At 36.8% G+C, this 49,740-nt stretch carries 50 protein-coding genes, 1 other RNA gene and 1 pseudogene (1 of these 52 running past the window's edge); 15 read left to right on the forward strand and 37 right to left on the reverse strand.

Annotation, left to right across the window (positions count from 1 at the left end; genetic code table 11):
* The 5 genes from ABH968_RS03500 to ABH968_RS03520 form a co-directional block, all read right to left on the reverse strand.
* A protein-coding gene (locus tag ABH968_RS03500; protein ID WP_370042577.1) for a transition state genes transcriptional regulator AbrB crosses the window boundary here: on the reverse strand, nt 1–42 show its beginning. Its footprint begins 231 nt before the window's first position; only the first 42 of its 273 coding nucleotides appear in the window; it begins with the start codon at nt 40–42; the stop codon falls past the left edge of the window.
* 11 nt (nt 43–53) lie between these two features.
* Entirely contained in the window at nt 54–314 is a 261-nt protein-coding gene (locus ABH968_RS03505; RefSeq protein WP_370042579.1) for a hypothetical protein, read from the reverse strand.
* On the reverse strand, nt 311–457 hold the full coding sequence (locus ABH968_RS03510) for a DUF6877 family protein (RefSeq protein ID WP_370042682.1): 147 nt from the start codon (nt 455–457) through the stop codon (nt 311–313). The genes ABH968_RS03505 and ABH968_RS03510 overlap by 4 nt, the downstream gene beginning before the upstream one ends.
* An 85-nt stretch (nt 458–542) precedes the next feature.
* Entirely contained in the window at nt 543–740 is a 198-nt protein-coding gene (locus ABH968_RS03515) for a helix-turn-helix transcriptional regulator (protein ID WP_370042580.1), read from the reverse strand.
* An 18-nt stretch (nt 741–758) separates the two neighbouring features.
* Nucleotides 759–1,004, reverse strand: coding sequence for a helix-turn-helix domain-containing protein (locus tag ABH968_RS03520; protein ID WP_370042582.1), 246 nt, complete (start codon nt 1,002–1,004; stop codon nt 759–761).
* 178 nt (nt 1,005–1,182) lie between these two features.
* Here ABH968_RS03520 and ABH968_RS03525 point away from each other — a divergent pair, with 178 nt between their 5' ends.
* The 3 genes from ABH968_RS03525 (at nt 1,183) to ABH968_RS03535 (ending at nt 3,281) form a co-directional block, all read left to right on the forward strand.
* Nucleotides 1,183–1,641 carry a helix-turn-helix domain-containing protein gene (locus ABH968_RS03525; RefSeq protein WP_370042584.1) on the forward strand — a complete coding sequence of 153 codons (459 nt, stop codon included), beginning with the start codon at nt 1,183–1,185 and terminating at the stop codon, nt 1,639–1,641.
* A gap of 17 nt (nt 1,642–1,658) precedes the next feature.
* Nucleotides 1,659–2,105, forward strand: a complete 447-nt coding sequence (locus ABH968_RS03530; RefSeq protein ID WP_370042586.1) for an ImmA/IrrE family metallo-endopeptidase — start codon at nt 1,659–1,661, stop codon at nt 2,103–2,105.
* An 87-nt stretch (nt 2,106–2,192) separates the two neighbouring features.
* Nucleotides 2,193–3,281, forward strand: a complete 1,089-nt coding sequence (locus tag ABH968_RS03535; protein ID WP_370042587.1) for a tyrosine-type recombinase/integrase — start codon at nt 2,193–2,195, stop codon at nt 3,279–3,281.
* 63 nt (nt 3,282–3,344) lie between these two features.
* Here ABH968_RS03535 and ssrA read toward each other — a convergent pair.
* The 6 genes from ssrA to secG form a co-directional block, all read right to left on the reverse strand.
* Nucleotides 3,345–3,700, reverse strand: a transfer-messenger RNA (tmRNA) gene (gene ssrA, locus ABH968_RS03540).
* Between the two features lie 187 nt (nt 3,701–3,887).
* Complete coding sequence (locus ABH968_RS03545) at nt 3,888–4,616, reverse strand: hypothetical protein (protein ID WP_370042589.1); 729 nt, start codon at nt 4,614–4,616, stop codon at nt 3,888–3,890.
* A 162-nt stretch (nt 4,617–4,778) separates the two neighbouring features.
* The gene (smpB, locus tag ABH968_RS03550; protein WP_370042590.1) at nt 4,779–5,246 is read right to left on the reverse strand and encodes an SsrA-binding protein SmpB; all 468 of its coding nucleotides are present in this window, start codon (nt 5,244–5,246) and stop codon (nt 4,779–4,781) included.
* 318 nt (nt 5,247–5,564) lie between these two features.
* Nucleotides 5,565–8,060, reverse strand: a complete 2,496-nt coding sequence (gene rnr, locus ABH968_RS03555; RefSeq protein ID WP_370042592.1) for a ribonuclease R — start codon at nt 8,058–8,060, stop codon at nt 5,565–5,567.
* 35 nt (nt 8,061–8,095) lie between these two features.
* Nucleotides 8,096–8,842 (reverse strand): alpha/beta hydrolase, encoded by a 747-nt coding sequence (locus ABH968_RS03560; RefSeq protein WP_370042594.1) that lies wholly within the window; start codon nt 8,840–8,842, stop codon nt 8,096–8,098.
* Nucleotides 8,843–9,253: 411 nt separating this feature from the next.
* Entirely contained in the window at nt 9,254–9,481 is a 228-nt protein-coding gene (secG, locus tag ABH968_RS03565; RefSeq protein ID WP_370042596.1) for a preprotein translocase subunit SecG, read from the reverse strand.
* A 340-nt stretch (nt 9,482–9,821) separates the two neighbouring features.
* Between secG and ABH968_RS03570 the strand changes: the two genes are divergently transcribed.
* The 7 genes from ABH968_RS03570 to dltD all read left to right on the forward strand — a co-directional run bounded on the left by ABH968_RS03570 (nt 9,822) and on the right by dltD (nt 18,025).
* Nucleotides 9,822–11,066 (forward strand): transglutaminase domain-containing protein, encoded by a 1,245-nt coding sequence (locus ABH968_RS03570; RefSeq protein ID WP_370042597.1) that lies wholly within the window; start codon nt 9,822–9,824, stop codon nt 11,064–11,066.
* Between the two features lie 325 nt (nt 11,067–11,391).
* A complete protein-coding gene (locus ABH968_RS03575; RefSeq protein WP_370042599.1) occupies nt 11,392–13,032 on the forward strand; it encodes an alkaline phosphatase in 1,641 nt (546 codons plus the stop codon).
* A gap of 737 nt (nt 13,033–13,769) precedes the next feature.
* A complete protein-coding gene (locus ABH968_RS03580; RefSeq protein WP_370042601.1) occupies nt 13,770–13,907 on the forward strand; it encodes a teichoic acid D-Ala incorporation-associated protein DltX in 138 nt (45 codons plus the stop codon).
* A gap of 18 nt (nt 13,908–13,925) precedes the next feature.
* On the forward strand, nt 13,926–15,398 hold the full coding sequence (dltA, locus tag ABH968_RS03585) for a D-alanine--poly(phosphoribitol) ligase subunit DltA (RefSeq protein WP_370042603.1): 1,473 nt from the start codon (nt 13,926–13,928) through the stop codon (nt 15,396–15,398).
* Nucleotides 15,395–16,558 (forward strand): D-alanyl-lipoteichoic acid biosynthesis protein DltB, encoded by a 1,164-nt coding sequence (gene dltB, locus ABH968_RS03590; RefSeq protein WP_370042604.1) that lies wholly within the window; start codon nt 15,395–15,397, stop codon nt 16,556–16,558. The genes dltA and dltB overlap by 4 nt, the downstream gene beginning before the upstream one ends.
* Before the next feature lie 61 nt (nt 16,559–16,619).
* Nucleotides 16,620–16,853 carry a D-alanine--poly(phosphoribitol) ligase subunit 2 gene (dltC, locus tag ABH968_RS03595; RefSeq protein ID WP_370042606.1) on the forward strand — a complete coding sequence of 78 codons (234 nt, stop codon included), beginning with the start codon at nt 16,620–16,622 and terminating at the stop codon, nt 16,851–16,853.
* The gene (gene dltD, locus ABH968_RS03600; protein ID WP_370042608.1) at nt 16,850–18,025 is read left to right on the forward strand and encodes a D-alanyl-lipoteichoic acid biosynthesis protein DltD; all 1,176 of its coding nucleotides are present in this window, start codon (nt 16,850–16,852) and stop codon (nt 18,023–18,025) included. The genes dltC and dltD overlap by 4 nt, the downstream gene beginning before the upstream one ends.
* A 546-nt stretch (nt 18,026–18,571) precedes the next feature.
* Here dltD and ABH968_RS03605 read toward each other — a convergent pair.
* The 15 genes and pseudogenes from ABH968_RS03605 to ABH968_RS03675 all read right to left on the reverse strand — a co-directional run bounded on the left by ABH968_RS03605 (nt 18,572) and on the right by ABH968_RS03675 (nt 33,205).
* Nucleotides 18,572–19,099, reverse strand: coding sequence for a DinB family protein (locus ABH968_RS03605; RefSeq protein WP_370042610.1), 528 nt, complete (start codon nt 19,097–19,099; stop codon nt 18,572–18,574).
* A gap of 77 nt (nt 19,100–19,176) precedes the next feature.
* A complete protein-coding gene (locus ABH968_RS03610; RefSeq protein WP_370042612.1) occupies nt 19,177–19,593 on the reverse strand; it encodes a GNAT family N-acetyltransferase in 417 nt (138 codons plus the stop codon).
* 19 nt (nt 19,594–19,612) lie between these two features.
* The gene (locus ABH968_RS03615; RefSeq protein ID WP_370042614.1) at nt 19,613–20,134 is read right to left on the reverse strand and encodes a GNAT family N-acetyltransferase; all 522 of its coding nucleotides are present in this window, start codon (nt 20,132–20,134) and stop codon (nt 19,613–19,615) included.
* Nucleotides 20,135–20,304: 170 nt separating this feature from the next.
* A complete protein-coding gene (locus ABH968_RS03620) occupies nt 20,305–21,690 on the reverse strand; it encodes an MFS transporter (protein ID WP_370042616.1) in 1,386 nt (461 codons plus the stop codon).
* Between the two features lie 504 nt (nt 21,691–22,194).
* A complete protein-coding gene (locus tag ABH968_RS03625) occupies nt 22,195–22,620 on the reverse strand; it encodes a MarR family winged helix-turn-helix transcriptional regulator (RefSeq protein WP_370042618.1) in 426 nt (141 codons plus the stop codon).
* Between the two features lie 243 nt (nt 22,621–22,863).
* Nucleotides 22,864–24,156 (reverse strand): phosphopyruvate hydratase, encoded by a 1,293-nt coding sequence (gene eno, locus ABH968_RS03630; protein ID WP_370042620.1) that lies wholly within the window; start codon nt 24,154–24,156, stop codon nt 22,864–22,866.
* Nucleotides 24,157–24,158: 2 nt separating this feature from the next.
* A complete protein-coding gene (gene gpmI / locus ABH968_RS03635) occupies nt 24,159–25,700 on the reverse strand; it encodes a 2,3-bisphosphoglycerate-independent phosphoglycerate mutase (RefSeq protein WP_370042621.1) in 1,542 nt (513 codons plus the stop codon).
* Complete coding sequence (tpiA, locus tag ABH968_RS03640; RefSeq protein WP_370042623.1) at nt 25,693–26,454, reverse strand: triose-phosphate isomerase; 762 nt, start codon at nt 26,452–26,454, stop codon at nt 25,693–25,695. The genes gpmI and tpiA overlap by 8 nt, the downstream gene beginning before the upstream one ends.
* A 37-nt stretch (nt 26,455–26,491) precedes the next feature.
* On the reverse strand, nt 26,492–27,676 hold the full coding sequence (locus ABH968_RS03645; RefSeq protein WP_370042625.1) for a phosphoglycerate kinase: 1,185 nt from the start codon (nt 27,674–27,676) through the stop codon (nt 26,492–26,494).
* 510 nt (nt 27,677–28,186) lie between these two features.
* On the reverse strand, nt 28,187–29,203 hold the full coding sequence (gap, locus tag ABH968_RS03650) for a type I glyceraldehyde-3-phosphate dehydrogenase (protein WP_370042627.1): 1,017 nt from the start codon (nt 29,201–29,203) through the stop codon (nt 28,187–28,189).
* 129 nt (nt 29,204–29,332) lie between these two features.
* Complete coding sequence (locus ABH968_RS03655; protein ID WP_370042628.1) at nt 29,333–30,361, reverse strand: sugar-binding transcriptional regulator; 1,029 nt, start codon at nt 30,359–30,361, stop codon at nt 29,333–29,335.
* 535 nt (nt 30,362–30,896) lie between these two features.
* Nucleotides 30,897–31,019, reverse strand: coding sequence for a hypothetical protein (locus ABH968_RS03660; protein WP_255350026.1), 123 nt, complete (start codon nt 31,017–31,019; stop codon nt 30,897–30,899).
* A 418-nt stretch (nt 31,020–31,437) separates the two neighbouring features.
* Nucleotides 31,438–31,969 (reverse strand): annotated as a pseudogene (locus tag ABH968_RS03665) (FMN-binding negative transcriptional regulator).
* 16 nt (nt 31,970–31,985) lie between these two features.
* A complete protein-coding gene (locus ABH968_RS03670; RefSeq protein WP_370042630.1) occupies nt 31,986–32,222 on the reverse strand; it encodes a glutaredoxin family protein in 237 nt (78 codons plus the stop codon).
* 77 nt (nt 32,223–32,299) lie between these two features.
* Nucleotides 32,300–33,205 (reverse strand): DMT family transporter, encoded by a 906-nt coding sequence (locus tag ABH968_RS03675; RefSeq protein ID WP_370042632.1) that lies wholly within the window; start codon nt 33,203–33,205, stop codon nt 32,300–32,302.
* A 131-nt stretch (nt 33,206–33,336) separates the two neighbouring features.
* On the opposite strand from ABH968_RS03675, the gene ABH968_RS03680 reads away from it, so the two are divergent.
* Entirely contained in the window at nt 33,337–34,713 is a 1,377-nt protein-coding gene (locus ABH968_RS03680; RefSeq protein WP_370042633.1) for an aminotransferase-like domain-containing protein, read from the forward strand.
* A 111-nt stretch (nt 34,714–34,824) separates the two neighbouring features.
* Here ABH968_RS03680 and ABH968_RS03685 read toward each other — a convergent pair whose 3' ends face one another.
* From ABH968_RS03685 to ABH968_RS03700, 4 genes are all read right to left on the reverse strand, one after another.
* Nucleotides 34,825–37,101 (reverse strand): S9 family peptidase, encoded by a 2,277-nt coding sequence (locus ABH968_RS03685; RefSeq protein WP_370042635.1) that lies wholly within the window; start codon nt 37,099–37,101, stop codon nt 34,825–34,827.
* Nucleotides 37,102–37,281: 180 nt separating this feature from the next.
* The gene (locus ABH968_RS03690) at nt 37,282–39,558 is read right to left on the reverse strand and encodes a S9 family peptidase (RefSeq protein ID WP_370042637.1); all 2,277 of its coding nucleotides are present in this window, start codon (nt 39,556–39,558) and stop codon (nt 37,282–37,284) included.
* 158 nt (nt 39,559–39,716) lie between these two features.
* Nucleotides 39,717–40,469 carry a TPM domain-containing protein gene (locus ABH968_RS03695; protein ID WP_370042639.1) on the reverse strand — a complete coding sequence of 251 codons (753 nt, stop codon included), beginning with the start codon at nt 40,467–40,469 and terminating at the stop codon, nt 39,717–39,719.
* Nucleotides 40,469–41,050: a LemA family protein gene (locus ABH968_RS03700; protein ID WP_370042641.1), complete on the reverse strand. Its 582-nt coding sequence runs from the start codon at nt 41,048–41,050 to the stop codon at nt 40,469–40,471. The genes ABH968_RS03695 and ABH968_RS03700 overlap by 1 nt, the downstream gene beginning before the upstream one ends.
* A 197-nt stretch (nt 41,051–41,247) precedes the next feature.
* On the opposite strand from ABH968_RS03700, the gene ABH968_RS03705 reads away from it, so the two are divergent.
* A complete protein-coding gene (locus tag ABH968_RS03705) occupies nt 41,248–41,862 on the forward strand; it encodes a spore coat protein (RefSeq protein ID WP_370042643.1) in 615 nt (204 codons plus the stop codon).
* Nucleotides 41,863–41,928: 66 nt separating this feature from the next.
* Here the strand turns inward: ABH968_RS03705 and ABH968_RS03710 are convergent, their stop codons facing one another.
* The 3 genes from ABH968_RS03710 to ABH968_RS03720 form a co-directional block, all read right to left on the reverse strand.
* Nucleotides 41,929–42,651, reverse strand: coding sequence for an amino acid ABC transporter ATP-binding protein (locus tag ABH968_RS03710; RefSeq protein ID WP_370042645.1), 723 nt, complete (start codon nt 42,649–42,651; stop codon nt 41,929–41,931).
* Complete coding sequence (locus ABH968_RS03715; RefSeq protein ID WP_370042646.1) at nt 42,648–43,352, reverse strand: amino acid ABC transporter permease; 705 nt, start codon at nt 43,350–43,352, stop codon at nt 42,648–42,650. Before ABH968_RS03715 ends, ABH968_RS03710 begins: the two co-directional genes overlap by 4 nt.
* A 244-nt stretch (nt 43,353–43,596) precedes the next feature.
* Nucleotides 43,597–44,391, reverse strand: coding sequence for a basic amino acid ABC transporter substrate-binding protein (locus tag ABH968_RS03720; protein ID WP_370042648.1), 795 nt, complete (start codon nt 44,389–44,391; stop codon nt 43,597–43,599).
* A gap of 1,089 nt (nt 44,392–45,480) precedes the next feature.
* On the opposite strand from ABH968_RS03720, the gene ABH968_RS03725 reads away from it, so the two are divergent.
* The 3 genes from ABH968_RS03725 (at nt 45,481) to ABH968_RS03735 (ending at nt 47,807) form a co-directional block, all read left to right on the forward strand.
* Nucleotides 45,481–46,209, forward strand: coding sequence for a hypothetical protein (locus ABH968_RS03725; protein WP_370042650.1), 729 nt, complete (start codon nt 45,481–45,483; stop codon nt 46,207–46,209).
* Nucleotides 46,210–46,593: 384 nt separating this feature from the next.
* A complete protein-coding gene (locus ABH968_RS03730; RefSeq protein WP_370042652.1) occupies nt 46,594–47,010 on the forward strand; it encodes a hypothetical protein in 417 nt (138 codons plus the stop codon).
* A gap of 71 nt (nt 47,011–47,081) precedes the next feature.
* Entirely contained in the window at nt 47,082–47,807 is a 726-nt protein-coding gene (locus ABH968_RS03735) for a hypothetical protein (protein ID WP_370042654.1), read from the forward strand.
* A 273-nt stretch (nt 47,808–48,080) separates the two neighbouring features.
* Here the strand turns inward: ABH968_RS03735 and ABH968_RS03740 are convergent, their stop codons facing one another.
* From ABH968_RS03740 to ABH968_RS03755, 4 genes are all read right to left on the reverse strand, one after another.
* On the reverse strand, nt 48,081–48,749 hold the full coding sequence (locus ABH968_RS03740; protein WP_370042656.1) for a M15 family metallopeptidase: 669 nt from the start codon (nt 48,747–48,749) through the stop codon (nt 48,081–48,083).
* Entirely contained in the window at nt 48,746–49,006 is a 261-nt protein-coding gene (locus tag ABH968_RS03745) for a phage holin (protein WP_370042658.1), read from the reverse strand. Before ABH968_RS03745 ends, ABH968_RS03740 begins: the two co-directional genes overlap by 4 nt.
* The gene (locus ABH968_RS03750; RefSeq protein WP_370042660.1) at nt 48,996–49,274 is read right to left on the reverse strand and encodes a hypothetical protein; all 279 of its coding nucleotides are present in this window, start codon (nt 49,272–49,274) and stop codon (nt 48,996–48,998) included. Before ABH968_RS03750 ends, ABH968_RS03745 begins: the two co-directional genes overlap by 11 nt.
* Before the next feature lie 142 nt (nt 49,275–49,416).
* Nucleotides 49,417–49,626: a hypothetical protein gene (locus tag ABH968_RS03755; RefSeq protein WP_370042662.1), complete on the reverse strand. Its 210-nt coding sequence runs from the start codon at nt 49,624–49,626 to the stop codon at nt 49,417–49,419.
* Nucleotides 49,627–49,740 lie beyond the last annotated feature (114 nt).

Raw genomic sequence — 49,740 nt, forward strand, 5'->3', positions numbered from 1 at the left:
CCCTAAATCGTCTACCTTACGTACAATACCTGTTGATTTCATTTGATTTCCTCCTACCATCTGATATTTAGACCAAGACCTGATAAATGTTTTGCAGCTGTATAGCCATTCTGTTGTAATGCCTGTTGGAAGGTGGTAACAATTTGTTTGTTAGTATTGTGATAATATGTGTACTCACAAAGACCTTTTTCAGCCTTACTTTCAATACCTTTAATAAGATTTTTGAAATCATCACTTTCCAATGCGTCAGCTTTTAATTTGTCAAAATTACTTTCAGTAACTTTTTTCATTTCACTTGCCGGTTGAAGTTTCATCCTATCTCACCACCTTTCAATGCTTGGTAAACTTTCTGAGCATAAGCAACTTGTTGCTTAATGTATGGATCTGTTTCTTTTCCACCACTTGCTAGCCAGACGCCAATACGCTGATTAATATCTGTTAAACTGATACTGGTAATTCACTAGCAATTGTGTTCAAAATATACAGTGGCGCAAAACTCTTTAATGTTTCACCAACCAAATCAACCGGAACAGGTTTAATGTTCATTTGGTTTCACCTCCAAACAGCTCATCCACAGTGGTGTCAAACATTTCAGCTAACCTAAATGCTTCTGACAATGTAAATTCTTTTTCACCGGTTTCTTTCCGACTATAAGTAACACTGTGGATGTCTAATTTTCTAGCTACATCTTTTTGTTTCAACCTGTTTTCTTTTCGAGATACATATAGTTTGTAATGCATTTAATGCACCTCATCCCCTTATGAAATAAGCTTCCGTTCCTTTTTAGGAACAGATGGTTCAAAAAAATAGGCGATTGGTACGCCAAGTTCCACATGCATTAATTTTGCTTCTTCTAAGGTGAAATCCCCACCAAACCCATTAAGCTTCTTAGAAATAGTATTTGGCTTCATTTCTAATAGATTTGCTACATCCTTATGCTTAATTTCATGCTCAACTAAAAATGCTTTTATTTTTTTGTAAGGTTGTCTATTTCTTGTATCCACCCTTTAGTCACCACCTTCCGTTCCGTTTTAGGAACAAATCAAATATAATTCATATTTTTTGATGTGTCAACATAAACAGTTCCTAAATCGGAATTATTTATTGATAAATTGTTGCAATAAAGGAACATATAATATAAACTATTCCCATACGAGGAACATTCGAAGGAGAGAACAAAGGATGAACGTGTTTGGAGAAAGGCTTAAAGAGTTAAGGGGAAAACAAAGTCTTGAGGATTTAGCGAATAAACTTAATAGTATATACGATACAAATATTAGTAAAAGTATGCTGTCACGATACGAGAACGGCACAGATCCTAAAATGGAGTATGTAAGAATTATAGCGGATTATTTTAAAGTATCGTCTGATTATTTGTTAGGAATTAGTGATGAAAAGGTTTACTCTTTTAATCCAGAGTTAACTGAAAAAGATGAACAATCTATACAAGAAGAACTTCAAAAAATGATTGACGGTTTCTCTAAAAGTGGACATGCAGCATTTGACGGTAGGACTCTTGATGAATTAAGCGAGGAAGAATTAGAAGATAGAGAATTATTAATATCAAGTTTAGAAAATTCATTAAGACTTGCTAAACGAGTAGCAAAACAGAAATTCACTCCTAAAAAATATAGAGATTAATGGGAGTGTTGGATGCTATGTCAATAAAGTCAATTGTTAATCAGTTAGTTAAAAAGCACGGTACAAATGATCCTTTCAAAATAGCAAAAAACATGGGAATAATAATTGTATTTGAACCACTGGGTAACGCATTAGGATATTACAGCAAACATTTCAGAATACCTATAATTCATATTAACCAAGATGCAGATCGAGAATCTCAGTTCTTTATTTGTGGCCATGAATTAGGACATGCTGTCCAACATTCAGACGTTAATACTTCTTTTTTGAAAAAACATACTCTTTTTTCTACAGATAAATTAGAAATAGAAGCTAATACATTTGCAGTTGAATTGTTATTACCTGACGAACTATTTTTTGAGCAAGATGATTATTCATGTTTTACCATCTATGATGCAATTAAAGAAAAAGGTGTTCCACTCGAACTATTATCTTTAAAAAGCATAGATGGTAAAAAATTTTAACTATAAACAGAACAAACATTCCCATCAAAGGTGGTGATAGTTAAATTCGGGATTATACGGAATTCATTATTGGAAGGAGAATTTAGTGTGACGGTATACAAAGATGAAACCAGAGGAACATGGTATTTTATCACAAGAATTGAACAGCCTGACGGTTCCAAAAAACAAGTAAAACGTAGAGGTTTTAAAACAGAAAAAGTTGCATTACTTGCAGAAGCGAAATTAGAAACTGAGGGTTTTGCAGAGGAAGTAGTAACATTTGAATTTATTGCAAAAGAATATCTAAGTTGGTACAAAAAACGGCGTAAAGAATCGTCTTACATTAAAATAAGCAGCATTATAGATGTACATTTGATACCTCATTTTAAACGTAAAGAAATACGAAATATTAAGCAGCGTGACATTGTTAAATTTCAAGACAAATTGATTGAAAGTAAAATGGCGGCATCACATATAAAGAAGATCCACACAACTTTATCCGCTGTTTTTAACTTTGCAATTAAAAACGAGTATACAAAAGAGAATCCAGCATCAATTGTCGGTAACGTTGATTTAAAAGAAAACAAACATGTAAACTTTTGGACACTTGAAGAATTTAAATCTTTTGTAGCAGTTGTTGACGACCCTTTGTATTACGCTTTATTTATGACCTTGTATTACAGTGGTATGCGAAAAGGTGAATTGTTAGCTTTAACATGGGCGGATTTAGATTTTGATACAAATACTATTAATGTAGACAAAACCGAATACAACCGTAAAGTAACTACAACAAAAACAGAAGCATCACGCCGTAAAATACTAATGCCAAAAAGCGTAATGAATTTATTAAATGCTATTAAACTAGAACGCAAACCAAAATTAAATTATGTTGTATTTGGCGATATTAAAGATAGTATTTCAACATCTACATTAGATAGGCGATTTGAGAAATATGTAAATACAGCTGGTGTTGAGAAAATACGAATACATGATTTTAGACATTCGCACGCCTCTTATTTAATAAATAAAGGAACAATCATTTCTGTAATTGCTGCACGACTTGGACATGGTGACGTAGCAACAACATTAAACACCTATAGTCACTTATATCCCACAACAGAAAAAGAAGCCGTTCTCGACATGGAAAACGACTTCAAACCTGCTCAAATTATTGAATTTAAAACTAAAGAAAAGTGAATTGTTACCACAATTGTTACCACACTTTTCAGAAGTCTTGATAAATCTATGCTTTGAGCTACTTTATGGAGACGGCGGGAGTCGAACCCGCGTCCAGAAACTCCAATACTTCAGCTTCTACGCGTGTAGTTTGCCTATTTACAATTCACGTAACATTATGCCGACAAACAGGCGTCCTGTACGCTAACCTGGAAATCTCTTGTCGGTGACTCAGGTGGCACCACCGACCGTATCCCACTAAAGTTGGGCCCCACGTTCTCTACATGGGCGATAGAGAGGCAGAGCGCTTACGAGCTTACGCTGCGAAAGCTAAGTTTTGTTGTTTGCCAGTTATTATATAACTTCCGTTGATGACGGAGCCGAGACCTCCGACGCGCGACTAAAGCTTGAACCATCCCTGTCGAATCCGTAACGTCCCCTTGAATATGAATCGAAGCAAGTAGCCTCGTTCAAGCAAAGGAGCTAGAATTTCTTCTAGTACGGTGGGAGCTAAAAGTACGCTTCCATGTAATCTGGCATTCAGTAATACTTATTATAAAACAAATCTTGCTATAGTTCAAGTGTCCCGCTATAGTAGAAAAAATTGGCTAGCTCACAAAGATTTTTTTATTTCATCATCTTAAATTTCAGATCTCTTAATCGCAAAATGAGCTTTCCTAATATGGAATCTGTGAGATAGCCGTGATAGACCTCTACCTCTTGCGCGCCAAAGCCGAGCTTGAATTCATTAATTTCCTCCTTGTTCGTTACTGCGCCGAAATCATAGCGTTCGTATCCTCTACTTCGGAACATCATGATATTTTCCCAAAGTAAATACCGATTGGCGAAGCGGATTTGCTGCTTTAAATCGGTTCTATCCTTGATCCAGATAGCCGTGCCTGTATATAAATTAAAAACGATATCTTCGTCGACAATGTAAAGACGATAGCATAATGCCTCACCTTCATCGTTTTGAAGCTTTGTATAGACGAGTGCGCCTTTTTCACGCAGTAGCTTTAAGGTTTGCAGATGAAATTTTCGAACGCGATCTGTATTTTTCACTTTGGCGAAGGCGTTGTAAAATTGTTGGAATTCTAATAGCTCTTGATCAGATGGATTTTCTTTTACGATGACTTCGTAGGGTTCTTTTTTGGCGCGGCGCAGCATGTAGCGATTCATTTTTGATAGATTCGCTAATAGGATTTCTTCATCTTGCTGTAGCATGATTTGCAGTGTCTTTTGGGTTTGGAGTGATTGCATAGGTCGCTTTGTTTGATGGTAGCAAACTAGGTTTTTTCTTTCGCTTGCATTATTACGTTCCTCAGCAAAATAAATGTGCTCTAAGTTCATAAACATAAATTTTCTTCCTATTATAAGAATACTGATTTCCTCCTATATATGCGGTAAGTTCTTTATTATATTTTAAACTCGCCGTCCTTTAGAACCCGTCCTAAGAATTCTATCCGTCTAAATACAAAAAGCTCACCATCCAAAAATAGTGAGCTTTCTAACAATCTATTAATCTTGATTTTTTGCTTTGAAGGCACGTTCCATTTCGCGTTTGGCTGCTTTTTTGCGCATGTCGTCGCGTTTGTCGTAATCCTTTTTCCCTTTGCCGACGCCGATTAAGAGCTTGGCGTAGCCGTCTTTAATGTACATTTTTAATGGGACAATTGTGTAGCCGTCACGTTTTACGGCACCGACTAGCTCGCCGATTTGCTTTTTATGAAGCAGTAGCTTGCGGGCGCGCAGTGGGTCATGGTTAAAGCGGTTGCCTTGTTCGAATGAACTAACATGCATATTATTGATCCATGCTTCACCGCTGCGGATTTGTACGTAGGATTCTTTTAGTTGAATCCTTCCTGCACGGATGGATTTAATTTCTGTGCCTGTTAGCACCATGCCCGCTTCAATTGTCTCTTCAATGAAGTAGTCGTGCCCAGCTTTTTTGTTTTGTGCTAATACTTTCCCAGTACCTTTTGCCATATTATTCACCCTCTTCATCAATTATGCCTCGGCATAATTGCGTCTGGATTCGGCTTTGTGCCTGCACAAAGAACTCCTTTCCGAATCCGTGACATCCGCCGGAGGCTTTAACTTCTTTCAGCGGCTGTTTGGACACCCGCTGAAAAGCAACTTAATTCCGGCATTCATCACACCACCTATAGAGGTAGGAGACTTCTGCTGAAAGAAGTTAAAGGTTGAGCAGGGTTAACCTGCTTTTATGCTTTTATTGATAAAGTGAAAGCACCCGCTTCAAATTGCTTTAAAGCGCAAATCGGTGCCTTCACCTATACTTTTACTTTATTTACGTTTTGATTTTTTCTTTTTGTTTTTCTTGGCGACGCCTTCGTAGAACCTTTGCTTTTGCTTCACGCCTTTTTTAGGGCCTGGGCTTGAGCTATCTTTGCGGCGTCCTCGTGGATCACGGTCGTTTTCACGTCGCTCTCCTTGTCCGCCTTGCCCTTCTTCGTTACGACCATTGCGACTGCCACGTCCGCCTCGTTCTTCTTCGTTGCGACCACTGCGACTGCCACGTCCGCCTCGCTCTTCTTCGTTGCGGCCACCACTGCGGCCATTACGACCACCTTTGTTGTCGCTATAATTTTTACGCGCGTGAATCACAGTAGGTGCTGCTTTTCGTGTTCGTCCATAAGACGTTACCATTCCGACGATTTCAAAGTCAATCGATGACTCCTCAATAATAACATTTGCTACACGTACCGTTACTTCATCTCCGATACGGAATTGACGATTTGTACGTTCACCGATCATCATCATTTGACGGTCATCAAAGCGATAGTAGTCATCTGTCATATTGCTAATATGGACAAGTCCTTCAATCGTGTTTGGCAGCTCCACGAAAATACCGAAGTTTGTAATGGATGAAACGATTCCTTCAAACTCTTCACCAATTTTATCGGACATATATTGTGCTTTTTTCAGTGCGTCTGTATCGCGCTCTGCATCGACAGCACGGCGTTCACGTTCTGAAGTATGATCCGCAATTTCATCCATCGCCATACTCCACTGTGCAATTGTTTCTTTTGATGTATCTTTATTAAGTAAATACGTTCGAATTAAACGATGGACGATTAAGTCCGGATAACGTCGAATCGGTGACGTAAAGTGTGTATAGAAATCAGTTGATAAACCAAAGTGGCCTATACTTTCAGGATAATATTTTGCCTGTTGCATAGAGCGTAGAAGCATCGTTGAAATAACAGGTTCCTCTGGCATGCCTTCAATGGCTTTTATTACATCCTGTAAAGCTTTCGGATGTACGGTGTTTCCTGTACCTTTTATTAAAATACCGAAGTTCGTGACAAATTCAAAGAAGCGTTGTAGCTTTTCTGGCTTTGGATCTTCGTGAATACGGTAAAGGAACGGTACATTCATCCAATGGAAATGCTCTGCTACTGTTTCATTGGCAGCTAACATGAAATCTTCAATTAATTTCTCAGCTACTGTACGTTCACGTAATTCAATATCTACTGGCCAGCCATCTTCGTCCACGATCACTTTAGATTCTTTAAAGTCAAAGTCGATAGCACCGCGCATTTCACGTTTGGTACGTAAAATGTTAGACAGCTCAGACATATGTTTAAACATTGGTACTAGTGGCTCGTAGCGGGCAATTAGCGCTTCGTCTTGCTCCTCTAAAATTTTGTAAACGTCCCTATATGTCATACGCTCAGTTGTTTTAATGACACTTTGGAATATTTCATGTGAAACTACATTACCATTTGCATCAATAATCATTTCACAGGACAGTACTAAACGGTCAACCTGTGGATTTAATGAACAGATACCATTCGATAGTCGATGCGGAATCATTGGAATAACGCGGTCTGTTAAATAAACACTCGTCGCACGATCATACGCTTCAATATCTATTACAGAGCCTTGTGTTACATAGTAACTAACATCTGCAATATGTACGCCAAGTTTAAAGGTACCGTCTACATTTTTCGTTACGGTAACAGCATCATCCAAGTCCTTCGCATCAGCTCCATCGATTGTCACAATCGTTTCATGGCGTAAATCACGGCGGCCCTCTAAATCTGCCTCTGTAATTTCATCCGGCACTCGTTGCGCAGCAGCAACCACTTCTTCCGGGAATTCAGGTGGAATGTCATGCTTATATAAAATAGAAAGAATATCCACACCTGGATCATTTTTGTGCCCTAAAATTTTTGTGATATAGCCTGTTGCTGATTTTAAATCCTCTGGCCAAGTAGCGATCTCAACGACAACCTTGTGTCCGTCGACAGCCCCTAACGTATCTCCCTTAGCAATGAAAATGTCCATCGGTAGTTTTTTGTCGTCTAACACAACAAAGCCAAAGCCTCTATTTGCTTGGAACGTCCCAACAAAACTCGTTTGTCCACGCTCTACTACCTTTGTCACTGTTCCTTCACGGCGATCACCGAATGATTCCTTTAAAACACGTATTAAAACTATATCGCCGTTAATCGCACCATTTACTTCATGCGGTGGAATGAAGACATCATCCATCCCCTCAATATCAGGTGTCACAAAGCCAAAGCCTTTCGCATGTCCGATAAATTTACCTCGAAGTAAATTCATGCGCTCTGGCAGGCCATAACGATTGGAGCGAGAACGTACAACTAAGCCTTGCCCCTCCATACGTACTAACGTTTTTACTAATTCTTTAAATTCGTCAGCATCCTCAAAGCCGAATAAGTCTTCGATTTCGCCAACTGTTAATGGTTTATAATCTTCTCCACCGAAAAAATCGAGTAAACGACTTTGTAGTGTATCTTTCTGGTCTTTCATAATTTCCCTCCTTCATGAGAAAATCCTAATATGTTTTATTGTGCCCAATTTAGGCTTTCTAAAAAGCGATAAATATCTTCATGTAACTGATCTTTTTCTTGATCTAATGTAATAACATGCTTTGAGTTTTCATACCACTTGATCTGTTTTTCAAGTGACTCAGTTTGATTATATATAATGTTGGCAGATTCTGTCTCAATTACCTCATCATTTGTCGCTTGTACGACAAAAATCGGTGCATAAATCATGTCAATTTCCTGACGTGTCCGAGCAATAAATTCTCGCAACTCTTGGAGAGATGGCATGCCCTTTTCAGCAATTAACGCAACCTCAGCTTCAATTTGCTCCTCGTCTTTACCTTGGAACTTTTTATAGTCCCTCGCATATTTCAGTACACCTTGAAACATAACATCCGTTGTACGCATCGTCATTGGGGCACACATTGTCACTATACCTTTAACTGGGTTATTCAGCGCAACGTTTAAAGCCATCACACCACCCAATGACAAGCCAGCAACAGCAATTTCCTCATAACCCGCATCCTGCAGCTGTTGGTACGCGGCAACGACATCCTGCCACCAATCAGCAGGACCTGTTGTAATGAGTTCCTCCGGTTCCACACCGTGACCTTTATAATGAGGTGCTAATGTAGTATACCCTTTTTTCTCTAAATATCTACCAAGCATTCGCACATCCGCCGAGCTTCCCGTAAATCCATGCAATAATAAAACTGCTCTTGGTCCTGCTTGAAAGAAAAAAGGCTGTGATAACGATTTTTTCATTGCGAGCTCTCCTTCATCCAAATACATACTATAACCATTATAGCCATACTGAAGCTTCCTCAAAAGCTTTGGCGATTGTTACTCTTTTTATGAGGTTTTATCGGTTAATTTGATGGGTCTTTTGGCATTTTGATGTTCTTTTTGGCATTTTGAGGATTTTTTCCGGCACTTTGAGGATTCTATCCATTATTTCGGCTCTTCTATCCACGACTTTGAGGATCCTATCCACGATTTCGGGGATTCTATCCACGACTTTAGCTTTTCCATCCGTCATTTTGCGATTCGCGGATATTCACTTTGCTTCCACGGGTATTTCCCTGCTCCGCGCGGGTATTCATTTTGCTGAACTAACAATGTAACCATAAAAGAAAACGCCCAACCAGTAAAGGTCAGGCGATATATCTTCAACTATTAGATTTTTGTAATAGCGAGTGCTAAAATAAAGAATAATATTGCTAACACAATTGTTGCACGGTGAAGGATTAGATCCATTCCGCGTGCTTTTTGCTTTCCAAATAGTTGTTCAGCTCCACCCGAGATGGCACCTGACAAGCCTGCACTTTTACTGGATTGAAGTAATACTACAACGATCAACGCTATTGATACGATAACTAATGAAACTAATACTACTGTATGCATTCACTGCACCTCCCGAACTTCGAACATCACAACACTTCACATTATAACAAAAAAAGGTTCTCTTGACAAACTGAGATTAATAAATGCCCTCAACATCCCCCCAATTGGTTAGTTTTTCTAACAAATCAGCATACCACTTCGCTACCAAATTATCCTATAATAGTTAAAAACATAGTCGTCACTAAGATTTTAAAACATAAACCATTCATATAAGTTGATTGGAGTGGAGGCTGGGCGTCTCCTAGGGGATTAGCCGCTCATCGGACGCCCCCAGGAAAGCACGGAAATCAACCCCACGTTTTAGTGATGCGCCAAAAACGTAATTATAATGGGAGGAATTATGAAAAAGAGTATATTGCTGATTTTTTTGCTTATTATTCCAAGCATGCTTACCGCTTGCTCAGCTGTTATCAAGGCCATCGAAGTAGCATTACCAGAGGAACCTGAATCCAGAGAAGAGACCTCTATGGACCACAAGGAGCCTACTAGTAAAGCACAATCAGTTGAGTTTTCTGCGGAAGATCTTTTTTCAACGACATTATTCAAGGAAGATCCCGCTTTGCTACAATTTTCAAGAAAAGTTGAAAAGCATATAGCAGAATTTGACTCAAACTTTACAGTAATGTATAGAGGCAAATTAGATTGGGATACATTTGAAAAACAACTAAATGATATTTATAACATCATTAATTTCGTTAATCCTTATACAGCAGGATATATCGATGATTTTAACGGAGAAGTATGGGAAGAAGATAATGGCTACTTGGTAGAATTTGATTTTACATATTTAACAGATGCCAAGAAGGAAAAGAAAGTTGATACTTATGTTCAGGAATTTGCAAATAAGTTTATTACAAATGACATGGATGATTTTCATCGTGCTAAAGCCGTTAATGACTTTGTCGTACAACTAGCCACTTATTCTGATGAAGATGCGTTAGAAGGACAATCCGTTTATGAATTAATCAGTAAAAAAACTGGCGTTTGTCAAGCTTATGCACTATTAGCCTATCGTTTATTTTTGGCGGCTGGTCTGGATGCTAAATATGTATATGGCTTTAGCGATAATCAGCTTCATGCATGGAATTTAGTAAATGTTAATGGTGATTGGTACCATGTTGACACAACTTGGAATGATGTCAATCCTGACGAACCTTATGCTATTTCCTACGAATATTTTTTAGTGAATGACGAGAAACTAAGTGAAGATCATATATGGGCAAATGAAAACTATTTTGCTGCTACAAGCAATGCATACGATTTTATGCATGATATGTGGTACGCAGATACTGTTGACAACATTATTTATTATAATAGCATGGCCGATAACATGGTATACGCCTATGATTTAGCAACAAAACAAAATAGACAAGTTACGGAAACATCCTGTTATTACCTGGCGGCAGTTGACGATGCGATTTATTGCAGTGATTATGATAATGCCGGCTTTTTAACAAAGATATTTATAAACGATGGCTCAGAAGAAGTGTTATTAGAGGAAGAAGTTCTAAACTTGTTCGTTGATGATAATGGGGTTTTATTTTACGAAACCATTGACGGTGAAAAACATTCACAAAATTTATAGCCAATTCAAGAATCTGCAAGCTTCCATCAATCAATGGATAGTAAGCAGATTCTATTTTCCCCTTCAGTAGCTCATCACCAAAATGTGGGGTTGATTTCCGTTCCGACTTGGCGCTTTCCTGGGGGCGACCGATGAGCCGCTTCTCTCCAGGGTCTCATCTATGACTGATCCCCAAGGAGTCGCCCAGTCTCCACTCCAATTACCTAACTTTTAGTGATTAATCCTATCTTTAACAATATTTCCACAATATCATAACAATTAATTCATCTTAGCTTTACAACCTTCCTTTACACTTACTTGTGAATTAACCAAAAGGAGGAAAATTATGAAACACTCAAAAAAATGGAGTTCATTGTTCTTAGCAAGTGCAATTGCTTTATCGTCGATTAGTATCGCTCAACCGCAAGTACAAGCAGCTCAAGTAAAGAAGCCAACAAATGTGATTATGCTCGTGATGGATGGTAGTAGTAATAATGCCGTTACACTTTCCCGTTGGTATAAAGGTGAAGGCTTAGCGATGGATGAAATTTTATCAGGGGCAGTGCGTACATACTCTGCCGATTCAGCCATTACTGATTCTGCTCCTGCCGCTACTGCGTTAGCAACTGGCCATAAATCAAATGATAAATTTGTGGGTGTGCTACCGTCGGTTATTAATTCACCAGGGCTAGAGCAAATTGCCAAAGAAGATGCTTATAGACCTGTAGCTAATGTTTTAGAAGGGGCTAAACAACAGGGCAAGGCAACCGGATTAATTTCTACTTCGGAAATTCAGCATGCTACACCAGCTGGCTTTTCTGCACATGTGAATAATAGAAGCCAGTATGATAACATCGCTGAGCAGCAAGTTTATCAAAACATTGATGTCGTATTAGGTGGCGGCTTAGAGTCTCTGGCACCAGGCACATCTAAAAATGCTCGTAAAGATGGCGAGAATCTAGTGGATGTCCTCAAAGAAAAAAATTATGACATCGTGAAAACTCGTGATGAGCTCCTAAATAGTAAATCGCCAAAAATTTGGGGAAGTTTTGCTCCAGGTGCCCTTGCCTACGATTTAGATCGTTCCAAAACAAAAGCATCTGAGCCAACTCTCGCTGAGATGACAAGTAAAGCTATTGATACGCTGAAAAAGGATGAAGATGGCTTCTTCTTATTTGTAGAAGGCAGTAAAGTGGATTGGGCGGCTCATGCCAATGACACAATTGGTATTATTAGCGATATTTTATCGTTTGATGCTGCAGTCAAAGAAGCTGTTGATTTTGCAAAAGAAGATGGCAATACAATGGTCATTGCTGTTACAGACCATGGCAATAGCGGGATTACGATGGGGAATACCAACACGACAAGTACTTATCCCAACACACCTGTATCTGCCTATATCGATCCACTAAAGAAAGCTAAAATGACAATTGAAGGTGCACTAAGTCAATTAAAAGAAGATAAATCAAATATCGTTGAAGTCGCTGCACTTTATGGATTAGATGATTTATCTGCGGACGAGCTTACAACATTACGATTAGCTAAAGATACGGGAGAAGAAATGGTAAAAATGCTTGCCGACCGTGCCAATATTGGCTATACAACTGGTGGACATACTGGTGAGGATGTATTCTTATACTCGTTCGGACCGTCAAAAATTACAGGTCTTGTAGAAAACACGGATTTAGCACATGCGATGGCAAAGTTTATGGGCTTCGATTTAAATAAGCTGACAGATGATTTATATATCCCAGCAACAAAAGCATTCACAGAAAAAGGCTACACATCTAAAATTGACTTAACTGATAAAGAAAACCCTAAATTTATTGCACAAAAAAATGATGTAACCGTTACAATCCCAATTAATAAGAACATTTTAATATACGAACAAGACAAGACAGCAAAAACGCATACGTTTGACACAATCAATGTCTACAACGGCACTGAATTTTACATTTCCAAAAAAGTTTTAAATGCTCTTAATTAAAATAAAACTTTAATCAGCGGGGATTTTCTTATCCCCACTGATTATTAGTCTTCACCAATCGGGCTTTTACGGGCAGTTAATCTCTCACCTACTTTGGGATTCTATATCGGGATAAAGATAAAGGTGCTATCATAAGTTGGGATGATTAACTTGATGGTGGCGCTTTTCTTTTTGCTCAAAAATGTCTTTGCAATAGTGCAATAGTCCTCAAAAGATTACCGATTTCATCATCTGCTTAATACAGCTTCCATTTTGTTTATCCCGCTCTTTGCATCTCATCATAGTTTATACCCATATTTTCCATCGAATTTACTTTGATTTTACTTTCATTTATTATGCTTAATGTAACTAATAAAAAATGGTTACATTAAGCATAAATTGATTGCGAATGTCCTATTACGAGATTTAAGGATTTTTTAAGTACACATGAAACGGAAAAACAGCGATAATAAAGATGATCATAAGTTTAGTAAAATTCAAGTTGAGGTGAAATAATATCATTTTCTTACCTTTATATTAGTCATATTTTCCAAAACCTTAATTTTACCTTAAATTAATCTTATGATTTTATGAATATATAGGGTTTGAGCAACATTTTTCTCTACAATCCGTCAAAACAGTGTTAAAAATTAAATTAAAGCAAAAAAATTTATTTGAAAAAACTTGAAAATATGTCTATTTATTTAGTATATTTACAAGGTTATAATCTTTTTTCATTTTTAATTGGAGGTGGACCTATGCAATCCATTAAAAATAATGAGCTTTTACGTTTTATAGGCTTTACGTTATTTTATTTCATCATTTTGGTGCTCTTGTTTCTTATCCATGGCTTCCATGATATGAACGCAGGACCATTTATATATACGGAATTTTAAGAAAAGGAGATATAAACTATGTTAAGTATTTTAGAGGCTATTCAAAAAGTGGCACAACAGCATCCAGATCGAACTGCATATCAAACCAATAGTGATTCCTTAACTTATGGTGAGCTTTGGCATCTTTCTGATTGTGTAGCACAATATTTAATGGCTCTTGATTTAAAAAGACAACAACCTATCGTCGTCTACGGACATATGTCACCTTTACAAATCGTTGCTTTTTTAGGAGCTGTAAAGGCAGGTCATCCGTATGTACCGGTTGACTCTTCTACACCGTCTGAAAGGTTACAGATTATTATAGAAGCTTCTCAGGCTTGTTTGCTACTTAAGACTGAAACATTAAGCTCTAACCAAGCAGTCCCTGTAGTGGAAGTAAGTGATTTAGTGGCTCAAACTACTAGCACTTCAACAGAGCTTTCAACTTGGGTTAAGGATCAAGAAATTCATTATATTATTTACACATCTGGTTCTACTGGTAAGCCAAAAGGTGTTCAAATTACAGCTGATAATTTAGCACATTTTGTTGCTTGGATGCATGAACATTTCCCTCTACAGGAGTCTGGTGTGTTTCTAAATCAAGCGCCTTATTCCTTTGATTTATCTGTGATGGATTTATATCCTGCACTAGTTAGTGGGCAAACACTTTACGCTATTACGCAAGAGCAAATTGCTAATCCAAAAGCGTTATTTGAGTCATTAGCTTCATCTGGTATTCGCGTTTGGACTTCTACACCTTCCTTTGCGAAGATGTGTTTAATGAACAAGGAATGGGATCAGGCGATAATGCCTTCTTTAAATACGTTTTTATTCTGCGGAGAGGTTTTACCAATATCCGTATCTAAAGAATTAATGCAGCGCTTCCCACAAGCATCTATCTTTAATTTATACGGTCCTACTGAAACAACCGTTGCCGTATCTTATGTAGAAGTAACAAAGGAGCTTTTGGAGCAATTTGACCAATTACCAATCGCTCCTCTATCTGAGCCTAATCTATCCTTGCAAGAAGATGGCGAGATTATTATTTCTGGACCGACTGTAAGTGCAGGTTATCTTGGGGCACCTGATTTAACACTTAAAGCGTTTCCTACAATAGGGGATCAACGTATTTATAAAACTGGGGACGTTGGTTATGAAAAAGATGGCTATCTGTTCTTTTCTGGACGAAAAGATTTTCAGGTGAAACTACACGGTTATCGTTTAGAAATCGAGGAAATTGAAAAACAAATTGGCAATCTCCCACCTGTTGCTAGCTGTGTTGTTATACCTATTTCAAAAGATGATGAAATTGTTTCACTAAGTGCGTTTGTTGTTCTACGAGAACCATTGACAGACTCTGCCTTCAAAATGACGAAGCAGCTTAAAGTATTGTTAGCGGAGTATTTACCATCTTATATGATTCCGAAAACGTTCAAATACATTGACACTTTACCTTTAAATACTAACGGTAAAGTTGATCGTAAAGGATTGGCGGTTATGGAAACAGTATGACGGCTTATGGAAATATATTTTTTTTCATCATCATTGGTATTTTATTATTGCCAACCATTATTTTAGGACTACGTGGGAAATCAGCTAAACGCTATAATATCTTTATTTCGATTGTCGTGTTAGCTCTTATTTTTGGTAACTCCCCGCATGGCTCAATTTCTCTTATACTATTTACAGTATTTCAGTTATTATTAATTGTCGTTTACCAAAAATATCGCTTACAGAAAAATAGCACGTCCATATTCGTAATTGCTGTACTACTGTCTATTTTGCCACTTGTACTTGTGAAGGTTCTGCCTATGCTTGGCCTTAATAATTTATTTGGATTTTTAGGGGTATCCTATATTACCTTTAAATCGGTACAAATGATTTTAGAAACACGTGATGGCTTAATTAAGGATAAAATTTCAGTAGTTGAGCTTGCTTATTTCTTACTGTTCTTCCCAACAATAACTTCGGGACCTATTGATCGTTGGCGACGCTTTTATAAAGATTTGCACACAGTGCCATCTAGTCAAGTCTATCAAAAACTACTGTTAAGTGGGATCAATTGTATATTTGTAGGCTTTTTATATAAATTTATTTTGGCTTATTTAATATACAATTACACACTTATTTATTTACCAGATCAAACTTATAACTATTTGACACCTTTTCAAGGGCAAATAGCGTATATGTATATGTATAGTTTTTATCTATTTTTCGATTTTGCAGGTTATAGTGCTTTTGCAGTTGGTGTCAGTCGCATTATGGGTGTTCAAACGCCAATTAACTTTAACCGTCCATTCTCGAGTCGCAATATTAAAGACTTCTGGAACCGTTGGCATATGAGTCTTTCATTCTGGTTCAGGGATTATGTTTATATGCGCTTCGTACTTTGGATGACTAAGAAAAAATGGATTAAAAACAAATATACAGTTTCTTATCTTGGCTTCTTTCTACTGTTCTTTTTAATGGGTATTTGGCACGGATTAGAATTGCACTATATTGTCTACGGTCTCTACCATGCCTTGTTAATTATCTGCTTCGATAAGTTTGAACGTTGGAATAAGAAGCGCAAGATTTGGCCGAAAAATAAATGGACTCATGCAATCGGCGTATTTATTACGTTTAATGCCATTTGCTTTGGTTTCTATATTTTTTCAGGAACATTATTTTAATTAATGGCTCTGTTCATATTTTATGAATAACACAGCCTAAACAATAAAGGAGATTTATAATATGAATAAACAACAAGTTTTTGAAATGCTAGTAGAGTTATGTGAGGACGATATCATTTTAGAAAATCCAGATATCGATTTATTTGAAGAAGGACTTCTTGATTCATTCGGTACAATTAATTTATTAGTGGAAATTGAAAACCGCTTTAATATCTCAGTGCCAATTACTGATTTCAACCGTGAGGAATGGAACACGCCAAATCGTATTGCAGCGGAATTAGCTGAAAGACAATGATTAAGAAAGGCTTTCTATCATTATTAATTGCTTTTGCTCTTTTTGCTGCCTTGATATTCTTCCCTAATTCCTGGATAAAAGCTTGGATTTCAGATGAAGATGTAGAGCAGGCAAAGACTAGTATGTCTCCGTTAGTGTTCCAAGGGATGTATTTCCAGGAGCGGATGTTGCAGGAGCCTACTACAATGCCTTTATACGGCTCCTCAGAATTAAATCGTTTTGATCCTTTCCACCCATATAATTATGCTCGAGCTACAAATGCTCCGTATACGACATTTATGGTCGGCCGTGGTGGAATGCAGTCTATTACACACTTTTTAAATTTTGCCGCACAGGAAAAGAATTTAAAGGATAAAAAAATTGTCTTCATCATTTCTCCTCAATGGTTTACGAAAAAGGGAATGAATGAATTACATTTTTCTCCTAACTATTCGATGTTGCATGCTTATGATTTAGCATACAATAAGGACATTGACGAAGATCTTCGAAATCGAGGAATGAAACGCCTTCTTGAATTCGATACTGTCAATCGCGATGAGCTGCTAAAAACAATTTATGAATATAAATTATCTGGTGGTAAGGAAAAACCAATCCTTGGACGACTTGCATTGATGGCAGGCCATGTCCAAAAGGCACTTTTAGAGAAAAAAGATTTGTATTACTCGCTCTTCCCTCGAGAGTCGCATAAATTAAAAAACAATGACAAACTAGTTGCGGACCAAACATTTGAGCAACAACTGAAAAATGCCGAGGAATACGGCGAGAAACGTGTTTCCAATGATTTAATGATTGAAAATAAATTTTATAAACGTCTTGTAAATGCTAATATTAAAAAGTTTGAAGGAATGCGCAAAAACGAAGATTATACGACTTCCCCTGAATATGAGGATTTACAGCTTGTAATTGATATTTTAAAAGATGCTGGTGCAAAACCACTATTTGTTTCTATTCCAGTAAATGGTCATTGGTATGACTACACTGAATATCCTGAGGATCGTCGTCAAAAATATTACGATAAAATGGATCAGATATTAACTAAAGCTGATGTTCCATATGTTGATTTCTCAGGCCATGACTATGATCCTTATTTCATTATGGATACGATTCATATTGCATGGAAGGGCTGGGTCTATCTAGATCAAGAGCTAGACAAATATTGGGCACAGAAATAAAGTATAGTGTTCTAGTTTTATGAACGGAGAGACAGTCTAAAGTGTTAATCACTGAAGACTGTCTCTTTTTTTATGTAGATTATCTTCGAGGGTAAATACAATGTTTAGTGCACATGCCAATGAAATAAAGGTGTCATATATTAATTAAAGTATGTCTCTTCAGCAAAATGAAGGGTTGATTTCCGTTCCGACTGGGCGCTTCCGATGAGCCGCTTCGCTCCAAGGGTCTCAGGCCAACACGATGTTGGTCACGAAGGCGTTATCACAGGACGTGATGGTTTTAGCCTTCGTTCCTCTATTGCTAATCCCCAAGGAATCGCCCAGTCTCCACTCCAATCAACCATCTCTCTTAGCGTGTAAACTCTGGCAGGTCATTCTAATTTTAAGTGATAAAAGAAACTGCAATAAGATGCGTTTTTGTGCGAAAGCGTTGCGGCAGCAATAACATAAGCGGAGGATGTGTTTGACGCTCTTTCACATGAAAACGAGCAGCCTGGAACGGAAATCAACTACACGTTATGGGATGAATCCTTAATTCTCCATCCCTCAATTCTTTTTTAATATTCCTAAGTATTCACTCCACGGTCCAACATCTGTTGTATATCGATTTGCCATTACTCGAACAATTTGAGAAATATGCGTTAAATCATGAACAACCCATGTAGAAAGTAATTCCCTTACTTTTACTACACCAAAATCAGGATGGTACCCTTTCGATTCTAGATGCAAATCAGGAATAAGAAGTGTCTGAAGTTTGCTTATATTTAAAGCTCTAATCTTTTTAAATTCCAATAATGCTTGTTTAATAGAACTTTCATTCTCTTTGTGTAATTGAGCGTATCTATCAAATGGAGGCAATGCCTTTCCTTCACCTTCTTTAAGAATAAATTCTAGTCGTGGCATCCAATTATTCTTCTCTCCTTCAATCAGATGGTCAATCACTTCATGAGCATTCCATGTTCCTTCCCCTTCGTTGCATTGTAGCCACTCATCTGATAATCCGGTCAAAAAATGCTCCAATGTTTGCGGTGTACGCTCCAGAATTTCAATAGCTTCCTTCATATTAAAATTCATGCTACTGCCCCTTCTTCGTTACAAATGAACTCGAAGCCCCTCTTGTTTGAAGGTTATTTCAAGACCTTCTTAATCCGTTATTCATATATCATAACCCAATATTTTTCCTTTTCTCCTTCTTCATTTACCTTCTTCCAACCATTCTTCTCATAAAATTTCAACGCTTTATGATTTTCGGATACACATTTTAATCTTAACGGTTTGTTCATTTTTTTAATGGAGGCATTTAGCAAGTGACCCCCTACACCTTTACCTAAGAAATTTGGATGAATAAATAAATTATGAATGAAGTTATCTGGCAAGTATAATGAAACAAATCCAAGTAAATGATTATCCTCTTCCGCTACAATTACATGCTCTCCTATTGTATCTTTATCAAAATCGTCTAAAGTCATTTCTTCTAAAGCCGCCCAATGGAAATTTTTACGCCGTGATTCCAGATAGATTATTCTTAATTCTGGGTAATCTAATTCATTCGCTTCTCTAATATTCACATGCTCACCTTTGCTTTCATCATAATTTTAAGTGATTATTAAATGAAAAAAGTCTAAGTTCTTCAGAATCATTGGAAAACTGGACTAATCTCTCAAACTTCAAACCTACTTTTTCGAGTAGCTTGGCTGAGGCTTCATTATTTTGAGTTGTGATAGCTACAATACGATTTAATCCTAGTATATCTATACCATATGCCAATGTTGCTGAGGCTGCTTCATAGGCGTATCCTTTTCCCCAATACTTAGGCAGAAAAGCGAAACCAATATCCACATCTTCTAGCGACTCTCTTTTAACTAAACCGCAAATTCCAATGGGGATTTGATCTTCTTTTCTTTCAACTAAATAAAGACAAAAGCCAAACTGCTCATACATGCGAATTGGTCCATTTACTATATATTCACATGCCTCCTCCACTGTTCTCACACCGCGATCACCAATGAACTGCAACCATGAAGGATCATTCACTAACTCAAGGATAAAATATACATCATCTGTTGTTTGTAAGCGAAGGGTAAGTCGTTCTGTTTCAAGAATTTTCATAGTAATTCTCCTCTTCTTTCAGTAATGTATTTTCTAAGTCTTATTCCTTTTCCAGATTGACTGAAGGTTAAATGCCGATGCTTTTATAAGAATTTACTACTCTCCCATTCAGACGCTAGAATTTAAGATTAGAAAATTTTTATAATAATTTTAACCTAAAATGTTTAATTTTACTCGGAATTAACATTTTTCTCTTTTATACGAAAAGAAATGACAAAGCTTACGATAACGAAAACTAATTGAAGAGATAATGCCAAAAGGATTCCAATTAATAATCCCCATTGTAGAGTCTCACTAATAGCTATAAAAGCACCACCTAATCCAATACTTAAACCAGGGCTAAATGCATCAGTAAATTGTATGCTTGCAGATACCTCTCCTTCTTCACCTGCATTCGCATGTTGTAATGCTATGGCACCTGTAGTCGGATTGGCCAAGCCGATACCAAAACCAGTGAGTATTTGTGAAATAATCGCGAACAAAATTCCCCCCTTAGGTAGACTTACAGCAAAAATAACTGCTGTAACCCCAACAATCATAAAACAAATACCAATCGTTACCCTTTTCCTTCTTCCGCTTCCTTGATCTTTGCTATCTAATCTAGATTGGAGCCATGCAGCTGTTGACCAACTTAATGCACCAGCAGCAACTATTAATCCCGCAAAGTCGGCAGATAACTGCTTCACTTCTGTCAAAGCCAGGACAACATAGCTTTCAGTGGCGAAAAAACAAGCAACATATAACCCCCTCGAAGCAAGAGTAGCAGGTAATCCTCTCTTTGCACTAAACGTTCCTTTTGGTAGTAGTTTTCGTAATGGTTGAATCATAATAAGTATCCCTGTTAAAGAAAGTATTACTCCCTTCCAATCAGTTATAGTGCCTAGTCCGGCTAGCAGTATTCCCGTGCCAATAGCCAGCAATACCGCATACATCTCCTTGCCGCCGCTTTTTGAGGCTCCTTCTTCTCTTACCGAAAACTTTCGAAAAGCAGGAAGGGTTAAGACTACAGCCAGGCCAATTAACGGAACCACCAACCAAAAAACAAATCTCCAAGATATAAATTCAGATAATAGTCCTGCGATATAAGGGCCAATTAACGCAGGTAAAATATATGCGCTCGAAAACATAGCAAGTATTTTTGTCCTTAGATGATCGGGGTAGCCTAAAGTAATACTGTAATATACACAAGTAATAATTGCTCCAGCACCGAATCCTTGAAATACCCTTCCGGCAATAAGCATAACCATGTTCACAGACGTAGCCGCAATAACAATTCCAAGTACGAATAAAAGATTTGAGACTATAAACGATGTAAACACGCCATTTTTGTTAATACGTTGACCAATTACCATAGTTCCGACGATTTGAGCCAAAAGAAACGCACTGAATATCCAGCCGTATAAATGAAGTCCATTTAATTTTTGCGCTAAACTAGGCGCAATGGTAGTAATAGCCAATCCTTCAAAAGCAACTGTAGTAACAGCAAGAATAATTCCAATTGTTAATGCTCTATATTTACCCTCAAAAATCCCTTCGTTTTTTTTAGGTTTTTCCATACTATTTCCCCCGTTCTCTTGTCATGACAGTAATTGTCGTAGCAACTATATGATATGTGTTAAAATAATTGTTTTATTCACAATAGTAGTAGCAAGTTTATGCTTTAAACTTTGCTATTCTCCTTTCCCTTTAGAAAATGTTGATTCTATCGTTTTATAATAGTCTTGATTATAGTTGCTACGACAATTATAATGATGATTATATCCACTGTCAACGGAAGCATTTCCACTTAATTCTGGGCTCTGTATTTACTGGTCTTTGAACGCGATGCGACAACCATTCAAAGGTTTTGCAACGAATTATTTACCATAAGTTGCTTATATCCAACAAACGAAGCAAATGCAGTTATTCCGTTAAATTATAGGTTCATCACCAAAAGTTAGGAGAACATTTATTAAAAATACATGAAAAGTAACAGTATCTTTGTATAATAAAAAGTAACCGCCTTTTATGAAAAGCAGTTACTTTTGTATTAATAAGAATTTTTTACATACAAGCTGTAACTATAAATCCTTTATATTATTATACATCACAGTGAGAATCCTTCTAAATGTTTCTACCTCTTCTTCAGATAAACCTTTGATTGTATTCTTATATGCTTCCATGGATGGTGCAAGTATTTCATCTTTAATGTCACTGCCCTTTGGAGTTAAATACACACGTAAAGACCTTCTATCTGTCTCATGGACCACTCGATAAATAAATCCCTTTTTCTCCAGCTTAAACAGCATCCGTGCAATGTTTGTCTGATCCTTATGCAGCCTTTCAGCTATCTCTTTTTGAGTAATTCCTTCTTTTTCCCATAGAATAACAAGTATTTCCCACTGTTCTACTGTAATATCAAACGGATTAACCACTTTTTGATAATAATTATTCAGTTTAAGTGCTGCTCGTTGCACATTTACACCAATATATTTTTCTAATTCCAATGTTATTCTCCTATATAATAGTTATGATTATAGTTGTTACGACTATTATAGTCACGTTATTTTCTAGTGTCAACGTTCACAATGCCACTCCTGAGCTGTTTTCGGGGTATAACCGATCACTTTTTCAACCTACCCGATCACTTTGCCAAAAACCGCCCCTTCAACCGACCACCAACAAAAAAATCGCCTCAAAAGTATTTGCATACCTTTGAGGCGATATTACTGAAGCTACTTAGTAATAGCTTATTTTAAATTATAGAATGAATTTAAACCAAGATACTCAGCTGTTGCACCAAGTTGATCTTCAATGCGAAGAAGTTGGTTGTATTTAGCTACACGGTCTGTACGTGATGGAGCACCTGTTTTAATTTGACCAGCGTTTGTAGCAACTGCGATATCAGCAATTGTTGCATCTTCAGATTCACCAGAACGGTGTGAGATAACTGCTGTGTAACCAGCGCGTTTTGCCATTTCGATCGCTTCAAATGTTTCTGTTAACGTACCGATTTGGTTTACTTTGATAAGGATTGCATTACCAACACCTTGCTCAATACCAGCCGCTAATTTTTTCGTATTTGTTACGAATAAATCGTCGCCTACTAATTGTACGCGAGCGCCAATGCGATCTGTTAATAATTTGTGTCCAGCCCAGTCGTTTTCGTCTAAGCCATCTTCGATTGAGATGATTGGGTATTTATTTATTAGCTCTTCGTACCAGTCAACCATTTCTTCAGAAGTTTTGACAACACCTTCACCGTCTAAGTGATATTTGCCATCTTCTTTATTGAATAGTTCAGATGAAGCAACGTCCATTGCAAGTTTTACTTCTTCTCCTGGTTTATAGCCAGCTTTTTCGATTGCTTCTAAAATTACAGTAATGGCTTCTTCGTTAGAACCAAGGTTTGGTGCGAAACCACCTTCGTCACCTACAGCTGTATTATAGCCTTTAGCTTTAAGTACTGCTTTTAAGTTGTGGAAGATTTCAGCACCCATACGTAATGCATGACGGAATGATTCTGCTCCTACAGGCATTACCATGAATTCTTGAATGTCTACGTTGTTGTCAGCGTGAGCGCCACCATTTATGATGTTCATCATTGGTACTGGTAGTTGTTTAGAATTAAATCCACCAAGATATTGATAAAGAGGTACATCTAAGTAATCTGCCGCAGCATGTGCAACTGCCATTGATACACCTAGAATGGCGTTGGCACCCAGTTTACCTTTGTTTTCTGTGCCATCAAGCTCGATTAAAGCTTTGTCGATGACTACTTGATCAAGAACTGAGTAGTTACCTTCTAGCTCTTGAGCAATAATTGTGTTTACATTTTCAACTGCTTTTAATACACCTTTGCCTAGGTAACGAGATTTGTCACCGTCGCGTAATTCTACTGCCTCATATTCACCTGTAGATGCACCTGATGGTACGATTGAGCGTCCAAAAGCGCCTGATTCTGTAAATACTTCAACTTCTACCGTTGGATTCCCACGTGAGTCTAAAACTTCGCGCGCATAAATTTGTGTAATAAATGGCATAATTAATTCTCCTCTTTTTCAATTAATGATTTACCTGTCATTTCAGAAGGTTGTGACACCTCTAATAATTCTAACATGGTTGGCGCCAAATCGGCTAAAATGCCACCATTTCTTAACAATAAATTCGATTTTGTCACAATTACTGGAACAGGGTTTGTTGTATGAGCTGTCATAGGGTTTCCTTCTAAAGTAAGAACTTCATCAGAGTTACCATGGTCAGCTGTAATAATAGCCGCGCCACCTTTTGCAAGGATTGCATCTACTACTTTACCAAGACATTCATCGACTGTTTCAATGGCCTTAATTGTTGGCTCTAACATTCCGCTATGCCCAACCATATCAGGGTTAGCGAAATTCAGAATAATGCCATCAAATTTATCGTCCGCAATCTCTGCAAGCAATGCTTCTGTTACCTCATAGGCACTCATTTCAGGTTGTAAATCGTATGTTGCAACCTTTGGAGATGCAATTAAAATACGCTCTTCCCCTTCAAATTTCTCCTCACGACCACCACTCATAAAGAATGTAACATGCGGATACTTTTCTGTTTCTGCAATACGAAGCTGTGTTTTGCCATTAGAAGCTAACACTTCACCAATTGTATTTTTTAAGTTGTCGTTTGCGTACGCAACTTGAGCATTTACTTCATCACTGTAATGTGTGAATGACACAAATTTTAAATTCTTTGGTTGGTTAGCTGATAAAGTAAAGCCATCAAATTCACTATTTGTAAACACTTTAGATAGTTGAATTGCACGGTCAGGGCGGAAGTTGAAGAAAATAACTGCGTCATTATCGTCAATTGTTGCCACGGCTTCTCCATGCTCTTGAACGCTAAATGGAATAACAAACTCATCTGTTACATCACGCTCATATGATTCAGCAACACCACTTGCTGCGCTGTCAGCTGTTTGACCAACACCATCTACTAGTACATTGTAAGTAAGTGCTACACGATCCCATCGTTTATCACGATCCATTGCATAATAACGACCATGAATAGAAGCAAATTGACCTACGCCAATGTCCTTCATTTGTTTTTCAGTTTCTTCAATATAGCCTAAAGCTGTTGACGGTCCAACATCACGGCCATCTAAGAAACCATGTACAAAGACTTTGTCTAAGCCTTGTTGTTTTGCAAGCTTCAATAGTGCAAACATATGCTCATAGTGGCTATGTACGCCACCATCTGACAGTAAGCCCATGATATGAAGTTTAGATTGATGAGCCTTAGCATGTGCTATTGCATCCAAAAATGCTTTATTCGTAAAGAAATCTCCTTCACGAATAGATTTGTTTAAGCGTGTTAAGCTTTGATAAACAATACGTCCAGCACCGATATTCAAGTGTCCAACTTCAGAGTTCCCCATTTGACCATCAGGTAAACCCACCGCTTCACCTGCTGCAATTAATGTTGAGTGCGGGAACTCATTCCATAAACGATCGAAATTAGGTTTGTTTGCTTGGGCTACTGCATTTCCGAAAGTTTCGTCGCGAAATGCAAAGCCATCTAGAATAATTAATGCTACTGGCTTTTTAGGCATTTGCTGCCGCCTCCAATAATTTTAAAAATGATTCTGGTTGTAAACTTGCTCCACCGACTAAAGCGCCATCGATATGCTCTTTTGATAATAATTCCTGAATGTTCTCAGGTTTTACGCTACCACCATATTGAATACGTATAGCAGCGGCCGTTTCATCGTTATATAATTCCTTCACTACTGCACGAATTGCTCCGCATACTTGGTTAGCATCTTCTGCTGTAGCTGTTTTACCTGTACCGATTGCCCAAATAGGTTCATAGGCGATCACCATATGCTCCACTTCTTGTGCTCCAAATCCAGCAAGTGCTGCTGTAATTTGATGAGCAACCTTTTGTTCAGTAGTCCCCGCTTCACGTTCCTCAAGCGTTTCTCCACAGCAAATAATTGGTACGATATTATGCGCTAGTGCTGCAGCAACCTTTTTATTGATGGCTTCATCTGTTTCATTATAATATTCACGTCGTTCAGAGTGTCCTAAAATAACATAGTCTACTTCCACGCTTGCTAGCTGAGCTGGACTAATTTCTCCAGTGAATGCACCTTCGTTTTCATAATGCATCGTTTGTGCACCAATTGCTAGCTCAGATCCACTAGCAACTTGCACAAGCGTAGGTAGGTAAAGTGCTGGTGCACAAACAACAGCGTCTACTTTATCATTTGAAGGAAGTTTGTCCTGTACCGCATCAACAAACTGGATAGCCTCTTCAAATGTTTTATACATTTTCCAGTTACCTGCAATAATTGGTTTACGCATCGTTATTGCCTCCTATGTTTTTTTATTTTAAACAGTTTTACTTATCGTTTAATGCCACAATTCCAGGAAGCTCTTTGCCTTCCATTAATTCAAGTGATGCACCGCCACCTGTAGAAATATGGTTCATTTTATCGGCAACTTCAAATTTTTCTACTGCCGCTGCAGAATCCCCGCCACCAATAACTGTATAACCAGTTGTTGTTGCCATAGCGTCAGCTACAGTTTTTGTACCATTCGCGAATTTATCCATTTCAAAGACACCCATTGGTCCATTCCAAATGATTAATTTAGAATTTTTAATAACTTCTGCATAGTTAGCAGCTGTTTTCGGACCGATATCTAAGCCCATCCAGTCAGCTGGAATAGCGTCTACATCGACAATTTGTGTTTCAGCATCTTTTGAAAACTCGTTTGCGACAACGGTATCGATTGGCATATGTAATTGCACGCCTTTCGCCTTTGCTTTTTCAATAAAGGATTTTGCTAAATCGATTTTATCTTCTTCTAATAAAGATTTGCCGATATCATAGCCTTGCGCTTTAATGAATGTGAATGATAAACCGCCACCGATAATTAGGTGGTCTACTTTTTCTAATAAGCTTTCAATCACACCAATTTTGTCTTTAACTTTGGCACCACCGATAATTGCTGTAAATGGACGCTCTGGGTTAGATAATGCTTTACCTAGCACATCTAATTCCTTTTGCATAAGGAAACCAGATACTGCTGGTACATACTTGGCAATTCCTTCAGTTGAAGCGTGTGCACGGTGAGCTGCACCGAACGCATCATTGACATAAACGTCCGCTAATTTTGCAAATTGCTCTGCTAATGCTGGATCATTTTTCTCTTCGCCAGCGTGGAAGCGCACATTTTCAAGAAGAATAATGTCACCATTTTGCATATTTGCAACCGCTTCTTCTACCTCTTGACCAATTGACTCATCTAATTTTGTAACAGGTTTACCCATTAATTCAGCTAAACGTACACCGACTGCAGTTAGGCGCATATCCTCTTTTACTTCACCCTTTGGACGTCCTAAGTGAGAAGTTAAAATTACTTTGGCACCTTGTTCCACTAAATATTCAATTGTAGGAATTGCTGCTCGAATACGTGTTTCGTCAGTAATCGCACCATCTGCCATCGGTACATTAAAATCAACACGTACAAATACACCCTTACCTTTTACATCAATATCTTTCATCGTCTTCTTATTTAACATGAAGAAACCCCCTTCAAAGTTTTTAATCGTGAAATTCCTGGATTCACCCATCTTGGCTCCTCACATCATTCACTTAACTGTATTAGATAAAAATAGTTGGTCCATCATCACATAGCGTTATTCTGTTTCAACAAACTTCTATCGTAATGTCATCCTAACTTTCATCACCGGAAGTTTGGGTTTTAAGGCTCATCGGACGCCCCTCGAAAACCCCAGTCGGAACGGAAATCAATCCACGCTATGGTGAAGTACCCTTTACTTGCTTTTATAGTAGCAAAAGTCACGTTCTATGTCTTGCAATTGCATAACCAGTCATAATGGATATCGCTTATTGCATGTATTCACACGTATTTATCTTATATATCGTATAAAAAAGGAGTAAGGGTAAATTTCCCTTACTCCCATTACCCTTGTATATTATATCTTTAAGACATTATAAAGGCTATACTTTTTGTGCGTAAAAAGCGGTATTATGTCACACTTTTTACTTTAATTTTCGAATTATGACACTTATTTAGTGTTTAATCCTTTTTCTGCGATATATAAAGCTAAGTCCATTAAACGAGTAGAGTAACCAATTTCGTTATCATACCATGCTAGAACTTTTACCATACTATTTTCTAATACCATTGTAGAAAGACCATCTACAGTTGAAGAGTTATGGTTACCATTGTAGTCAATTGAAACTAAAGGTAGTTCGTTGTATCCTAAAATGCCTTTAAGCTCGTTTTCTGAAGCTTCTTTTAATACAGCATTAATGGATTCTTTTGTTACTTCTGATTTTAGCTCTACTACTAAGTCAACACATGAAACGTTTGGTGTTGGTACACGCATAGAGAAGCCATCTAATTTACCTTTTAATTGAGGTAATACTTTTGAAACTGCTACTGCTGCTCCTGTTGTTGTTGGAATCATTGACACTGCACCAGCACGTGCGCGACGTGGATCAGAGTGCGGGAAGTCCAGGATGCGTTGATCGTTTGTATAAGAGTGAATTGTCGTCATCATACCGCGCGCAATACCGAATTTTTCATCAAGTATTTTTGCAACTGGCGCTAGACAGTTCGTTGTACAAGAAGCGTTTGAAATAACATCATCTGTTTTAGGGTTGTAATCCTCATGGTTAACACCCATTACAAACGTTGGCATTTCGCCCTTCGCTGGAGCCGAAAGAATAGCTTTTTTAGCACCTGCTTGAATGTGCTTTCCTACTTCTTCCATCGAGCGGAATCTACCTGTACATTCAAGTACTACATCAACACCTAGTTCACCCCAAGGTAAATTAGCAGGATCTTTTTCTGCATATACTTTAATTTTTTTTCCATTTACTACGAAAGAATCACCGTCTGCATAAACATCAGCATCGTAGATACCGTGTACTGAATCATAAGTTAATAAGTGTGCAAGCTGACCTGCATCAGTTAGGTCATTTACTGCAACCACTTCGAATTCATCGTGCTTCATAGCTTCACGAAATACTAATCGTCCAATACGTCCAAATCCATTAATCGCTAATTTTAATGCCATTGTCAATTCCTCCAATATTGTTTAAATAATTTATTTTGCCTCGGACATTTATAATATCCACAATTGGCTTTATTCTCATTCAGAGAGTGTTGTAGCACCCGCTGAAATACGAGTTACGTAGTTAATTTATTAAGAAGATAAACTTTCAGCGATAGCTTTTGCGGCTACCTCATCCGTTATAAAAATGGTTTGCTTTGGCGCTACCTTAAAGTACGATAGCATTGCCTTCACTTTTTGTTTTCCAGCAGCAACTGCAATGACCTGCTTACTTCTTCGAACTTGCTCAAACTGAATACCGATTGTTCGAATTCGATGTACAATTTCGCCATCAGCATTGAAATAATAGCCAAATGCTTCACTAACTGCACCCTTTTCTTCGAGTATCCGTAAATCTTCAGGCGATGAATTACGACGAACAGCCATTTCCTCTGCCGAGCCAATACCATGAATGACACAATCTGCATGATCATAATAATTCATCATTTCAGTTACCATTGGCTCTGTCAGCATTGCTTGATAGGCCTGCTCACTTAAATGCTCCGGTAAAAACAAGGTGCGATACTGTGCATCCATCTGCATGGCAAATGTTGAGACAAGTGTATTGGCTTGCATTTGCATTTCATGTCCAATACCTCCACGAGCAGCAACAAATGTGATGTTGTGTGGATCAGCTGGATGTAAAAATTGCGCGAGTGATGCAACCGACTTCCCACCAGTAACAGCTACTATTTGACCATCAAAGCTTGTTGACATAAATTGATGTGCTGCCTCTTTTCCAAGCAATGATAATATCGTATCGTCTTCATTGTAATCACCTGGAACAACAATTACATGCTGGAAGCCGAAATGGTTTTCCAATGATTTAGCTAGCTGTGTTAGACCAGACCATTCATAGACTAGTGCTCGTAGCTTATCAATAACTACTTCACCTTCGTCTGTACATACCATACCCGACTTTTGAGAATCTAATAACCCTTGCTCGCGTAAAATATCTGTTTCTTTACGAATTTCTCGTTCAGTCATTTTAAGTGAATCTGCAAGTGTACGACGCCCAATTGGCTGCATCAGCTGAACTGTTTGCAAAATGCGATATCTCGATTGTAGAAGCGGATACATTTCCGGAAGTAGCCTTTGCTGTGCCTCAGGTACAGATAACATATTTATCTACTCCCTTTTTAATAGTAGTGGGTTACATTTCGCCCCACTATATAAAATTATGTCCCACTCACAATTTCATTATAATACGCTTTAAAATAAAGAGCAAGTAAATGCTATCTTTTGGCATTGAAAATTATTTTAAGCATAGTGGCCATATTCCGCCTGTGTTGGGCTTCATTGGAATGCTGATCCCCGAGGAGTCGCCCAGTCTCCATTCCAATCAACCACTTCACATAGTATGTACCTTCTAACATGTCACTATAATTTATAATAATAAAACGAAATTTCAGCAATGTTTTTATGTGCGAAAGCGAAGCGGCAGCAACAGATGTTTTTATGTGCGAAAGCGAAGTGTCAGCAGCAACATAAGTGGAGGAAGCGGATTGAAGCTCGCACACAAGAAAACGAGTGACCTGAAACGAATATCCTCATTTAAAACACCACAACATGCACAAAGATTTCCTGAATTATTTTGTTTTCCAACATAATAAAAAACCCGTAACCAATTAGACATGGCTACGAGTTTTTAGTTAGCTTATTTTGTGTAAGATAAAATTGCGTTTTTCTTAAATCCGCATAGAGCTTTTGTTGCTTCATTTTTATTTGTGTATTCAAAAATACGAACGTCCTTTTTCTCAAATACTGTAATAACCCACATGGTGAATTCTCCCTTCAACTATACGTTTTTGTAATATAACAATCACTAAAAATGTGATGCAATTGATAAACTGTTTTATAACAACCTCTTACTGATTCCTATTCTACTCCGATTTTGTAAAAAATAAAGCCTAATGTGAAGGTCTTCACAAACTGTTCAAATTCTAATCGCTTTCATTGAACAATTTGTGAATTGTGGTTATTACCGCTAAAGATTTGAGTAAAGTAACGTCCTGAGGCTTTAGGCCAACACGATGTTGGTCACTCAGTCATTGCCACAGGACGTGGCGTTCTTAGACTGAGTTCCTCTATTTCAGCGGATGTTTGGACACCCGCTGAAATAAGTTAAAAAATCCCGCTCCTTCTTCACTGCCACATACATAGCGAAAGAGATGCGAAATTTTTAGGAAAGGTTTAATTCACTTATTTTTTTGCTTCATTAAACGAGCGATTTGCTGCTCATTGGTATGTTCGATTTCTTCTAATTTTTGAATCACTAATTGCTGTCTTTCATTAGAATGATTCTGACTTAACTTCTTCTTACCTTCCATACTTAAGATTTTTAATTTAAAGCCCTGAACTCCTTTGTTTAGATTGCTTACAAGCTGCTCATCTACCTGAGTTAGGCTATATGTGCTGGTATGAAGTTCATATTTTATAATCATGTTGTTAAAGGAGTCCAGTAATTCATCATCGTGTTCAATAAGCTCGATTTCTCCATAAACATGAACTGCTACATAATTCCATGTTGGGACAGCTTGATTTGTTTCATACCATGATGGAGAGATGTAGCAATGTGGCTTATGAAATAATGCCCAATTAAACAATCTTTTGATGTGTAGCAAAGGGCATTCCTTCATGAGTCGAAAAGAGTGTTGCAAAACTGTTTTCCTGAATCACTTCTATCATCTCGGAAATATCCTTCATTTTAAAAGCCGCGGGTATGTACATAAGCAGATCCCCTTTGTTATTCGCTACACAAATGCTCCATAAGTGTTGCGTAATCCAAATTGCCGTATTGTATCACTTGCCCATCCTTTTCCACTACCGGAATCATTAACATATACTTTTCATGTATGTTCTCATCTTCTTCAATATTAATAATTTCAATATCGAAATCTATATCTTCCTGTACTAGCTTTAATGTATGCAGTCCCTCTACACAAAGTTCACAATTATCTCGACTAAAAAATTTCACGTTCAATTACTGCACCTCCCTTAAGGGCTATTATAAAACGAAACAGCTATTAATAAGCAAGATACTGTAATGACATCTTTTGTTTATTGTTTAATTGTTTCAGAATTTTTTTTAACAACATTGGTATTCTTGCCAATAATTACGGACGCCACAACAATGAAGGCTATTACAATAGTAAATAATGTAATGGGTTCATTGAGAAATAAAGCTGCAAAAATAATCATTAAAAATGGCTGTAAATATTGAATTTGGCTTACTCTTGAAATGCCTCCCATAGCCATTCCACCATACCAGGCTACATATGCTAAAAATTGACTCACAATAGCAAGATACAGAAAGCTAATCCAAGCTTTTAAAGGAGCATGCAACATCTCAACTGATACGTTTAGTAACACTGGAATAATAAGAAAAGGAGTAGCAATTATAATTGCCCAAGCAATTACTTGCCAGCTTCCTAATTCTCGTGCTAGTACCCCTCCTTCAGCATAGCTAAGTCCGAGGATAATGACTGCTGCCAATAATGCTAAATCTGCAATATGTAATTGGCCCAGTCCAAGATACATAGCGTAAATCATTACTGCCAATGCGCCAACTATACTTGATATCCAAAATTTAATGGACGGAATTTCGCCTCCCCTTATCATTGCAAACCCCGCTGTAGCTAAAGGTAAAAGGGCTAACTCTACAGCTCCATGAGAAACTGGCAAACTTGTCATAGCCCAAGAGGTGAGCAAGGGGAATCCTAAAACTGCGCCTAAAGAGACAATAATTAAACTCTTGAATTGACGAGCAGTGGGCAGTTTTTCTTTTTTCACAACTAATACAAGAGCAACTAAAATTGAAGCTACTACCGCTCTTCCTAAGCCAACAATTGTAGTCCCGAAATATTCTACTGCTACACTTGTTGCAGGTAATGTTAAGCTGAAACAGATGACGCCCACTAAGCCTAATAATAACCCCATTTTTTCCTTCTTATTGTCCTGCACCATTACCAACCCCTTATATTTTTATACAAATCTGTACCATTTGTGCTGGTATAATAAATATTAAGAGGAACTACCATAAAAATAAACGTAATTTTCCGTCATCTGTCCTGGTACAGAATAAAGGAGGCTTTGCATTGTATACAAAATATAATGAGGTTATTGATGAAATTAAAGATCAACTAGCACAGGGATTACTTATAGCAGGTAGTAAACTTCCTTCAGTACGACAACTTTCTGAAAAATTCTCCTGCAGTAAAAACACAGTTGTTAAAGCATATGAAGAGCTAGAAAAAGAGCACTTAATTTTTTCTGTTCCCAAAAGCGGCTATTATGTTGTCAATGAATTTCAAAATCCAGACAGTAAAAATGATATTATTGACTTTTTGTCTGCTGGTCCAGATAAAGACATCATACCCTACATTGATTTTCAACACTGTATCAATCAGGCCATTGATACTTATAAAGAAGAATTATTCACTTACACCGATCAACAAGGTCTATACTCTTTACGACTTCAAATGGTGAAGTATTTGCAAAGCTTACAAGTATTTACTGAACCCGAAAGATTATTTATTGTGTCTGGCTCTCAGCAGGCTCTTAATTTATTAGTTTCTATGCCATTTCCAAATGGAAAAAACAATATTTTAATTGAACAGCCTACTTATTTTGGCTTTATAGAGTCTGCCAATTTACAGCAAGTGACTACGTTCGGGATTGATTTATCTATGGATGGAATTGATTTCGATCGTCTAGAATATATATTTCGCAATAACGATATCAAGTTTTTCTATATTGTTCCGAGGTTTCAAAATCCACTTGGACATAGCTATACAAATAAAGAGAAAAAAAGAATTGTAGAATTAGCGGAAAAATACGATGTCTATATAGTTGAGGATGACTTTTTAGGGGATTTGGATCCAGATACTAAATCAGATCCATTATTCGCGTACAATCCTTCTGGCAGAGTTATTTATATTAAAAGTTTTTCTAAAGTTTTTCTACCTGGTTTAAGAGTTGCGTCTTTAGTTCTTCCCAAAATAATGACTAACAATTTTTTACGCTATAAATTTACTGCCGATTTTAATAGTTCGGTTCTTTCACAAGGAGCATTAGAAATTTATTTAAAAAGCGGAATGTTTAATAGCCATATTAAGAAAATAAAAGAGCTATATTATAGAAAAATGAAACATCTTCAGGAAGCTTGTGAGTTATTGCTGCCAAATAACACGCATTATACGAAACCCTCTTCAGGATTTTATCTTACTATCTCCCTGCCCGAGAAAGTGACTGCAAAGCAGATCGTCAATTTGTTAAAAGAGCAAAATGTCCTTGTGGATGATGCAGCTAGGATGTTCCTACCAGAATATAAAAAGGAAAATCTGATTCGATTAAGTATTTCTCAAGTGAATGAGCGTCAAATTCATGTTGGAGTAGAAAAGCTAGCCCGTTGTATCACATTCATTAACAATAAGAAAAATGATATATATCGAAATACTTTTCAGCTCTTATAACGGCTCTTCATCCAAATAAGTCTCGACTGTACAATCGGGAGTGGCAAGAACAATTTAGAGTCTTCAACTAGAAAAGACTGTGCAAGAAATTTATGCACAGTCTTCTTCATATTATTTTTTCAGATGGCTATCTAAGAATTTTAGCATTGCATTATAGAATTCAATGCTGTTTTCTTCATTATGGAAACCATGACCTTCATTATCTTTCAGCATGTATTCCACATCAACGCCTCTTGCACGTAATGCTTCAACAATTTGATCGGACTCAGCCTTATTTACACGTGGATCATTTGCACCTTGAGCTACAAATAGCGGTGTTTTAATTTTATCCACATGGAAGACAGGTGAAGCTGCTGTTAATAGCTCCTTATCTTTCTCTGGATGTCCTACACGCTCATAAAGCATTTCACGCATTGTTTCCCAATATGGAGGAATTGTATTTAATAGTGTAAAGATATTCGATACACCTACGTAATCAACTGCTGCCGCATATAGATCTGGTGTATAAGTGATACCTGCTAATGTTGCATAACCTCCAAAGGATGCACCATAAATTCCGATACGTTTAGGGTCTGCAATGCCTTGGTCGATTGCCCATTGTACGCCATCTGTAATATCATCTTGAATTTTTAGACCCCATTGCTTATTACCAGCTTCTAGGAATTTTTTACCGTATCCAGCTGAAGAACGGAAATTCATTTGTAGTACTGCATAACCACGATTTGCTAGTAATTGCACCTCAGGATTAAAGCTCCACATATCACGTGCCCATGGTCCACCGTGTGGATTGACAATAAGCGGCAGATTTTTAGCCTCTTTATTTTTCGGTAAAGTTAAATAACCGTTAATTGTTAAGCCGTCTCGACTTTTATATGAAATTGGGTGCATTTCTGCAAGCTCCTCTTGTTTTAACCAAGGGCTTAATGTTGCCATTTCTGTCATTTCATCTGTTGTTGAATCGTAGTAATAATATTTTCCGTAAACAGTGTCACTAGAAACGCTAACAATGAATTTTGTCATTTCTTTGTTGTAATCATTAATGCCTAATTCACTTTCTTGAATACCAAATTTGTTTTGAATTTTACGGAATATTTTTTCAAAGTCCTCGTCAAAGAATTGATAGTGTGCTTTATCTGTTATATATGCACCGTATAATAATTTATCTTTTTCAGGACTGTATAATACACCCATTACATCCACTTCTGAGTTGGACATAATTACTTCTTCATTACCTTCTAAATCATATTTCACCACTTCTACTTTATCTCTTCCTTTATTAGAAGTTGCGAAAATATGTTTATTGTCTTTAGAGAAAGCAAGTGGCATTACTTCATCTCCTGCTTTCATTTCAATAAATGGCTTGAATTCATCTTTCTCTGAATCACGGTAAAGGATAGTTCCTTCTACACCATCTGAAGTAACTGCCATACGTACATTTCCATCATGATCTGCTAACCAACTTGAAATATTACCTGGGTTTTTCGCAACATGTGCAGTTACTCCAGTCTTCACATTAAGCTTGTACACATCAAAGACTTTTGCATCTTCTTTATTCATCGTAATAAGGATTTCGTCTTTAACGCCCTGTAAATCACTTAATAACCCCACTGTTACATTCGGATATGGCGTTAAATCCTTTTCCTCATTACCATTAAATGTTGTTGAATAAATGTGGAAGTTTTCATCGCCACCCTTATCCTTTACATATAGTAAATTGTTATCTTTCCAATAGGATCCTAGAATATCACGATCTGTTGAGCTAGACACGCGTACTGGCTCACTATCATCATTCATTTTCTTTACGAACACATTTGAACGATTTTCCCATGCAGATTTATAAGTAATGTAATTTCCATCTGGTGAAAGTTGATAGCCCACGCTTCCTGGGTTTTTCATGAAATCTTCGACGGAAATTTCTTTCACGCCTTCATTATTGCTTACACCGTTTTTCACATTTTTAGCATTGTTTAAAATTTTAACCGCATCTTGTTTAGTAATCGTTTCACTATTCGAAAGACCGTTAAATAAACCTAGCTTATTTGCTTTTTCTTGATACTGAACAAACGTTGCTTCTTTTTCCTCTTTATTTAACGCTCTTACTAAAATACGGGACACTTCATCACGTTTAATATGTGCACTTAAATCTTTTAATTCTTCGCCTTTTACCCACTGATCAATGATTTGCTGACGCATTGTCTCTGATCCATGTTGGAATGTTAGGGCTGTTACAGTTAAATTTAAAAACTCCTTAGCAGATAGACTTTCTTCTTTAACTTCTACTTGACTGCTAGTTTCATTGGCAGCGCGCACTTCCTGCATAGATACTGGAATGACTGCAGATGTTGTTAAAATAACCGCTAATGATGCTGATAAAAACCTTTTTTTCAAAATGATTCCCCCTTATATCAGTACGTATTGTATAATTTGTAAATATAATGAAATTATAACAATTTTGGTACCTTTGTCAATTGTTGGTTCGCATGATAAAAAGAGATATTCTTTATAATAGGACCTTAAATAATAAAAGACTGTGCAAGAAACTTACTTCCTGCACAGTCTTCTTTCTTATTATTTTTTCAGATGGCTATCTAAGAATTTTAGCATTGCATTATAGAATTCAATGCTGTTTTCTTCATTATGGAAACCATGGCCTTCATTGTCCTTCACCATGTATTCAACATCAACGCCTCTTGCACGTAATGCTTCAACGATTTGATCAGATTCAGCTTTGTTTACACGTGGATCATTTGCACCTTGAGCTACAAATAACGGTGTTTTAATTTTATCCACATGGAAGACAGGTGAAACGGCTGTTAATAGCTCTTTATCCTTCTCTGGATCGCCTACACGCTTATACCACATATTGCGCACTGTTTCCCAATATGGAGGAATTGTATTTAATAATGTAAAGATATTTGATACACCTACATAATCAACTGCTGCTGCATATAAATCTGGGGTATACGTAATTCCTGCTAAAGTTGCATAACCTCCAAATGATGCACCGTAAATTCCGATGCGTTTAGGGTCTGCAATACCTTGGTCGATCGCCCATTGTACGCCATCTGTAATATCATCTTGAATTTTTAGACCCCATTGTTTATTACCAGCCTCTAAAAACTCTTTTCCATAGCCAGTAGAAGAACGGAAATTCACTTGTAGTACTGCATAACCACGGTTTGCTAGTAACTGTACCTCTGGGTTAAAACCCCACGCATCGCGGTACCATGGACCACCGTGTGGATTGACGATAAGTGGCAGATTTTTAGCCTCTTTGTTTTTCGGTAAAGTTAAATAACCGTTAATCGTTAAGCCGTCACGACTCTTATACGAAATTGGATGCATTTCTGCAAGCTCCTCTTGTTTTAACCAAGGGCTTAACGTTGCCATTTCTGTCATTTCATCTGTTGTTGAATCATAGTAATAATATTTTCCGTAAACAGTGTCACTAGAAACGCTGATAATGAATTTTGTCATTTCTTTATTGTAATCATTAATGCCTAATTCACTTTCATCAACACCTAATTTGTTTTGAATTTTACGGAATAGTTTCTCAAAATCCTCGTCAAAGAATTGATAATGAGTCTTGTCTGTGACGTATGCACCGTACAATACTTTATCTTTCTCAGAACTATATAATACACCCGATATATCCACTTCTGAGTTGGACATAATCACTTCTTCATGACCTTCTAAATCATATTTAACTACTTCTACTTTGTCTCTTCCTTTATTAGACTTCGCCAAAATATGTTTATTGTCTTTAGTGAAAGCAACTGGCGTTACTTCTTCCCCTTCTTCCATTTCAATAAATGGCTTGAATTCATCTTTCTCTGAATCTCGATATAGAACAGTGCCTACTACACCATCTGAAGCAACTGCCATACGTACATTTCCATCACGATCTGCTATCCAGCTAGTAATGTTACCTGGGTTTTTCGCAACATGTGTAGTTTCACCAGTCTTTAGGTTAAGCTTGTAGACATCAAAGACTTTTGCATCTTCTTTATTCATCATAATAAGGATTTCGTCTTTAACGCCCTTTAAGCTACTTAATAACCCTACTGTTACATTCGGATAAGGTGTTAAATCCTTTTCCTCATTACCATTAAATGTTGTTGAATAAATGTGGAAGTTTTCATCGCCACCTTTATCCTTTACATATAGTAAATTATCATCTTTCCAGAAGAATCCCCCAATATCACGATCCTTTGAATTGGATACACGTACTGGCTCGCTATCGTCATTCATTTTTTTCACGAAAACGTTTGAGCGATTTTCCCATGCAGAAGCATAAGTAATGTAATTGCCATCTGGTGAAAGTTCATAGCCGACGTTTCCTGGATTTTTCATAAAATCTTCGACGGAAATTTCTTTCACGCCTTCATTATTGCTTACACCATTTTTCACATTTTTAGCATTGTTTAAAATTTTAACCGCATCTTGTTTAGAAATCGTTTCACTATTTGACAGACCGTTAAATAAACCAAGCTTATTTGCTTTTTCTTGATAGTCAGCAAGTGTTGCTTCTTTTTCCTCTTTATTTAAAGCTCTTACTAAAATACGTGCCGCTTCATCACGTTTAATATTCACACTTAAATCTTTTAATTCTTCGCCTTTTACCCACTGATCAATGATTTGTTGACGCATTGTCTCTGATCCATGTTGGAATGTTAAAGCTGTTACAGTTAAATTTAGAAACTCCTTAGCAGATAAACGTTCCTCTTTTACTTCTACTTGACTGCTAGTTTCATTGGCAGCGCGCACTTCCTGCATAGATACTGGAATGACAGCAGATGTCGTTAAAATAACAGCTAATGATGCTGATAAAAACCTCTTATTCAAAATGATTCCTCCTTATATCAGTACATGTTATATCGTTTGTCGATATAATTGAATTATAGCAATTTTACCCTTATTGTCAATAATTTATAATAAATAAATATTATTACCTTTTAAACCAATAAAAAAGTGAACTTTGCTAAGTTCACTTTTTGAATATATTAAAATTTCCGACTTGCTCCTCCACCAGCAGATGAGCCGCCTCCGAAGCCGCCAAAGCCATCGCCCCTAGAGCCGCCACCTCCGAAACCACCTGGAAAACCGCCACGTCTACCAGAACGAGGCCCGCCTCCTCTACCATTAGAAATAAATGTATAAACAATAAGTACTATAATAGCGATTAAAATAATCATCCACGTTGGCATTTCTTCATTGTCAGCTGTATTCTTAGGCATCTCTCCATCCCAATTGTATTCCTGCGCGACGGTTTGAAATACTTCAGCGTACGTAGCTTTAAATGCCTTATCAATATCTCCAGCACTTGCATTTGGATAAAATGCTGAATCCAAAATGCGCCCCAACTTGCCATCAGGTAATGCTCCTTCGAGACCTTGACCTACAGCAATGACGACATCATTATTGCCATCGCCCTGCCCAAACGTTGCTAAAATTAATACACCATTATTCTTTTTGGCATCACCAATACCCCAAGAGCGAATCATTTTTGTTGCATACATTTTTGGTTCTTCACCGTTAATATTATCCACTGTTACGATCATAATTTCAGCACCTGTACCTTTGTCTAGCTGCTCTGAATAATGATTGAGCTCTTCCTTCACGGTTGAAGATAAAACATTGGCAAAATCATGAATATACGTATTTTTCATTGGTGTCGGCATTGCAGCATCTGCCATTCTTATAGATAAAATAAACATGATACCAACAATAGCAAGTTGGATTATAAACCGTTTCATTATTGTTTACCTGAACTGCCAAAATCTATAGATGGTGCCTTTTCAGCACCCACAGCTGCTTTAAAGTATTCTTTCTGCTCAAAACCAAACATCCCTGCAATTAAATTACCTGGGAAACGTTTGACCGTTTTATTAAAAGCCTGCACTTCATTGTTGAAGTCTTCTCGAGCTACAGCTAAGCGATTTTCGGTCCCAGCTAATTCATCCATTAATTGACGGAAATTTGCATCTGCCTTTAAATTCGGATAATTTTCTACGACTACTAGCAATCGACTAAGTGCTCCGTTCAATGCATCATTGGCGACCGCCTGTTCCTTTGGACTATGTGCACTTCCCATTTGCGCACGTGCCTCTGTAATGCTTGTGATAACTTCTTTCTCATGGTTGGCATATCCTTTTACAGATTCTACTAAGTTCGGAATCAAATCGTAGCGACGCTGTAGCTGATTTTCAACCTGAGCCCATTTCGAATCAACGCTTTCCTCGGCCGTTACAAGGCTATTGTATTTTGGAATAAATAGTAAGGCCAATACAACTAAAATAATAACGATAATTCCTATAGGTCCAAATATTTTTTTCAATTTTAAAACCTCCTTCGCTTTCTTTTAGCTATTCATCCACATTTGGGTGATAAGCCTTTCTTTATTCTTACCACTAATGTGTAGCAAAAAAACATCTCTATTCTACATATATGCAAATGCATTAATACCGTATGAAATTTTTCTAACGTGCCATACTTAATACTGTAACAAACTATGATATTTAGGAGGCGCTTTTTTTGACACAATCGTTTCATAACGAATCATCAAACCAAACATCATTCAACCAACAACAAAGCCCGAATCATGGTGGACATGAGCAAATGGATTTGCATGAAACAATCGGTGCAATCATTGCTTGTATGAATCAATCCATTGTTTTACGTCCACAGGTTAAGGACACAGAGTTGCTTAGTATTTTGGATCGCCAATATAATTTCACATTAGGTATGTATAACACTATTGTGGAATCTTATAACACAGGTCATGATCCATCGGTTCCTACAGGTCGCTATCAAATGGAAACAGGAAATAATTTTAAATATGGAATAAATCCTGGCCAACCTAAAAAGCCGATGCAAAATGCAAATGAGCTCAATGATGAAGCTATTTCGGGCTTCTTACTTGGTGCACAAAAAGGCGTGGCAAAAGGTATGACTGCAGCAGCAACAGAAACTACAAACCCTGTTGTCAGACGTGTTATTGCAGATAGTATTCCCAACTGCATTGAAATGGCATACGAATTATCTATTTACCAAAATATGCATGGCTATTATCAAGTACCTCAATTTTCTCAACAGGATATGCAAACGATGCTTAATGCATACAGCACTACAACAAATCCCCTTCATTAATGATAAAAAACAAGAGCAGTCCCATATGTGGTGCAATATCACAAGGGGCTGCTCTTATTTAATGAACTATAAAACTTTTCCTAAAAATGCTTTTGTTCGTTCATTTTGTGGATTACTAAATATATCCTGAGGAGTTCCCTCTTCGACAATATAGCCACCATCCATAAAGACAACACGATCTCCAACTTCACGGGCAAAGCCCATTTCATGTGTTACTACTATCATGGTCATACCTTCAGCCGCTAAATTTTTCATTACATCTAAAACTTCTTTTACCATTTCGGGGTCTAGTGCCGAAGTAGGCTCATCAAATAAAATAGCTTTTGGTTTCATCGCTAACGCACGGGCAATGGCCACTCTTTGTTGCTGACCACCTGAAAGCTGCTCAGGATAGTTATAAGCTTTACTATCAAGACCGACCTTTTTCAACAGCTCCTGCCCAAGTGATTCTGCTTCTGTCCTACTCATTTTTCGGATTTGCATCGGAGCCATCGTGACATTATCTATGACTGTCATGTGCGGGAATAAATTAAATTGTTGAAACACCATGCCTACTTCTGCACGAATAGCATTAATATTTGTTTTTGGCTCGTTTATCTTCACATTCTCGATATAAATTGCACCATCTGTTACTTCTTCTAGCATATTGATGCAACGTAAAAACGTACTTTTACCTGAGCCTGATGGACCTATAACACAGACAACTTGCTTTTCCTGTATTTCATAATCAATGCCCTTTAACACTTCTAGTTTGCCAAAATATTTGTGTAAATTCTCAATTTTAATCATCGTGCTTCCCGCCCTTCTGCCTTACGAGGGACATAGCTATTACTAAGTCGTTTTTCGACAAACGCTACAATCTTTGTTACTCCATACGTTAAAATTAAATAGAGTAACGCTGCAACTATATATGGTTCCCAAAAACGGTAGCTAGCTCCGGCCACGATCTTACTTGCATATAAAATATCTGGTGCCGCAATAACAGTTACTAAAGATGAGTCTTTTAATAAAGCAATAAATTCATTACCTAACGGCGGAATCATACGTCTAAAAGCTTGTGGCAAAATAACTTTTCGCATCGCTTGATTATGTGTTAAGCCAAGAGAACGTGCTGCCTCCATTTGCCCCTTAGCAATACTTTGGATACCCGCGCGGAATATTTCTGCATTATATGCTGCACAGTTTAAGATAAGTGCCGTAATCCCGGAAACCATGTAACCTAATGAATGTCCAAAAATAGTCGGTATCACCGCTAAATGAATTAATAATATTTGTACGAGCATCGGTGTCCCGCGGAATAAATCTACATATAGCTTACATGGCCAATAAACCCATTTTCTCGTCGATAGTTTTCCAAGTCCTAAAAATAGTCCTAAAAGAATTCCGCCAAAATAACCACTAAGTGTTAAAATTAGCGTCACACCAATACCTCGTATAAACATATCTCGGTAGTTCCAGACTATGTCCCAGCGTAAGTCAAAGATGTCCATCCGAAAACCCCACTTCCCCTTCAAAAATTAAATGAGGAGTTGCCCAAAAGGTCCTTGAAATCTAGCATATTTGTAAATAGTAAAAATCCGCATTAGTATGCTCCTGTCGCAAAATCAGTTTTGCAACCCTCTCTGCTAGGTCTCGTCCTCTTTTTTCACGTAGGAGTCTACGCGGATTTTCACCTTATACAATATATTGAGTTTCTTTATTTCTTTTAGGACAGCCCCATCATGCAGTCATTCATTACTTAAAGTCTCTACCTGTAATTTCTTTTATTTTACCGTTCTCTTTAATTTTTTTCAGACCTTCATTTAATTTGTTTAAAAGTTCCGTATTCCCCTTCTGAACCATAAAACCATAGTATTCTTTTTCAAATGCATCATCTTCGATTACTTTAAGCTTCTCTTTTGGATGAGCTTTGATATATTCATAAACTACCGCATTATCACCAATCGTTGCATCCACGTTACCATTTAGCATTTCTTTGATTGCAACCGGCTGATTTTCAAACGCCATAATATTTGGACTTGAATCACCCTGTAGCTTTTTCGCAGCTTCATGACCTGTAGCATTAATTTGTACTGAAATCTTTTTATCCTTTAAATCAGCTAATGATTTAATCTTGGAATCTTCTTTTACAACGATTAATAATTGAGATTCATAATAGGGCTCTGTAAAGTCAAACGTTTCTTTACGCTTTTTATTAATTGAGATCCCTGCTGCACCGATATCTGTTTCCCCATTTTTAACAGTTTGGAAGACAGGCTCCCAGCCAATATTTTGCCACTCTACTTCAAAGCCCATTTCATCTGCAATCGCCTGCAAAATATCGAAATCTAATCCTACAATATTTCCTTTATCGTCAAGCGATTCGAATGGTGCAAATGTCGCTTCTGTTCCTACCTTATAAACTGTCTTACCATTTCCATCTTCGGATGGCACGCTACCCGACGATGTCTTGTCTTTTGCGCCACACCCTGCTAGAACTAGCACAAATGCTGTTACGACTACCAGTAACATAGATAAACTTCTTTTCATAGCTACTCCCCCTAATTCAATTATTTCCCGAAACACAATTAATATTTTTATTAATTCGGAAATATTAGACTATTAGGTCAATTATAGTAACATTATTCTTTTTATACAATAACATTTTGCATAAAAGTAATTGTTTTTTCATAAAAATTTATTCCATTTGGTTTATCTAGAATAAAGCGGTATTAAAAAAAGAAAATAGCACCAATTATGAATATTTATACATTCATAATCGATGCTAAAGTTAGATATATTTTGCAAAAAAAAAGAATCCCCTCAGATAGGATTCTTTTTTTCGACTAGTATAACTAGTCTTCACGTACGGTATGTTCACTAAAAAATAATTTGGAGTTGTTGCCTTTTTGAAGGTTTGAAAGGAACAAATGCGGGAATAATGCCTATTAGGCAATATCCCCATTATTTACCCTCTCATTTCCCCACTAAGCAGGCTGCTAAACTACTTATTAGGAGAATTGAGTTTATAAAAGTATATCAAATAATCAGTAAAATGGCGCCCTCGGAGGGCATAGTAAAAGTGCATAATACCAACGTTTCACAGTGCTATTGTGTAGCTTTTGTGTAGCGTTTAAAAAATGCTTGTTTTTTGCACTTGATTTACCTCTCTTACTCTACTAGGAATCACTTCCTTTATCAATAGATAAGTTGTCTTTTTGAAATAAAAATAATTGGTTGTAAAAGGTACATATTATAGTAATATGGATTAGTTTAGAAAACTACAGAATTAATTTTATGAAATCCGTTATAAAACTAATGTTTACGCTATTTTTTTAGTTCTCATGAATATCTGTGTAAGAAAACAAATGAAAAGAAAAGAATACATTTGGGGAACTTTGTGGGGAACATTAATAAGAAAAAATTTAAATATCAATGGGCAGGTAGGTAGAGAAAAATATATAACTTTAATTACAAGTCACTCAGTAATAAATTGATTGACTTGTAATCTTATTGTGCAGGCTAATGTTAAACGTTCGTCTTCTTCGTTCTTAGACAATTTTATTTACCTTTAATTCATTTTTTATATACATCTAACTCACGTTTTCCTAAAATGGAAATATAGAGGGAGGTTATATAATGAAAAAATTATTCTTTATAGGGGCTTTGTCAGCGTTATTACTTACTGCATGTGGTGAAGAAGAAACTGCTACAATTACTCCAGATGAGTTTAAAAAGTTAGAAACAGGAATGAGTACTGAAAAAGTGAAAGAAATTGTAGGTGGCAAACCGAAAAATCCAGATGCAAAAGAATCTGACGACTTATTATTGATTTTTGACTATGATGGAGAAAATGGAGTAGATAAAGAAGCTTCTGTATCACTCATTTTCAAAGATGGAAAATTAAATACTATTATAGAAGATGGTTTAATAGAGGAGAAAGCAGAGACTGCAACAAAACCTAATGAAGAAACTCCTGTTGCTGTAACTTGGCAAGACAAAGTGAAAGAAATTGCTACAAAGGAAGGAACTCCTACAGAAAAATACGATGCAGTTATGGTTTATGCAAAAGAATACCCTTCTACAGAAGCCGAAATCAAAGAATTTGAAGAATATATCATTGCTGAATATAAAAATAAAAAGTATGTAGCTGATATAAACAATGCAGAATATATGTTAAGTAATGTCTTTAGAGCAAATGTAATCAATAGATTTTATGGGCAAGTCGACACTCCTATAAATAAATTCGCTTTTGATTTTTACCAAAACACGAAATATACATACCGTGGTGAAGATACATTAGACAGTTCTGCTGTGAGATCTAATGAACGTCAAATGGATAAAGCATTAAAACAAATGGGAAAATAAACAGTTAAGTCACTCAAATGAGTGGCTTTTTTATTTGATTCGTAAAGTAAAAATTCAGACCATATGATGAATAAACACAAAAAGCCACAAACACTGTACTATCAACTTTTTGTGGCTCTTTCTGTGCATTTCATCTTTACATACTTTTATGCAAAAACCATAAAAGCTGTGGATTTATAATATAGTTACGATATTTATAAAAAAATTGCGAAGCTTTGGTTCCTCTCTTCGGAGGTGATTTTTCCAATAGGATTCTTCTATTAAATACATATAATTACAAAATATACTCAATTTATATAAAATGTTTAAAATAATTGTATATACTTGTAAAATATTGTATACTAAATATGCCCAGGACTAATAGAGAGGAGGATTACATTGATAATGACTGGCAGAAAGAAAAGTATTAAGGTTTTTACTATTATTCTGTTGTTGTTGTCATTAATTATTTTTTTACTAACGGTTTTTGCTAATAAAACAATGACAGATGATGTCAATAGCAGTTATATAAAGGAGAATTCATCAGATTTAGTTATACCTACTAAAGATAGTATTATAAGCAATGGTTATCCAATGAATGAAAATGGGCAAACATATGGTCCTAATATTGGAAATATAATGCAAGTTGAACCTGATTTAATGTTAGTAAAAGATGAGAACGGTGTATTAGGATATATTTATCCGCCTGAAGGTATATCTTCGCCAAGTGAGTTAGATGAATATAATAAATCATTTAAAAAATCGACACCAATATACTTACAAGATGGTGAAACGATTATTGGTACATTTTACTTTAATTAGAATTTTAATAATTTTTTGAGTTAATAACTTATTGAAAAGTGAACTAATAAATATCAGGAGGTAATTTCAATATGAAAAAAGCGTTTAAATTATTAACTACAGCGTTATTTGCTATTTGTTTGACATTTTCTTTTTTTAAGGTAAATGTTTTCGCAGCAGATGCATTCGGCACAGCAACGAATACAACTGTAAATAATTATGAATATACATTTTATTCTTCTGTTCATAATGATTCAAGCTCAACTTGGGGAGCTGGTAGTGTTAGTTCAAATTCTGGTACTGCTCCAACAGGATTTATGGGAGTTAACGCAAGACTATATGATGGATCAGCAAATCTTGTCAAATCTAGTGGATGGCAATATAATACTAAAGCCACTTCAGGAGTAACGCTGTCTTCAGGAAAAACTAGTGAAAAAGGAATTTACTATGCACAATCTCAAATTGGTTTATACCACGGAGATGGTTATCATCAGTTTTCTACTAAAGCATCACCACGTGTCAAACGTTCTTTAGTTTCTATGATTCCAAACGAACCATATAAAATTAATGAAAATGGTTTAACTTATGGATCAGATTATTATGCGGAATCACTAGAAAATAGTCCAGACCTTATTCGAGCAATTGGAATTAATGGTGTTGAAGGATATGTTTATTCAAATGATATTAACATTGAGCTGCAAACTTTGGAAGAAGTGTTAAATTATATTAATTCAGGACAGCCAGGTTATATTGTACCAGTTTATACTGAGGATGGGACTACAGTTGTAGATTCTTTCGAAATAATCAAAGAAGACTAACATATGTAATCAAAGACATGATCTTATGAATTTAAATTAAGATAATTTAATAAATCTACAAAAAAGCTGTATTGGAAAATCCTTGGCAAGGTATTTATCTAGTACAGCTTTTTGAAATGGTGAAAATTGTGCATAAAAAACTAAGTCTTATCGTTGTAAATCCGCATTTTCCTGATGCTCCTCCTATTAGCTACTGTCGTATTTTTGATTTTAACAGAAAGTAAAAATGTGCATTCACCAGGACAAAAAAAGAGCGCCTAGTCTTACTTTCATTTACTTACCACGTCTTTGCTGAATCGTAATGTACAATCCAATCAAACGGTCCGTAGTCATTGTACCATTCTGCAAATCCTTCAAGTGTGAAGCCTGTATAATCCCACCCTTAACAGCCTGTGCAACAAAGTTTTCTGTTTCAGTTTTCATAGCTGGCGAACCTGGATTCCAAGTTGTAGTTGTCACTTTAATTTCCTCCTTTTTGTCTTCCACAATTAATTGGACTTTATATTTACTGTTGCTTGGTACAATTACTTTTCCTAACACATAACCCTTTGGCATTACCCAATTTGATTTAACCTCAAAATGAGGTCGATCAATAGCATTAGTCCATGTACCTCCCCACTCAATGCCTAACTTCTTAGCAATGGTACCGACTTTATTTAAAGTAGTCACATCATATAAAGATTGTGGAGGGCCTACAGCAATATCCCATGCTAGGCGTGACTTATGATTGCTATTCAGTGTCCAAGTAACAATCTGCCCTGGTCGAGTGCGCCCCTGTGCATAGAGGTATTTCTGCCGTTCCTGTGAGCGATATGTTTCTGTGATGAAGATGTTCTTAATATCTGCCTTGTAGCACTCCTGAAATAGCAATCGACAGGCTGTTTGTGCAGCTGGCAAAAGCTCGGCTAAGTCTCGGCATGTAGTTGTTACGCTTGTACTCATTTCACACCATCCTTTGGTTTGTCATAATCCATTGCCTGTGTGCTATCAGACGTCCCTTTTGTTGTTGGGTCGATGATAATACCAAGTAAGCCTAAAATGCTTAGAATCGTCTCTGAAATGGCTGTTATTTGATCATTGTAAATCGTAATATCGACATGAAAAATGCCCGCTATTTGATTAGCGAGCACGATAAGTAATGCGATTAATGACACCCAAAATTGTTTGTGTTGTAGTCGTACTTTCCAGTTAATTTTCATAGTGAACACTCTCCCCTGTATTTCGTTGAATACCTGCTACTTTTTCTAAAACGACAATACGTACTTCATGATTATTGATACGCTGTGCTGAATCCTTTGCAGTCTCGTCAACTTCGTTTAGATGTTGGTTTAATCTCTCTATGCCATTAGTTAAACTCAGCAACGTTTTATTCAGGTTGTTTGTAATGCGCCAAATAAATAAAAGCCCTGCAATTAATGCTGATACAATCGGCAACCAATTATTGATTGTTTCCACCATTGTTTTCACCTTCATTTCCCCAATATAAAAGCCCTCCACAATTATCTGTGGAAGGCATAAAAAATAACGCTAAGCTTCTGCTTGCGTTTCTAGCATTTATTCACCATTAAAAAACCTATAACCCAAAATAGGTATACAGGTCAATCCTTTCTTACTCATCTTCCATCTTAACTTCTTTTGTTTCAGGTGTATCTAAGATAGGAAATACACCTACTACAACATGTTTAATTACAATAATGCCTCCAAAATTAATAAAACCCACTTGATTACTATTTAAAGCATCAGTGAGTTTTTGTGCATCAATTTCTGTTCCGTTTAATGAATAAATCATTCCGTTATTTAAATGTAATTCGTATTTCATAGTTTTTATCTCCATTTCATTTATTTTTATACTTGTTTTAGTTGTGCCACGTTATTTCCCCATTGGTCACGAATATATACGTATGTGCTGTTATAAGCAATCCACAAACCTCTA

It is taken from the genome of Lysinibacillus sp. RC79, from assembly GCF_041262405.1.
GTDB lineage: Bacteria > Bacillota > Bacilli > Bacillales_A > Planococcaceae > Lysinibacillus.

Bases quoted from the DNA above. Each gene is read 5' to 3' on its own strand.
- ABH968_RS03660 (WP_255350026.1), bottom strand. From the start codon at position 31,019: ATGTGGGTTATTACAGTATTTGAGAAAAAGGACGTTCGTATTTTTGAA.
- ABH968_RS03615 (WP_370042614.1), bottom strand. From the start codon at position 20,134: ATGAAAATTCTTGAAACAGAACGACTTACCCTTCGCTTACAAACAACA.
- ABH968_RS03580 (WP_370042601.1), top strand. From the start codon at position 13,770: ATGCAATCCATTAAAAATAATGAGCTTTTACGTTTTATAGGCTTTACG.
- ABH968_RS03545 (WP_370042589.1), bottom strand. From the start codon at position 4,616: ATGTTTATGAACTTAGAGCACATTTATTTTGCTGAGGAACGTAATAAT.
- dltC (WP_370042606.1), top strand. From the start codon at position 16,620: ATGAATAAACAACAAGTTTTTGAAATGCTAGTAGAGTTATGTGAGGAC.
- ABH968_RS03710 (WP_370042645.1), bottom strand. From the start codon at position 42,651: ATGATTAAAATTGAGAATTTACACAAATATTTTGGCAAACTAGAAGTG.
- ABH968_RS03740 (WP_370042656.1), bottom strand. From the start codon at position 48,749: ATGAGTACAAGCGTAACAACTACATGCCGAGACTTAGCCGAGCTTTTG.
- secG (WP_370042596.1), bottom strand. From the start codon at position 9,481: ATGCATACAGTAGTATTAGTTTCATTAGTTATCGTATCAATAGCGTTG.
- ABH968_RS03525 (WP_370042584.1), top strand. From the start codon at position 1,183: ATGAACGTGTTTGGAGAAAGGCTTAAAGAGTTAAGGGGAAAACAAAGT.
- ABH968_RS03570 (WP_370042597.1), top strand. From the start codon at position 9,822: ATGAAAAAGAGTATATTGCTGATTTTTTTGCTTATTATTCCAAGCATG.
- ABH968_RS03605 (WP_370042610.1), bottom strand. From the start codon at position 19,099: ATGAATTTTAATATGAAGGAAGCTATTGAAATTCTGGAGCGTACACCG.
- dltA (WP_370042603.1), top strand. From the start codon at position 13,926: ATGTTAAGTATTTTAGAGGCTATTCAAAAAGTGGCACAACAGCATCCA.
- ABH968_RS03575 (WP_370042599.1), top strand. From the start codon at position 11,392: ATGAAACACTCAAAAAAATGGAGTTCATTGTTCTTAGCAAGTGCAATT.
- ABH968_RS03755 (WP_370042662.1), bottom strand. From the start codon at position 49,626: ATGAAATACGAATTACATTTAAATAACGGAATGATTTATTCATTAAAC.
- ABH968_RS03675 (WP_370042632.1), bottom strand. From the start codon at position 33,205: ATGGTGCAGGACAATAAGAAGGAAAAAATGGGGTTATTATTAGGCTTA.
- ABH968_RS03655 (WP_370042628.1), bottom strand. From the start codon at position 30,361: ATGTTATCTGTACCTGAGGCACAGCAAAGGCTACTTCCGGAAATGTAT.
- ABH968_RS03620 (WP_370042616.1), bottom strand. From the start codon at position 21,690: ATGGAAAAACCTAAAAAAAACGAAGGGATTTTTGAGGGTAAATATAGA.
- dltD (WP_370042608.1), top strand. From the start codon at position 16,850: ATGATTAAGAAAGGCTTTCTATCATTATTAATTGCTTTTGCTCTTTTT.
- gpmI (WP_370042621.1), bottom strand. From the start codon at position 25,700: ATGCCTAAAAAGCCAGTAGCATTAATTATTCTAGATGGCTTTGCATTT.
- rnr (WP_370042592.1), bottom strand. From the start codon at position 8,060: ATGAAAGACCAGAAAGATACACTACAAAGTCGTTTACTCGATTTTTTC.
- tpiA (WP_370042623.1), bottom strand. From the start codon at position 26,454: ATGCGTAAACCAATTATTGCAGGTAACTGGAAAATGTATAAAACATTT.
- ABH968_RS03645 (WP_370042625.1), bottom strand. From the start codon at position 27,676: ATGTTAAATAAGAAGACGATGAAAGATATTGATGTAAAAGGTAAGGGT.
- smpB (WP_370042590.1), bottom strand. From the start codon at position 5,246: ATGGCAAAAGGTACTGGGAAAGTATTAGCACAAAACAAAAAAGCTGGG.
- ABH968_RS03730 (WP_370042652.1), top strand. From the start codon at position 46,594: ATGACTGGCAGAAAGAAAAGTATTAAGGTTTTTACTATTATTCTGTTG.
- ABH968_RS03745 (WP_370042658.1), bottom strand. From the start codon at position 49,006: ATGAAAATTAACTGGAAAGTACGACTACAACACAAACAATTTTGGGTG.
- eno (WP_370042620.1), bottom strand. From the start codon at position 24,156: ATGCCATTTATTACACAAATTTATGCGCGCGAAGTTTTAGACTCACGT.
- ABH968_RS03515 (WP_370042580.1), bottom strand. From the start codon at position 740: ATGCATTACAAACTATATGTATCTCGAAAAGAAAACAGGTTGAAACAA.
- gap (WP_370042627.1), bottom strand. From the start codon at position 29,203: ATGGCATTAAAATTAGCGATTAATGGATTTGGACGTATTGGACGATTA.
- dltB (WP_370042604.1), top strand. From the start codon at position 15,395: ATGACGGCTTATGGAAATATATTTTTTTTCATCATCATTGGTATTTTA.
- ABH968_RS03720 (WP_370042648.1), bottom strand. From the start codon at position 44,391: ATGAAAAGAAGTTTATCTATGTTACTGGTAGTCGTAACAGCATTTGTG.
- ABH968_RS03695 (WP_370042639.1), bottom strand. From the start codon at position 40,469: ATGAAACGGTTTATAATCCAACTTGCTATTGTTGGTATCATGTTTATT.
- ABH968_RS03715 (WP_370042646.1), bottom strand. From the start codon at position 43,352: ATGGACATCTTTGACTTACGCTGGGACATAGTCTGGAACTACCGAGAT.
- ABH968_RS03725 (WP_370042650.1), top strand. From the start codon at position 45,481: ATGAAAAAATTATTCTTTATAGGGGCTTTGTCAGCGTTATTACTTACT.
- ABH968_RS03735 (WP_370042654.1), top strand. From the start codon at position 47,082: ATGAAAAAAGCGTTTAAATTATTAACTACAGCGTTATTTGCTATTTGT.
- ABH968_RS03560 (WP_370042594.1), bottom strand. From the start codon at position 8,842: ATGAAAAAATCGTTATCACAGCCTTTTTTCTTTCAAGCAGGACCAAGA.
- ABH968_RS03505 (WP_370042579.1), bottom strand. From the start codon at position 314: ATGAAACTTCAACCGGCAAGTGAAATGAAAAAAGTTACTGAAAGTAAT.
- ABH968_RS03530 (WP_370042586.1), top strand. From the start codon at position 1,659: ATGTCAATAAAGTCAATTGTTAATCAGTTAGTTAAAAAGCACGGTACA.